The organism is Phaeobacter sp. QD34_24 (genome assembly GCF_028890115.1).
Classification (GTDB): domain Bacteria; phylum Pseudomonadota; class Alphaproteobacteria; order Rhodobacterales; family Rhodobacteraceae; genus Phycobacter.
The window spans coordinates 54999-111402 of the sequence record NZ_JARCJD010000014.1; the positions used below are offsets into that span (position 1 = coordinate 54999).

General features: G+C 62.5%; 53 protein-coding genes (2 of these 53 only partly in view). 35 read left to right on the forward strand and 18 right to left on the reverse strand.

The window, feature by feature from the left end; all coding sequences use genetic code 11:
• Nucleotides 1-1068, reverse strand: partial view of a beta-ketoacyl-ACP synthase III gene (locus tag PXK07_RS12580; RefSeq protein ID WP_274848668.1) — the 5' portion only. The gene continues 57 nt to the left of window position 1, outside the view; the window shows 1068 of its 1125 coding nt (coding positions 1-1068); it begins with the start codon at nt 1066-1068; its stop codon lies beyond the left edge, outside the window.
• Nucleotides 1069-1299: 231 nt separating this feature from the next.
• Between PXK07_RS12580 and PXK07_RS12585 the strand changes: the two genes are divergently transcribed.
• The 4 genes from PXK07_RS12585 to PXK07_RS12600 all read left to right on the forward strand — a co-directional run bounded on the left by PXK07_RS12585 (nt 1300) and on the right by PXK07_RS12600 (nt 7184).
• A complete protein-coding gene (locus PXK07_RS12585; RefSeq protein WP_274848669.1) occupies nt 1300-1779 on the forward strand; it encodes a MarR family winged helix-turn-helix transcriptional regulator in 480 nt (159 codons plus the stop codon).
• A gap of 35 nt (nt 1780-1814) precedes the next feature.
• The gene (locus PXK07_RS12590) at nt 1815-2834 is read left to right on the forward strand and encodes an efflux RND transporter periplasmic adaptor subunit (RefSeq protein ID WP_274848729.1); all 1020 of its coding nucleotides are present in this window, start codon (nt 1815-1817) and stop codon (nt 2832-2834) included.
• 10 nt (nt 2835-2844) lie between these two features.
• Nucleotides 2845-5880, forward strand: coding sequence for an efflux RND transporter permease subunit (locus PXK07_RS12595; protein WP_274848670.1), 3036 nt, complete (start codon nt 2845-2847; stop codon nt 5878-5880).
• 425 nt (nt 5881-6305) lie between these two features.
• Entirely contained in the window at nt 6306-7184 is an 879-nt protein-coding gene (locus tag PXK07_RS12600) for a delta-class carbonic anhydrase (protein WP_274848671.1), read from the forward strand.
• Nucleotides 7185-7307: 123 nt separating this feature from the next.
• Here PXK07_RS12600 and carB read toward each other — a convergent pair whose 3' ends face one another.
• Nucleotides 7308-10670 (reverse strand): carbamoyl-phosphate synthase large subunit, encoded by a 3363-nt coding sequence (gene carB, locus PXK07_RS12605; RefSeq protein ID WP_274848672.1) that lies wholly within the window; start codon nt 10668-10670, stop codon nt 7308-7310.
• A 336-nt stretch (nt 10671-11006) separates the two neighbouring features.
• Between carB and aspS the strand changes: the two genes are divergently transcribed.
• From aspS to PXK07_RS12620, 3 genes are all read left to right on the forward strand, one after another.
• Nucleotides 11007-12785, forward strand: a complete 1779-nt coding sequence (gene aspS, locus PXK07_RS12610) for an aspartate--tRNA ligase (RefSeq protein ID WP_274848673.1) — start codon at nt 11007-11009, stop codon at nt 12783-12785.
• A gap of 178 nt (nt 12786-12963) precedes the next feature.
• On the forward strand, nt 12964-14349 hold the full coding sequence (locus PXK07_RS12615) for a DUF1800 domain-containing protein (protein ID WP_274848674.1): 1386 nt from the start codon (nt 12964-12966) through the stop codon (nt 14347-14349).
• Nucleotides 14350-14365: 16 nt separating this feature from the next.
• The gene (locus PXK07_RS12620) at nt 14366-15607 is read left to right on the forward strand and encodes a DUF1501 domain-containing protein (RefSeq protein WP_274848675.1); all 1242 of its coding nucleotides are present in this window, start codon (nt 14366-14368) and stop codon (nt 15605-15607) included.
• A gap of 14 nt (nt 15608-15621) precedes the next feature.
• Here the strand turns inward: PXK07_RS12620 and PXK07_RS12625 are convergent, their stop codons facing one another.
• Both PXK07_RS12625 and PXK07_RS12630 read right to left on the reverse strand, forming a co-directional pair.
• Nucleotides 15622-15762, reverse strand: coding sequence for a hypothetical protein (locus PXK07_RS12625; RefSeq protein WP_274848676.1), 141 nt, complete (start codon nt 15760-15762; stop codon nt 15622-15624).
• Nucleotide 15763: 1 nt separating this feature from the next.
• A complete protein-coding gene (locus PXK07_RS12630) occupies nt 15764-16483 on the reverse strand; it encodes a response regulator (protein WP_274848677.1) in 720 nt (239 codons plus the stop codon).
• A gap of 224 nt (nt 16484-16707) precedes the next feature.
• On the opposite strand from PXK07_RS12630, the gene mce reads away from it, so the two are divergent.
• The gene (gene mce, locus PXK07_RS12635) at nt 16708-17112 is read left to right on the forward strand and encodes a methylmalonyl-CoA epimerase (protein ID WP_274848678.1); all 405 of its coding nucleotides are present in this window, start codon (nt 16708-16710) and stop codon (nt 17110-17112) included.
• Nucleotides 17113-17166: 54 nt separating this feature from the next.
• Nucleotides 17167-17442, forward strand: a complete 276-nt coding sequence (locus PXK07_RS12640) for a DUF1467 family protein (protein WP_274848679.1) — start codon at nt 17167-17169, stop codon at nt 17440-17442.
• Nucleotides 17443-17652: 210 nt separating this feature from the next.
• Here the strand turns inward: PXK07_RS12640 and PXK07_RS12645 are convergent, their stop codons facing one another.
• From PXK07_RS12645 to PXK07_RS12660, 4 genes are all read right to left on the reverse strand, one after another.
• Nucleotides 17653-18345, reverse strand: a complete 693-nt coding sequence (locus tag PXK07_RS12645) for an EI24 domain-containing protein (protein ID WP_274848680.1) — start codon at nt 18343-18345, stop codon at nt 17653-17655.
• Nucleotides 18342-18920 carry a nitroreductase family protein gene (locus PXK07_RS12650; protein WP_274848681.1) on the reverse strand — a complete coding sequence of 193 codons (579 nt, stop codon included), beginning with the start codon at nt 18918-18920 and terminating at the stop codon, nt 18342-18344. Before PXK07_RS12650 ends, PXK07_RS12645 begins: the two co-directional genes overlap by 4 nt.
• A gap of 372 nt (nt 18921-19292) precedes the next feature.
• Entirely contained in the window at nt 19293-19757 is a 465-nt protein-coding gene (locus PXK07_RS12655) for an ester cyclase (RefSeq protein ID WP_274848682.1), read from the reverse strand.
• 192 nt (nt 19758-19949) lie between these two features.
• Complete coding sequence (locus PXK07_RS12660; RefSeq protein ID WP_274848683.1) at nt 19950-20201, reverse strand: hypothetical protein; 252 nt, start codon at nt 20199-20201, stop codon at nt 19950-19952.
• A 313-nt stretch (nt 20202-20514) separates the two neighbouring features.
• Between PXK07_RS12660 and PXK07_RS12665 the strand changes: the two genes are divergently transcribed.
• From PXK07_RS12665 to rimO, 6 genes are all read left to right on the forward strand, one after another.
• The gene (locus PXK07_RS12665) at nt 20515-21102 is read left to right on the forward strand and encodes a M48 family metallopeptidase (protein WP_446728378.1); all 588 of its coding nucleotides are present in this window, start codon (nt 20515-20517) and stop codon (nt 21100-21102) included.
• A 2-nt stretch (nt 21103-21104) separates the two neighbouring features.
• A complete protein-coding gene (locus PXK07_RS12670) occupies nt 21105-21494 on the forward strand; it encodes a YigZ family protein (protein WP_274848685.1) in 390 nt (129 codons plus the stop codon).
• 68 nt (nt 21495-21562) lie between these two features.
• Nucleotides 21563-21847, forward strand: a complete 285-nt coding sequence (locus PXK07_RS12675; protein WP_274848686.1) for a DUF6455 family protein — start codon at nt 21563-21565, stop codon at nt 21845-21847.
• A gap of 52 nt (nt 21848-21899) precedes the next feature.
• The gene (locus PXK07_RS12680; protein ID WP_274848730.1) at nt 21900-22172 is read left to right on the forward strand and encodes a DUF6455 family protein; all 273 of its coding nucleotides are present in this window, start codon (nt 21900-21902) and stop codon (nt 22170-22172) included.
• A gap of 53 nt (nt 22173-22225) precedes the next feature.
• Nucleotides 22226-22390, forward strand: coding sequence for a hypothetical protein (locus tag PXK07_RS12685; protein ID WP_274848687.1), 165 nt, complete (start codon nt 22226-22228; stop codon nt 22388-22390).
• The gene (rimO, locus tag PXK07_RS12690; protein WP_274848688.1) at nt 22387-23796 is read left to right on the forward strand and encodes a 30S ribosomal protein S12 methylthiotransferase RimO; all 1410 of its coding nucleotides are present in this window, start codon (nt 22387-22389) and stop codon (nt 23794-23796) included. The genes PXK07_RS12685 and rimO overlap by 4 nt, the downstream gene beginning before the upstream one ends.
• 3 nt (nt 23797-23799) lie before the next feature.
• Here the strand turns inward: rimO and PXK07_RS12695 are convergent, their stop codons facing one another.
• Nucleotides 23800-25149 carry a hypothetical protein gene (locus PXK07_RS12695; RefSeq protein ID WP_274848689.1) on the reverse strand — a complete coding sequence of 450 codons (1350 nt, stop codon included), beginning with the start codon at nt 25147-25149 and terminating at the stop codon, nt 23800-23802.
• Nucleotides 25150-25367: 218 nt separating this feature from the next.
• Between PXK07_RS12695 and PXK07_RS12700 the strand changes: the two genes are divergently transcribed.
• Nucleotides 25368-27287 carry an AsmA family protein gene (locus PXK07_RS12700; protein ID WP_274848690.1) on the forward strand — a complete coding sequence of 640 codons (1920 nt, stop codon included), beginning with the start codon at nt 25368-25370 and terminating at the stop codon, nt 27285-27287.
• Between the two features lie 107 nt (nt 27288-27394).
• Here the strand turns inward: PXK07_RS12700 and PXK07_RS12705 are convergent, their stop codons facing one another.
• The 4 genes from PXK07_RS12705 to PXK07_RS12720 are packed head-to-tail and all read right to left on the reverse strand — an operon-like array spanning nt 27395 to nt 32098.
• Nucleotides 27395-28891 carry a phosphomannomutase/phosphoglucomutase gene (locus PXK07_RS12705; protein WP_274848691.1) on the reverse strand — a complete coding sequence of 499 codons (1497 nt, stop codon included), beginning with the start codon at nt 28889-28891 and terminating at the stop codon, nt 27395-27397.
• A gap of 19 nt (nt 28892-28910) precedes the next feature.
• Nucleotides 28911-29744 carry a 3-deoxy-8-phosphooctulonate synthase gene (kdsA, locus tag PXK07_RS12710; RefSeq protein WP_274848692.1) on the reverse strand — a complete coding sequence of 278 codons (834 nt, stop codon included), beginning with the start codon at nt 29742-29744 and terminating at the stop codon, nt 28911-28913.
• Between the two features lie 4 nt (nt 29745-29748).
• Nucleotides 29749-31461 (reverse strand): capsule biosynthesis protein, encoded by a 1713-nt coding sequence (locus tag PXK07_RS12715; RefSeq protein ID WP_274848693.1) that lies wholly within the window; start codon nt 31459-31461, stop codon nt 29749-29751.
• Complete coding sequence (locus tag PXK07_RS12720) at nt 31439-32098, reverse strand: ABC transporter ATP-binding protein (protein ID WP_274848694.1); 660 nt, start codon at nt 32096-32098, stop codon at nt 31439-31441. The genes PXK07_RS12715 and PXK07_RS12720 overlap by 23 nt, the downstream gene beginning before the upstream one ends.
• A 357-nt stretch (nt 32099-32455) precedes the next feature.
• Between PXK07_RS12720 and PXK07_RS12725 the strand changes: the two genes are divergently transcribed.
• From PXK07_RS12725 to PXK07_RS12735, 3 genes are all read left to right on the forward strand, one after another.
• Complete coding sequence (locus PXK07_RS12725) at nt 32456-33058, forward strand: uracil-DNA glycosylase family protein (RefSeq protein ID WP_274848695.1); 603 nt, start codon at nt 32456-32458, stop codon at nt 33056-33058.
• Nucleotides 33058-33849, forward strand: a complete 792-nt coding sequence (locus PXK07_RS12730; RefSeq protein ID WP_274848696.1) for an SseB family protein — start codon at nt 33058-33060, stop codon at nt 33847-33849. Before PXK07_RS12725 ends, PXK07_RS12730 begins: the two co-directional genes overlap by 1 nt.
• A 239-nt stretch (nt 33850-34088) precedes the next feature.
• A complete protein-coding gene (locus tag PXK07_RS12735) occupies nt 34089-34874 on the forward strand; it encodes a hypothetical protein (RefSeq protein ID WP_274848697.1) in 786 nt (261 codons plus the stop codon).
• A 14-nt stretch (nt 34875-34888) separates the two neighbouring features.
• On the opposite strand, the gene PXK07_RS12740 is transcribed toward PXK07_RS12735, so the two are convergent.
• From PXK07_RS12740 to PXK07_RS12760, 5 genes are all read right to left on the reverse strand, one after another.
• The gene (locus PXK07_RS12740; protein WP_274848698.1) at nt 34889-35833 is read right to left on the reverse strand and encodes a hypothetical protein; all 945 of its coding nucleotides are present in this window, start codon (nt 35831-35833) and stop codon (nt 34889-34891) included.
• Between the two features lie 12 nt (nt 35834-35845).
• On the reverse strand, nt 35846-37159 hold the full coding sequence (locus tag PXK07_RS12745; protein WP_274848699.1) for a TRAP transporter large permease: 1314 nt from the start codon (nt 37157-37159) through the stop codon (nt 35846-35848).
• Nucleotides 37156-37869 carry a TRAP transporter small permease gene (locus PXK07_RS12750; protein WP_274848700.1) on the reverse strand — a complete coding sequence of 238 codons (714 nt, stop codon included), beginning with the start codon at nt 37867-37869 and terminating at the stop codon, nt 37156-37158. The genes PXK07_RS12745 and PXK07_RS12750 overlap by 4 nt, the downstream gene beginning before the upstream one ends.
• Nucleotides 37870-37998: 129 nt before the next feature.
• Entirely contained in the window at nt 37999-38979 is a 981-nt protein-coding gene (locus PXK07_RS12755) for a TRAP transporter substrate-binding protein (RefSeq protein WP_274848701.1), read from the reverse strand.
• Nucleotides 38980-39030: 51 nt separating this feature from the next.
• On the reverse strand, nt 39031-40272 hold the full coding sequence (locus PXK07_RS12760; RefSeq protein WP_274848702.1) for an NAD(P)/FAD-dependent oxidoreductase: 1242 nt from the start codon (nt 40270-40272) through the stop codon (nt 39031-39033).
• 144 nt (nt 40273-40416) lie between these two features.
• Between PXK07_RS12760 and PXK07_RS12765 the strand changes: the two genes are divergently transcribed.
• The 16 genes from PXK07_RS12765 to PXK07_RS12840 form a co-directional block, all read left to right on the forward strand.
• Nucleotides 40417-41322 (forward strand): LysR family transcriptional regulator, encoded by a 906-nt coding sequence (locus PXK07_RS12765; RefSeq protein ID WP_274848703.1) that lies wholly within the window; start codon nt 40417-40419, stop codon nt 41320-41322.
• Nucleotides 41323-41408: 86 nt separating this feature from the next.
• Nucleotides 41409-42143, forward strand: coding sequence for an aspartate/glutamate racemase family protein (locus PXK07_RS12770; protein ID WP_274848704.1), 735 nt, complete (start codon nt 41409-41411; stop codon nt 42141-42143).
• Nucleotides 42144-42258: 115 nt separating this feature from the next.
• The gene (locus tag PXK07_RS12775) at nt 42259-43158 is read left to right on the forward strand and encodes an MBL fold metallo-hydrolase (RefSeq protein WP_274848705.1); all 900 of its coding nucleotides are present in this window, start codon (nt 42259-42261) and stop codon (nt 43156-43158) included.
• 131 nt (nt 43159-43289) lie between these two features.
• Entirely contained in the window at nt 43290-44135 is an 846-nt protein-coding gene (locus PXK07_RS12780; protein ID WP_274848706.1) for an arsenate reductase/protein-tyrosine-phosphatase family protein, read from the forward strand.
• Entirely contained in the window at nt 44132-45130 is a 999-nt protein-coding gene (locus PXK07_RS12785; RefSeq protein ID WP_274848707.1) for an ArsJ-associated glyceraldehyde-3-phosphate dehydrogenase, read from the forward strand. The genes PXK07_RS12780 and PXK07_RS12785 overlap by 4 nt, the downstream gene beginning before the upstream one ends.
• Nucleotides 45127-46392, forward strand: coding sequence for an organoarsenical effux MFS transporter ArsJ (arsJ, locus tag PXK07_RS12790; RefSeq protein ID WP_274848708.1), 1266 nt, complete (start codon nt 45127-45129; stop codon nt 46390-46392). Before PXK07_RS12785 ends, arsJ begins: the two co-directional genes overlap by 4 nt.
• Entirely contained in the window at nt 46389-47402 is a 1014-nt protein-coding gene (gene arsB / locus PXK07_RS12795) for an ACR3 family arsenite efflux transporter (RefSeq protein ID WP_274848709.1), read from the forward strand. The genes arsJ and arsB overlap by 4 nt, the downstream gene beginning before the upstream one ends.
• Before the next feature lie 335 nt (nt 47403-47737).
• Nucleotides 47738-48325 carry a heme NO-binding domain-containing protein gene (locus tag PXK07_RS12800; RefSeq protein ID WP_274848710.1) on the forward strand — a complete coding sequence of 196 codons (588 nt, stop codon included), beginning with the start codon at nt 47738-47740 and terminating at the stop codon, nt 48323-48325.
• A complete protein-coding gene (locus tag PXK07_RS12805) occupies nt 48322-49332 on the forward strand; it encodes a GGDEF domain-containing protein (RefSeq protein WP_274848711.1) in 1011 nt (336 codons plus the stop codon). Before PXK07_RS12800 ends, PXK07_RS12805 begins: the two co-directional genes overlap by 4 nt.
• Nucleotides 49333-49645: 313 nt before the next feature.
• Nucleotides 49646-50410 (forward strand): SDR family NAD(P)-dependent oxidoreductase, encoded by a 765-nt coding sequence (locus PXK07_RS12810; RefSeq protein ID WP_274848712.1) that lies wholly within the window; start codon nt 49646-49648, stop codon nt 50408-50410.
• Between the two features lie 14 nt (nt 50411-50424).
• Nucleotides 50425-51192, forward strand: a complete 768-nt coding sequence (locus tag PXK07_RS12815) for a crotonase/enoyl-CoA hydratase family protein (RefSeq protein WP_274848713.1) — start codon at nt 50425-50427, stop codon at nt 51190-51192.
• Nucleotides 51193-51196: 4 nt separating this feature from the next.
• On the forward strand, nt 51197-51679 hold the full coding sequence (locus PXK07_RS12820; RefSeq protein ID WP_274848714.1) for a MarR family winged helix-turn-helix transcriptional regulator: 483 nt from the start codon (nt 51197-51199) through the stop codon (nt 51677-51679).
• A 3-nt stretch (nt 51680-51682) separates the two neighbouring features.
• Nucleotides 51683-53497: a feruloyl-CoA synthase gene (locus PXK07_RS12825; protein WP_274848715.1), complete on the forward strand. Its 1815-nt coding sequence runs from the start codon at nt 51683-51685 to the stop codon at nt 53495-53497.
• 14 nt (nt 53498-53511) lie between these two features.
• A complete protein-coding gene (locus tag PXK07_RS12830) occupies nt 53512-54384 on the forward strand; it encodes an amidohydrolase family protein (protein ID WP_274848716.1) in 873 nt (290 codons plus the stop codon).
• A 1-nt stretch (nt 54385) separates the two neighbouring features.
• On the forward strand, nt 54386-54850 hold the full coding sequence (locus tag PXK07_RS12835; protein WP_274848717.1) for a DUF3237 domain-containing protein: 465 nt from the start codon (nt 54386-54388) through the stop codon (nt 54848-54850).
• Between the two features lie 3 nt (nt 54851-54853).
• A protein-coding gene (locus tag PXK07_RS12840) for an acyl-CoA dehydrogenase family protein (protein ID WP_274848718.1) crosses the window boundary here: on the forward strand, nt 54854-56404 show its 5' portion. Its footprint extends 45 nt past the window's final position; only the first 1551 of its 1596 coding nucleotides appear in the window; the start codon lies at nt 54854-54856; the stop codon falls past the right edge of the window.

Genomic DNA, 56404 nt, shown 5'->3' on the forward strand with positions numbered 1-56404 from the left:
GATCAGGCCGATCTCCTGATCGCCCATGTCATCGGAATTCTGCGAAAAGGCGATGATCGAGCCGGCCGACGAGGTATTGGCATAGTCCTGCAGGATATTGGGCTGCTCTTCCGGTGTGGGGGTGCGGCCCAGGACCTTCTTGCCGATGAAATCGTTCATCGACTTGTTGGCCTGATGAAGCCACAGGCGCTTCAGATCGGTGTTTGCGACGCCGCTGTCACTCAGGTGGTCTGCGATATGGCTGCTGACCAGCGGCAGCACTTCCTTGAACACCTTGCGCCCGTTCTGCATGAACTGCATGTCGCGGCGGTCCTCCACCCCGTCAGGGCGCGAGCGGCGCAGGAAGCCGTTGTTGTTGCGGATATTGTTGGAGAACTCGGTGGCGCAGCGGGTCGAGAGGATCTCGAAATGCGGTCCCTTGGCGTCTTCGATCCGTTCCACCAGGGTTGCGGTTGCCACGTCGCCAAAGATGAAATGGCAATCCCGGTCGCGCCACTCCAGATGGCCGGAACAGATCTCGGGGTTGACCACCAGCGCCGAACGGATGCTGCCTGAGCGGATCATGTCGGCCGCCACCTGCAGGCCGAAGGTGGCCGAGGAACAGGCCACGTTCATGTCAAAGGCAAAGCCGTCGATGCCCAAGAGCTTCTGGATCTCGATGGCGACCGCCGGGTAGGCGCGCTCCATGTTGGAGGCCGCACAGATCACCACATCGACATCGGAGGCCGTTTTGCCCGCCTGGGCCAGAGCCTTGTTCGCGGCATCCACCGCCATTTCCGCCATGATGCCGGGTTCCTCGTCGTTGCGCTGGCGCAGCAGCGGGTGCATCACCTCGGGATCAAGAATGCCGCTCTTGTCCATCACGAAGCGCTGCTCGATGCCGGAGGCCTTGACGATGAACTCCTCCGAGGAATGCTGCATCGGTTCCATCTCGCCCGCGGCGATGGCCTCGGCATTCTGCGCGTTCATGCGGTCGGCATAGGCGTTGAAGGCCTCGACCAGTTCGGCATTGGTGATGACCTGCGAGGGAGTGAAGACCCCGGTGCCGGTGATGGCAGCTGTGTACATTGTAAAGGAACCCTGAGTTTTCAAAGTGCCGTCAATCTGGTCATTTTGCCACAGGAAGGTCAAGCCCGCAGCGCGGGTGCCGCAAGGGAAAGAGGCCGTCTTCTGTGAAGTTCTTCACATGAATATTTCATTTTATGAAGTAATTTGGGGCGAATCCCCCCATGGGGTGATATCCGCCCGATGGAGACGCCAGGGGGCATCGCGTTTCGCCGCGCATGAGCAGAGATAGTCATGACTGACGAAGAAAACCGGTTTTCTCCCGAAACCCGTGCATTGATGGGGGTCTTTGCGCTCTATTGGAAGATGGACGCCGTGATCGACCAGACGCTTCTGACACCGCAGATGGGGCGGCTGGAAGGGCGGGTGCTGTTGCAACTGGATCAGCCCCGTAGGATGGGGGCATTGGCGCAATTGCTGCTGACGGGGCCGCCATCGGTGACGGCTGCGGCAGATCGGTTGCAGAACATGGGGCTGGTGCGACGGGCTCCGGATCCCGACGACCGGCGCGCCCTCGTGTTGCAGCTCACCGAACAGGGGTGGGAGATGCGGCGCCAATTGGAAGCCGGGGCGAGCGCCCTGTTTCGTCAGGTGTCCGGGCTGAGCGATGACGAGATCAAGCAGTTCGCGGCGCTGTCCATGAAAATCCATGATACCATTACCGGCACCGGGGAGATCCTGAAGGATCCCAGCCAAACAGGAGACAAAGAATGACACGATTTCGTCAATTGGCGCTTTGGGTGCTGCCGATGGTTGCCCTGTCGATGCTGGGCCAGACCGCTCCGGTTTTGGCGCAGGAACCGGCAAAGCCGGTCAAGCTGATCCAGACGCAGGCCGGGAACGTCCTGGTGGAGCGGCAGTTCTTTGGCCAGGTGGCCGCCAAGCAGAGCGTCGATCTGGCCTTTCAGGTCGGCGGCCAGGTGGTGCTGTTTCCGGTGGCCCAGGGCGGCGTGGTGCCGCAAGGGCAGATGGTGGCACAGCTGGACCTGGAACCTTTCGAGCTGCAACTGGAGCAGGCGCGGCTGCAAAAGGAACAGGCGGATCGCACTGTCGCCCGTATGGAGAAACTGTCTGGCACCGTCAGTCAGGTGTCGATCGACGATGCGGAAACCCAGGCAGGGCTCGCGGGCGTTGCGCTGCGGGATGCCGAATATGCGCTCAAACATGCCACATTGACCGCGCCGTTTGAGGCGCTGGTCTCCAGTCGCGAAGTGGACCGTTTCACCACGGTCAGCGCCGGGACCCCCATCGTGCGCCTGCATGACATGTCCGAACTGCACATCAAGGTGGATGTGCCGGAGATTCTGTTCCAACAGGCAGATCAGAGCAACAAGGTGGAGATCACCGCCTCTTTCCCGGGCTGGGACGCCAGCTATCCGGTCGAGATCCTCGAATTCGATGCAGAGGCCAGCAGCGTCGGGCAGACCTATCTCGTCACCTTTCGCCTGGCGCCGCCAAAGGATCGGCAGATCCTGCCCGGTGCCTCGGTCTCTGTGCGGGTGAAGGTGAATACCGGTGTTGCGGCGATCATCCTGCCCGCCACCGCCATCGTGATGTCCCCCGCCGGGGAAACCGGCGTTATGGTGTTCAGCCCGAGCGGGGCCGACAGCGGAACCGTGACGTGGCGCGCGGTCACCGTCGCGCCGACCCAGGATGGTGCCTTTGCGGTATCGCAGGGCTTGAGCGGCGGTGAAGAGGTGGTTCTGACCGGCGGCCATGCCTTAAGCGACGGGCAAGCGGTGCGCCGCTTTGCCGGTTTTGCGAACTGAGGGCGCACCTATGGACATCGCACGCGGATCTATCGAAAAACCGATCCTCACCTGGCTGGTGATGCTGATCGCCCTGTTTGGCGGCATCTGGGGGTTCCTGTCGCTGGGGCGGCTGGAGGATCCGGCCTTCACCATCAAACAGGCGGTGATTGTCACGCAATACCCCGGTGCCACGGCGGAACAGGTGGCGCTGGAGGTCTCCGAGCCGCTGGAATCGGCGATCCAGAAGATGGCCGAGGTGGATATCATCACCTCCATCAACCAGCCGGGCCAATCGCTGATCGAGGTGGAGATCAAATCGACCTATGACGGCAGTGAGCTGCCCGCGGTCTGGACCAAGCTGCGCGCCAAGATCCGCGATGCGGCGCAATCCCTGCCCGACGGCACGCGGCAGCCGATTGTGAATGATTCCTTCGGGGATGTATTCGGCCTGTTCTACGCGGTGACCGCGGAAGGGTTCAGCGACGGTGAAAAACACGAGCTGGCAACCTTTCTGAGGCGCGAATTGCTGACCGTGGAAGGGGTGGCCGATGTGGAGGTCTCGGGCCTGCCGGACGAGGCGATCTACGTGGAGCCAGATATCGCGGTGTCGGTCAATCTCAACGTGCCGATGACGGCGATTGCCAATGCCATTGCCACCTCGAACTCGGTGCGCCCGGCGGGCAAGCTGGACGCAGGCGATTCCGATACACGCCTGTTGGCGCCCAATGGATCGGACAGCGTGAGCGAGATTGCCGGCCTGTCGGTCGGGGTCCAGGGCGAGGTCATCAACGTGATCGACATGGCCAAGGTCCACCGGGGCCGGGTTGCCGATCCCAAGCTGATCGTGCGCTACAACGGAACCGAGGCCTTTACCCTGGGCGTGGCCGGGATCGCCTCGGAAAACATCGTGGATGTGGGCAAGAACGTCGATGCCAAGCTGGCGCAGCTGGATCGGGATATTCCCTATGGGGTCAAACTGCAGCCGATCTACCAGCAGCATGTGGTGGTGGAGCAGGCCTCCAATGACTTCCTGGTCAACCTGGCCATGTCCGTTGTCATCGTGGTGGTGGTTCTGGCGCTGTTCATGGGGCTGCGGGCGGCTGTGGTCGTCGGTGCGACCCTGCTGCTGACGGTGGTGGGCACGCTCTTGTTCATGAACCTGTTCAGCATCGAGATGGAGCGGATCTCCCTTGGGGCGCTGATCATTGCCATGGGGATGCTGGTGGACAATGCCATCGTGGTCGCCGAAGGCATGCAGATCGCCATGCTGCGCGGGAAAAGCTCCCGCGAGGCGGCGCATGAGGCTGCCAGCAAGACGCAGATCCCGCTATTGGGGGCCACGGTCATTGGCATCATGGCCTTTGCCGGGATCGGCCTCAGCCCGGATTCGACCGGCGAATTCCTGTTCTCGCTTTTTGCGGTGATCGCCATTTCGCTGCTGCTGAGCTGGCTGCTGGCGCTGACCGCGACGCCGCTGCTTGGGCATTACTTCTTCAAGCGCGGCACCGGTGCCAGCGGCGATGAATACGGCGGGGTGGTGTTTCGGGCCTATGGAGCCATCTTGCGCCTTGCGCTGAAACTGCGCTGGCTGGTGGTGGTGGGGCTGATTGTCCTGACCGGGGCCTGCTATGTTGGCTTTGGCCAGGTGAAACAGGCCTTCTTCCCGGATTCCAACACACCGCTGTTCTTCGTGCATCTGAAGCTGCCGCAGGGCACCGCGATTGACACCACCTCGACCCAGTTGAAACGGATCGAAGACTGGCTGGGGGAGCGGGAGGATGTCGTCTCGACCGCCGCCTTTGTGGGGCAGGGGGCAACCCGCTTCATGCTGACCTATTCGGCTGAGAAGGCCAACCCGAGCTATGGGCATCTGATCATCCGCGCCACGGGCCTGGAGGATATTCCTGCCCTGCAGGCGGATCTTGAGGCCTTTGGGCGGCAGAACTTCCCCGAGGCGGAGTTCCGCACCAAACGGCTGGTCTTTGGTCCGGGCGGCGGTGATCCCATCCAGGTGCGGTTTTCCGGTCCCGACCCGATGGTCCTGCGCCAGTTGGGGCAAGAGGCGATGACACGGCTGTCGGCGGCCTCCGAGGATATCCTGAGCGTGCGGCACAATTGGCGCGAACAGGAGCTGGTGCTGAAACCGGTCTATGCCACCGACCGGGCCCAGACCGCCGGTGTCACCCGCGAAGACATTGCCGACACCCTGCAGTTCTCGACCGATGGTCTGACGGCCGGCATGTTCCGGGAACGCGACCGGTTGATCCCGATCGTGCTGCGCCGTGCACCGGAGGACGAGCATAACATCATGGATCAACTGGTGTTCTCGACCTCCTCCAACAGGTTCCTGCCGCTGGAGCAGATGATCGACGGGATCGATGTGCAGGTGGAAAACACCCTGGTGCATCGCCGCGACCGGGTGTTCACGCTGACCGTCGGTGCGGATATCTCGCCGGATGTAACGGCGGCGACCGTGTTCAAATCGGTGCAGGGCAGCATCGAAGAGATGGCCCTGCCGCCGGGCTACCGGATGGAGTGGGGCGGGGAACACGAAAGCTCTGCCGACGCCAACGCGAGCCTTGGCGCGCAATTGCCAGTCTCGCTGCTGATCATGGTGCTGATCTCGGTGCTTTTGTTCAACGCAATCCGTCAGCCGGTGATCATCTGGCTGCTGGTGCCGATGTCGGTCAATGGCGTGGTGATCGGCCTTCTGGGAACGGGCATGCCCTTCACCTTTACTGCGCTTCTGGGGCTGCTCAGCCTGTCGGGGATGCTGATCAAGAACGGTATCGTCCTGGTCGAGGAGATCGACCTGGTCCGCGCCGAGGGGCGCCCGCTGCGGGCGGCCATCGTCGAGGCCTCGGTGTCGCGTCTGCGCCCGGTGATGCTGGCCGCGATCACCACGATCCTAGGAATGGTGCCGCTGCTGACGGATGCCTTCTTCGTTTCGATGGCGATCACCATCATGGGCGGGCTGGCCTTTGCCACCGTGCTGACCCTGGTGGCGGCGCCGGTCTTCTACCTGATCTTCTTTGCCCGCGAAGACAGGCAGGCCGCAGCCTGATCGGGTATCGGCAACCTTTTGCAATAAGACCAAGGCCCCGGGTTTTCCGGGGCCTTGGTCTTATTATTGAGGCTGTGATTGGGTGCCAGCCGTAGGGTGTTGACCCCGTTTTGGATCACTCAACAATGCCCGCCGTATCGGGGAAAAGCCGCGCCGCCCTAGATCAGCGGAATAAGCGGTACGTCGCAGGCCGACAGGGTGACAAGGCCAAGAAAGAGGACGATCAGGCGCATCATGAGCGCTCCTTTTGTTGCTGCTCTGCCTGCAGCAGACCGTATTGCAGGGCGGGGGTCAAACCATTTTGCCAAGGCTTGCCAATTCGTTCGACCGGCAGACCGATACAAGGCGACGGATAAACCCCTATGCAAACAAGGGGATCTGGGGCAGGATCGGGACAGGTTCAACAACCGGCAAAGGAGCAATCCATGAAAAAGCCATTTGTGAACACCATATTGATTTCATGCTTTTCCCTCTGCGCCGCCCCTGTATTTTCAGAAGGCAGCGGTGGTGATCATGCCGGGGCCGAGGTTCCCGACGCGGTGATTGCCGAGCAGCGCCGGACCCTGGCGGAGAACACGTTGTTCGCGGGCTTTGGTCCGCAGGCGCCACGGGACATCGACCGGGCAGGGGGCAGCAACCGTGTGCGGTTCGGGACGGCACCGGATTATCGCGAGATGAACCTCTGCAATATCCATTTCCACGAAAGCGCCGAACATCGCGGCGGTGAGTTCACGACCTATGTCGGCAATGGCGATGGCCATGGCTATGGCAGCGGCTACGCATACTCCGGCGCGCTGAGCGCAGCCGAGCTTGCGCCCTTTGATCAGGAGGTCGGCGCCACCGCACATGGCGGCCTGGAACCGGGCGACACAATCGAAGTGCACTATGTCTTCACCACCGCCCGGGTGGATCCCGGTCCGACGCTGGGCTCCTGCCTGAGCGATGCGATCGGGAATCCGCAGTTGCGCGTCGAGGCGCAGGTCTATGTGCTGGTCAACGATGACGCGGCGCTTGATTTCACCAGGCTGACCCGGCTGGAAAAGAAGAACGGCCTGACCCAGGCGATCAATATCCCCAGCGATACCGGACGCCCGGTGGTATATGCAGGCTCTACCACCGGCCCCGGCTACAATGAGAAAGGCTCGCCCTTTCAGGTGACCTGGTCGGTCCGGCCAAAGGTGGCCAAGGTCAGCATCCAGTCGGTCGCCAAGTGGCTGGCCTACAACCCCTTTGACGAAGACCACGCCCACGGGGTGCGCAACCTTGTGATCAATCCGGATCTGTTGTCGGAGATTGGACGGTAGGTGACCGTGCGCGCCCAAGGGGATCTGCAAAAGCCCGGTGAAGGGGCGTAGGTCTCCATGTGGAGGTAGAAAAAGGCCCCGGAGATACTCCGGGGCCTTTGGCATTCTGCAAAACGGGGGACCTTACCCCTGCAAGCTCTTGACCTGCACTTCCCCTTCAGCCTGGGCCTTGATCGCCAGGGCGGCGGCATGGGCGCCGGCGGCGGTGGTGAAATAGGGGATTTTGTCGTAAAGCGCGACCGAGCGCATTTCCTTGCTGTCCTCGACCGCCTGGGCGCCTTCGGTGGTGTTCATCAGGATCTGCACATGGCCGTCCTTCAGCAGATCCACCACATGCGGGCGGCCCTCATAGACCTTGTTGACGCCCTCACAGGGCACGCCATGGCCGTCCAGCCAGGTCTTGGTGCCGCCGGTGGCCACCAGGGTAAAGCCCTGCTCGATCAGGATCTTGGCGGCCTCCAGCATGGTGGCGCCCTTGTCGGCATCCTTGATCGAGATGAAGGCGCGGCCCGAGGACGGCAGCACCATGCCCGCGCCCATCTGTGCCTTCAGGAAGGCGCCGGCAAAGGAGCGATCCCAGCCCATCACCTCACCGGTGGAGCGCATTTCCGGGCCAAGCAGCGTGTCGACGCCTGGGAAGCGGGCAAAGGGCAGCACTGCTTCCTTGACCGAGAACCAGGGCATATTCGGGTCGGCCAGGGTCATCGGATCGGCCATCGGCACGTCCACGTCGTAACCGGCATCGGGTTCATACGGCGCACGCTGCGGGAAGGCGGACAGTTTCTCGCCCGCCATGATGCGCGCGGCAATCGACGCGATGGCGCTGTCGGTGGCCTTGGCAACAAACGGCACGGTGCGGCTGGCGCGCGGGTTCACCTCGATCAGGAAGATCTCGTCGCCCTTGATCGCGAACTGCACGTTCATCAGACCGACCACATTCAGCGCCTTGGCCAGCGCGTGGGTCTGGGTCTTGATCTCTTCGATCACATCCTTGGACAGCGAATAGGGCGGCAGGGAACAGGCGCTGTCGCCCGAGTGCACGCCGGCCTCTTCGATGTGCTGCATGATGCCCGCCACATGCACGTCGGTGCCATCGCAAAGCGCATCCACATCCAGTTCGACCGCACCGGCCAGATAGCTGTCGAGCAGCACCGGGCTGTCGCCCGAGACCACCACGGCCTCGTTGATGTAGCGTTTCAGTTGGTCCATGTCGCGCACGATCTCCATCGCGCGGCCACCCAGAACATAGGAGGGGCGAATGACCAGCGGGAAGCCGATTTCTTCGGCGATTTTCAGTGCCTGCGCATCGGTGGAGGCAATGCCGTTATGCGGCTGCTTTAGGCCCAGCTTGTTCACCAGATCCTGGAAGCGTTCGCGGTCTTCGGCGAGGTCAATGGCGTCCGGCGTGGTGCCGAGGATCGGAATGCCCTCGTCCTGCAGCGCATTGGCCAGTTTCAGCGGGGTCTGACCGCCGAACTGAACGATGACGCCATGCAGGGTGCCGTTCGCTTGCTCGGCCCGCAGGATCTCCATCACGTGTTCAAAGGTCAGCGGTTCGAAATACAGCCGGTCCGAGGTGTCATAGTCGGTCGACACGGTTTCCGGGTTACAGTTGATCATGATGGTTTCATAACCGGCATCCGTCAGCGCATAGCACGCGTGACAGCAGCAGTAGTCGAACTCGATCCCCTGGCCGATCCGGTTCGGGCCACCACCCAGGATCACGACCTTCTTGCGGTCGGACGGGCGCGCCTCGCATTCCACCTCACCCATCATCGGGGTTTCATAGGTGGAGTACATATAGGGGGTCTGCGCCTCGAACTCGGCTGCGCAGGTGTCGATCCGTTTGAACACGGCATTGACGCCCAGGTTCTGACGGGCGCGGCGCACGTTGTCCTCGTCGCGGCCGGTGAGGGCGCCAAGGCGGGCATCGGTGAAGCCCAGCATCTTGAGCGCGCGCAGTTCGTCTTCGCGCATCGGCAGGCCGGTCTTGCGCAGGTCCCGCTCGGCCTCGACGATTTCGCGGATGCGGGCCAGGAACCAGGGGTCGAACTTGGTAACGCCCTGGATTTCGTCGTCGCTCAGGCCGTGACGCATCGCCTGGGCAATGGTGCGCATCCGGTCCGGGGTCTGCTTGCTGATCGCCTTGATGACGGCAGCCTTGTCATCGCCGGTTGCCTCGTCCCAGAGGCCGGCTTTCATGCCGGGGATTTCCACCTCGTCAAAGCCGGTCAGGCCCGATTCCATCGAGGCCAGCGCCTTTTGCATGCTTTCGTGGATGGTGCGGCCAATGGCCATCGCCTCGCCCACGGATTTCATCGCGGTGGTCAGGTAGGGTTCGGAGCCGGGGAATTTCTCGAAGGCGAATTTCGGGATCTTGGTGACGACATAGTCGATGGAGGGCTCGAACGATGCGGGCGTCACCTTGGTGATGTCGTTGTCCAGCTCGTCCAGCGTGTAACCCACCGCCAGTTTTGCGGCGATCTTGGCGATCGGGAAGCCGGTCGCCTTGGAGGCCAGCGCAGAGGAGCGGCTGACGCGCGGGTTCATCTCGATCACCACCATGCGGCCATCGGCGGGGTTCACCGCCCATTGCACGTTGGAGCCGCCGGTTTCCACGCCGATCTCGCGCAGCACCTCGATCGAGGCGGTGCGCATCATCTGGTATTCCTTGTCGGTCAGCGTCAGGGCCGGGGCCACGGTGATCGAATCGCCGGTGTGCACACCCATCGGATCGACGTTCTCGATCGAGCAGACGATGATCGCATTGTCCGCCTTGTCGCGGACCACTTCCATTTCATACTCTTTCCAGCCCAAGAGGCTCTCGTCGACCAGGATCTGGTTCACGGGCGAGGCATCCATGCCGGAGCGGCAGTAGTGGATGTAATCTTCGCGGTTATAGGCCACGCCGCCGCCGGTGCCGCCCAGCGTAAAGGCGGGGCGGATGATCGCGGGCAGGCCGACCTCCTCCAGCGCTTCCAGCGCCAGTTGCACGCCTGCATCCAGATCGGCGGTGCCATTTTCGCGGGTGGGGGCGGTGATGATCGAGGCGCGCGGGTTTTCCAGGCCAAGACGATCCATCGCTTCGCGGAACAGCTTGCGGTCTTCTGCCATTTCAATGGCTTCGCGCTTGGCGCCGATCATTTCGACGCCGAATTTCTCCAGCACGCCCATCTCTTCAAGCGCCAAGGATGTGTTGAGGCCGGTCTGCCCGCCCATGGTCGGCAGCAGTGCGTCGGGACGCTCTTTCTCGATGATCTTGGCGACGACCTCGGGCGTGATCGGCTCGATATAGGTGGCATCGGCCAGGCCCGGATCGGTCATGATGGTGGCGGGGTTGGAGTTCACCAGGATCACCCGGTAGCCCTCTTCGCGCAGCGCCTTGCAGGCCTGAGCGCCGGAATAGTCGAATTCGCAGGCCTGCCCGATGATGATGGGCCCCGCACCAATGATCATGATCGACTGGATGTCGGTTCTTTTTGGCATGGCCTTGTGTCCTTCGATTGTGCGCGCGGAATGTGGGTCGAGTCACCGGGCGCCCCCAGCGCCCAAATTGTCCTGCGTTATAGGGACAGAGCAAAAAGGTGCAAGGGGGATTGGCGCGGCGCTGCAAAATGCCGCTTTTGGCTCATGGCCCCCACCTTACCCTATACTGGCCGACATAGGCACGATGCAGTGAATTTTGCGCGCAATATGGGGGGTGAAACCCGTCGCAGAGGGCCTCGGGCCTTGACTTCCGCAGGCGCAGCAGGTGTATCGGCGCAAAGCTTTCGGAAGCCTTCCGAGCCCAATTGCCCGTTTCAGCCGAAAAGAGGCCAACCCATGCACGCATATCGCAGCCATACCTGCGCCGAACTGAACAAATCCAACGTGGGCGACACCGTGCGCCTGTCCGGCTGGGTCCATCGTGTCCGCGACCACGGCGGCCTGTTGTTCATCGACCTGCGCGACCACTATGGCATCACCCAGGTCATGGCCGATCCCGACAGCCCGGTCTTTGCCGAGATCGAGAAGGTGCGCTCGGAATGGTGTATCCGCATCGACGGCAACGTGCTGGCGCGCGATGAAAGCCTGGTGAACCCCAAGATCCCCACCGGCGAGATCGAAGTCTTCATCCGCGATATCGAGGTTCTGGGCAAGGCCGAGGAACTGCCGCTGATGGTTTTCGGCGATCAGGAATACCCGGAGGAAACCCGCCTGCGCTATCGCTACCTGGATCTGCGCCGCGAGAAGATGCAGAACAATATGGTGCTGCGCTCGCAGATGATCCAGTCGATCCGCAAGCGCATGTGGGACAAGGGCTTCAACGAATACCAGACGCCGATCATCACCGCATCCTCGCCCGAAGGCGCGCGCGACTTCCTGGTGCCGTCCCGTTTGCATCCGGGCAAGTTCTACGCCCTGCCGCAGGCGCCGCAGCAGTTCAAGCAGCTGATGATGGTCTCGGGCTTTGACAAGTATTTCCAGATCGCGCCCTGTTTCCGCGATGAGGACCCGCGCGCCGACCGTTCGCCCGCGGACTTCTACCAGCTGGACATGGAGATGTCCTTTGTCACCCAGCAGGATGTCTTTGATACCATCCAGCCGGTGATGCAGGGTGTCTTCGAGGAATTCGGCGGTGGCCGCAAGGTCGATACCGAATGGCCGCAGATCTCCTACAAGGATGCCGCCAAATGGTACGGCAGCGACAAGCCGGACCTGCGCAACCCGATCAAGATGCAGGATTGTTCCGAGCATTTCCGCGGCTCGGGCTTTGCCATCTTCGCCAAGCTGCTGGAGCAGGAGGGCACCGAGGTGCGCGCCATCCCCGCGCCCACGGGCGGCAGCCGCAAGTTCTGCGACCGCATGAACAAGTTTGCCCAGGGCGAGGGCCTGCCGGGCATGGGCTATATCTTCTGGCGCGACCAGGGCGAAGGCATGGAGGCCGCAGGTCCCCTGGCCAAGAACATCGGCCCCGAGCGCACCGAGGCGATCCGCCAGCAGCTGGGGCTCGGCGTCGGCGATGCGGCCTTCTTCCTGGGCGGCAAGCCCAAAGCGTTTGAGGCCGTCGCAGGCCGCGCCCGCAATGTGATCGGCGAGGAACTGGGCCTCATCGACAAGGACCGTTTTGCCTTTGCCTGGATCGTCGATTTCCCGATCTACGAACAGGACGAGGAAACCGGCAAGATCGATTTCGAACACAACCCCTTCTCGATGCCGCAGGGCGGGATGGAGGCGCTGGACGGCGATCCGCTGAAGGTGCTTGGTTACCAGTATGACCTCGCCTGCAACGGCTACGAGCTGGTCTCGGGCGCGATCCGGAACCACAAGCCGGAAATCATGTTCAAGGCCTTCGAGATTGCCGGTTACGGCAAGGAAGAGGTCGAGAAACGCTTTGGTGGCATGGTCAACGCCTTCCAGTATGGCGCACCGCCCCACGGTGGTTGCGCGGCGGGTATCGACCGGATGGTAATGCTCTTGGCCGATGAAGCCAACATTCGCGAGGTCATCATGTTCCCGATGAACCAGCGCGCCGAGGATCTGATGATGTCGGCGCCAAGCGAGCCGATGGCCGAGCAGCTGATGGAACTGGGCCTGCGCGTGATCCCGCAGGATCAGTAACCGGCCAAGGCGCCAATGAATGCGACCGAAGCCCGGAGCCTCTTGCTCCGGGCTTTTTGCATGTCTGCGCCGGAACCGGCGGGGATCTGCGTATGACGGATTATGGGCTTTGGAACCGCGGGCCCGCGGTCGTATCATTGCGCCTGCAAACGCAACATGTGGACGGGAACAATAACGGATGCTGTTTGATCCAGACTTGGCTGCCATCCGATTTGGCTGTGGTCTGTCGCCGGTGATTGACCCGCCAACGTCGGTCGATGCCATGCTGACTGCTCTGAACGGGCCGGATGACATGGCCCGGCTCTATCCGGTGCAGGCGTTTGATGCAGCCCTTGGGGATACCGACACATATCGGGCGTTGCGGGCCAAACGCCAGAAACTGCGAAACAAGTCCGGATATGACGCCGCTGACGAGGCCTTTCGCGCGTATCGGCGGCAAAAGCGCATCGACCGGCTGCAGATGTTCTCGCAGCGTCTGTTGCGCTATGCGCGCAGCTCGGATGGGTTGCGCGAAAGGTTGACCCTGTTCTGGGCAGATCATTTCACCGCAAAGGGCCGGCGCGGGGCCTTCTTGCACCTGGCCACGCCCTATGCCGAAACCGCGATCCGCGCCAATATCTCGGGGCGGTTCGAAGACATGCTGATCGCGGCAGTGACCAACCCGTTGATGCTGCATTATCTGGATCAGAATATCTCGGCAGGTCCCAACAGTCCGGCGGCGCAGCGGCGCGAACGGGTCGGCGGTTTGAACGAGAACCTCGCGCGCGAAGTGCTAGAGTTGCACACCCTTGGGGTGGACGGTCCCTACAGCCAACAGGACGTGCGTCAGTTGGCAGAGCTTTTTACCGGCCTCAGCTACACTCTGAAATCGGGGTTCAGTTTCAAGCGGGGCTTGGCCGAGCCGGGCAGCGAGCAGGTTCTTGGACGGTCCTATGGCGCGCTCAAAGGTGATCTGCAGCCGGTCCTGCAGGCGCTGCGTGATCTTGCACGCCATCCGGCCACCGCCAGGCACATCGCGCGCAAACTTGCCGTTCACTTCGTCGCGGACCAGCCGGATCCCGATCTGGTTGCCCATGTGGAGGCCCGGTTTCTCCAGACCGGTGGCTACCTTCCGGATGTCTATGGGGCGCTGCTGGAACATCCCGCAGCCTGGCAGCCAAGCCTGAACAACGTGAAGCCCCCCTTTGATTTCATCGGGTCGACCTGCCGGGCCATGGCGGTGACGCCCGAGGCGATCACGCAGCTGACCCCGCGCCAGTTGGCTCGCATCTTCTCTGCTCCGATGGCCCTGATGGGACAGAAATGGGAGGATGCCGCAGGGCCGGATGGATGGGCCGAGGAAGACGGCTACTGGATCACCCCGCAAAACCTGTCGGCCCGGCTGCGCTGGGCTCTCGCGGCGCCGCAGCGATTGACCTCGGCACTTCCCGATCCGCGCGCCTTCGCCACGGGCGGTCTTGGTCGCTTTGCCGATGGAAAAGTTCTTTTTGCAGCGGGGGCTGCCGAAACCCAGGCCGAGGCGATCGGCCTTGTGCTATGCGCCCCGGCGTTTCAGCGTCGTTAGAGCAGGAGAGTTGAGCATGGATCCGTCCCGCCGGAGTTTTCTGACCCGCAGCGCTGCGCTGGGCTGCTGTCTTGCCGCCAGCCCGCTGATGACGCCGGTCAGCTTTGCCTCCGCCCCCTGGGAGGGGCGGCTGGTGGTGATTATCCTGCGTGGCGGCATGGATGCGCTGGATGTGGTGCAACCCTATGGCGATCCCGCATATGCGGCCCTGCGTCAGAAACTGCGCGGCGGGCCGCAGCATGGCGGGCTGGATCTTGACGGGTTTTATGCCCTGCATCCGGCCCTGGCGCCGCTGATGCCGCTGTGGCGGGCAGAGGAGCTGGGCTTTGTGCACGCGGTCTCGACACCCTATCGGGACAAGCGGAGCCATTTTGACGGCCAGGATCTCTTGGAGGCGGGCACGCCTGGGCTGGGAGACCGGCGCGATGGCTGGCTCAACCGTCTGTTGCAGGTGCAGCCCGGCGTCGAGGCCCGCACGGCCTTTGCCATCGGGCAGGGAGAGTTGAAGCTGTTGCAGGGGGCCGCGCCGGTTGCCGATTGGTCGCCGGATGCCTCCCTGCTGATCAGCGCCCAGGCCGAGCGTCTGGCCGGGTTGTTGATGGAGGACGATCCGCTGTTCCACGCGGCCCTGTCAGAGGCGCTGGACCTGTCCCGCGCAACGGTTGCGTTGCCTTCGGACGATTTGGGGACCTTGGATGCCCCTCAGATGGAGGTGATGGCGGGCATGCCCGCAGCGGCACCGGGGCAGGCTGATGTGAGAAAGGCCCATGTGAAAATCGCCGCCTATGCCGCCGAGCAACTGCGCGCCGACACCCGGATCGCCGCCTTTTCGATCAATGGCTGGGACACCCACAACCGGCAGGCGGCCACCCTGAACTCTGCCTTGGGACGGCTGTCCGATACTCTGCTGGAACTGAAGGCCGGGGTGGGGGCACAGGTCTGGGCAAAGACCGCGGTCATTGCCATGACGGAATTTGGTCGCACGGCGCGCGAGAACGGGACGGGCGGAACCGATCACGGAACCGGCGGCGCAATGGTGATGGCAGGTGGTGCGATCCGTGGCGGCAAGGTCTATGGCCGCTGGCCTGGGCTGGCAGAGGCAGATCTCTATGACCGGCGCGATCTGATGCCCACGGGCGATGTGCGCGCGGCGGCGGCCTGGATGCTGCGGGGGCTCACGGGCGTCAATCAGCCGGAGCTGGAACGGGTGATCTTCCCGGGGCTGGAGATGGGCGCAAACCCTGGCTTTCTGCGGTAGGCACCCGGTTTGACCTAGCGGTCACTCCGGTAGAACACAATCGCCTCATGGGTGCTGCGCTCGCGGTTCTGGCGGATTTCCCGTGCGGCCTGGCGGGCCTGGAGATAGAGAACGATGGCCAGGGTGGCCAGGGCGATCAGAATGACTTCGAGCATGTCAGATGGCGATCTTCCGTTCCAGGCGCTCCTGCACCATTCCGGCAAGCACGGCGGTTTCTGCCCCGACGGGCAGCCCGTTCAGGCGGGATTTGGCAAGATTGGCCGCGGCCGTGGCCAGCGGGCCATCGCCGGCGCTGCGGGCAACGCCGCTGACGAACTGGGCCAGGTAATCCAGGGTCTTGCCCTCGTGATCCTCGTTCAGCACATCCGCCGCATGGGCCATGTCATCGCGGAAGGCCAGAAGATCCGGTTCGATCGTTTCATCTGACAGGTCCTGCAGGCCCGCAGGCTGGCGCTCAGCGGGCAGGCGCGACAGGATGGCGTGCTGGAAGGCCGCCAAAGAGGTGATCGGCTTGGCCAGGAAGCCATCGGCCCCGGCTTCGAGCGCGGCTTCCGCGTTGTTCTCATCGCCTGAAATCGCAAGGATGACCGAAACGCGCGGGGTGACGCGGCTGATTTCGGAAATGAGTTCGGTGCCGGAACCATCGGGAAGGCCGACATCGGCGATCACCACCGAGGGGCGGTATTCCTTCAGGTGCCGCCGTGCCGATTTGAGGCAATCCGCGCGGCGGATGCGGGCACCGCTGCGCAGGCACAACAGGCGCAGCGCTTCGCATGCAAAGCGGCTGTCCTCGACCACCAGGATGGTCAGGCCAAGAAGCGGGCGCCGTTTCGTCGGCAAACGGTGGGCGGCAGCAAACAGTTCCGAATCGTCCATTACTCATACTCCTTGCGGGATACGAGCTGACGCTATGGATTTGAGGCTAATTACAAGTTAACGCCCGAGCATAGATCCGGCACAGATCCGGCGCGCGCCGTTGCGGGCAGGTCGTTGCGTCAGGATTGGGTCAATCGCAGGAGCCGTGCGCAATGGCGCACTTGCCCCGCCCCGGCCTCTGGCCTTAAGGAGGGGAAACAGGATGTCAGAGGAGAAGACCAGCCATGATCGGTCGATTGAACCACGTAGCCATTGCCGTACCGGACCTTGAGGCCGCCTCGGCCCAGTATCGCGATGCTTTGGGTGCCAAGGTCGGCGCACCGCAGGACGAGCCGGATCATGGCGTGACGGTCGTGTTCATCGAATTGCCGAACACGAAGATCGAGCTGCTCTATCCCTTGGGGGAGAACTCTCCGATCAATGGGTTCCTGGAAAAGAACCCCTCGGGCGGCATTCACCATGTCTGCTATGAGGTCGAGGATATCCTGGCCGCCCGCGATCATCTGAAGGCGCAGGGCGCGCGGGTCCTGGGATCGGGTGAGCCGAAGATCGGCGCCCATGGCAAGCCGGTGCTGTTCCTGCACCCCAAGGATTTCAACGGCTGCCTGGTGGAACTGGAGCAGGTTTGATCCTATCTGTTGCCAGCGCCAGGATCGGCGCGGGCCATTGGGAGTGAAGGTGCCATGGGAATTACATCCGGTCTGGTTCTCTATGCGGTGATCTGGTTCATGACCTTTCTGATCGTGATCCCGATCCGGGTAGAGACCCAAGGCGACAGGGGAGAGATTGTCCCCGGCACCCATGCGGGGGCGCCTGAAAACCACTATCTGAAGCAGAAGGCCTGGATCACCACCCTGGCCGCCTGCGTGATCTGGGCAATCGTGGCCGGGATCATCCTTTCTGGTGCAATCAGCGTCAATGATTTCGACTGGTTCGACCGGTTGCCCGATCCCAGCTGATATTTGGACCGGCTGATATCTGGAAATGGGTGCAGGCAGTGGGGGAAAGCAGGCAGTGGGGCAAGGCGTGCTCCCGCCCGTCGTTCGCCTTTCTAAAAAAGACGTCCTCCCCTTGGGCCCGGCGCCGCGCAGAGCGCGGCGCCGGGCCCAAGGCCGCCAAGGCGTGACAGCCGAAGGCTGTGCGCCTGCGGGCGCGGGAGATCTGCGCCTTTAGCCGCGGCCTTTCAGGGCGTGGAAGATATGCGTGAAGGTTGCCGCGCCCAGGATGGGGATCACCAGGTTTACCAGCGGTACGGTCAGCGGCATGGCCATCAATGTCCCGGCCAGCCAGATCGTTCCCAAATGCTGGCGCCGCATCCGGCGTGCCTCCGGCATTCCGACGCGCCGCGCTGCGACCAGGGTGAAATACTCGCGTCCCAGGAAAAACCCATTGAGCGCCCAGAAGATGAACACCGCGATCGGCGTGAACAGGAAATAGAGCGCGAGGGCCAGCAGGTTGGCCAGGATCAGTACGCCCAGGAAATTGACCGTATCCCGAAGCCCCTCCCAGATCGTCGGGTCATTCGCCGGGGGCAGCGTCGGGAAATGCCGGTCCTCGACCGCCTGCGCGACCTCGTCCAGGAACATCGAGGTGATCGCCGAGGCCACCGGTACCATCAGGAAGATCGACAAGACCAGCATCAGGAAGACCGAGCCGATGGACAGGATATCGTCCAGCCAGGTCACTTCACCGAGCACCGGCAGGGTGACTTCCGGGCCGACAAGCCACTGGATGGCAAAGAAGAACAGGATATAGGCCGCAACCAGCAGGGCCAGCGTCAGCCCGATGCCGAGAAACAGGACCCGGCGGAACCTGGGATCCCCGGTCTGGGCCAGGGTCTTGAAGAATGCGTCGAAAATCATGTGCTGATCCAGCTTGTGATGCGATCCAGATCCGGGCGCGGGCGTTCGGGGGGCGTAGCGCCTTCGGTGGCAATGTGGATCAACCCGGCGATGCGCTCGTTTGGTGCAAGATCAAAAGCCTCTTCGCAGAATTGACGCTCGTGGCTGACCCAGCCAGAGAGCCAGTTCGCGCCCCAGCCAGCGGCCAGGGCCGCATTCAGCAGCGCAAGGCAGACCGCACCGGCAGAATAGGTCTGCTCGATCGCTGGGATCTTGGGGCTTTCGGTCTGCACTTCGATCACGGCCACGGCCAGTTGGCCCAGTTCGAACTGGCTGCGCCCCTTGGCGATATCCTCAGGCGATTTGCCAAGGCGCTCACCGGCCTGTGTGGTGAGATCGGCAAGGCGCGCCATGGCGCGCTGTTCGATGACGATGAACCGCCAGGGTTCAAGCTTGCCATGGTCGGGCGTGCGCGCGGCAGCGGTCAGCAGCGTCATCAGCTCATCGCGGCCTGGCACCGGGGCGATCAGCGTCTTTGCGGGCCGCGAACGGCGGGTCAGCAGGAAGTCCAGAGCGGCGTCATTGCGATCGGGCATATGTGAAACCTTTTTACATTGGTGCTGTATATGTTGGCTGGCCAAGCTATTTCAAGAGGTTCGGAGCTGGGCGGCGGTAGAATACGGCACGCAGGCGCCGCGGTGCGCTGCAAGAACGCGTCCTGTGGCAGCCGTCGTGGCCCGTGTCCTTGGCCTGTGTGCATGGCTCCTGTTCGGGGCGAGATTAGTCGGCTTTGGACCAGGTGACAAAGCGGTTTTGGACCAGGCCACCCCGTCACCAGCGCCGCTGTGGCACATCCCCGAACTGGCACAGGGGTTGGCCCGGGATGTGATCCGGTCTTAGCGCCTTCGGTGAGGCTGGGCCTGTCAACTCCAGAAAGCCGGTGGCACCGGAGGTCTGCATATGGGTGGTTATTCCCAGGTCAGCCTTTGCCCACTCAGGCAGGCATGGAGAGCGCCCGGCGGAACAAGATCCAGCTCCTGAAAGAACGACAGATAATCCATGTGCCCGATGTATTCTGCGATCCTGTCGCCCTGGAACCGGACCAGCAGGCAATCAAACCCCTCGATGGCCTTGCCCGTGATCAAGCATTCCGACCGGATGTGAAGCCGCAGGGTCAGCCAGTCTCCCTGTTCGACCTTATGCGTCACCTCAAAGGTGCTTGGGCCGACAAGTCCTTTCACGACAGAAGAGAATTCGGCCCATTCCTGCATCGGGACCGTGACACCGCCGGTCACCGGGCCACAAAAGCTGGCCTCTGGCGCGATGTAGTCTTCCATCTGGAGGCGCTGCTCGCCGTCAAAGGCGGCCCGCAGGAATTGGAGCAGGTGTGTTTCCTTGTCGAAGGTACTGGAAACCGTGTGCAACTTAGTCATGTGGAACACCAAAATCGATAAACTGTTTGTATTGTGAACAGGTTGGCTGTCTCTGTACAGGGACTTCTTCATCCCGAGACGCAAGTGAAAATCGGAAAAACCCTGGCAGGGCAAAGGGTGCAATGCCGTGGCGGAGCCTTCTGCCCGGTTCGTAGATCAGGGCAGAAGGAGGCAGATGCATGTGTCGGATGTCTATGCCGGTCCGGCCTTCTCTTCCGGGACCAGGCGGTAAACCCCTTCCGGCAGGTCCAAGGCGGCGGCCAGATCCCGCAACTGGTTGTAGGAAAGGGTAATTTTCTCAACGCGATCGGTCCGGGCGTCGTATTGTTCGACGGTGACGCATTCGGCAAAGGCGTTGATGGTGACATCCTCGGTCAGAGGGGCGTCGCCCTCGTCCACCAGGGTCACGATGGTTGAGTCGAATTCATGCTCGATCGTAAACATGCTCGGATGTTGCCACTGCGGCAGGCGCATTGGCAAGCGTTTGCATGGGCAGGGGAAATATGATGCTGTCATGGGGCATAGGGGCGAGGGGCACACTGGAAATGCAGGCCCGCAGCCTTTAGATCCATGCCGTGCGCTACGTGGCGCGCAATGTCACGATGACGAAAGAACGAAGGATAGGCCGATGCGCCGCGTTTTGATTGCTTGCGCCCTTGTGGCACTCAGCGCCTGTGCGGTGCAGGTACCGCCCTCGAGCGAGGATCGCCCTGTCCCGCCCGGTGGCGTGACTGAGTACCGGCCTGGCGGAGTGGACATGGCCAGCTTCAGGGCCGTGGTCGCGCGGGTGGAACCGGTTGCAGAGCGGATTTGCCGGACGGAAACCCAAGGGATGAACTGCGATTTTGCAATCGGTATCGATCCCAACCCGAAGGCCGCTCCCAATGCCTATCAGAGCCTGGCCCGTTCGGGGCGGCCGGTGATCACCTTTACCCAATCCATGCTGGGGCAGCTCGGCAATGCGGATGAGCTGGCATTTGTCATGGCCCATGAGACGGCCCACCATATCGAGGGCCACCTGGCACGCCAGCAACAGAACGCTGCGGCGGGATCGGTGCTGCTGGCCGGTCTGGCAACGCTCGCGGGGGGCACTGCGGCGGATGTGTCCAATGCGCAGGACCTGGGCGCCATCGTCGGCGCGCGCAGCTACTCCAAGGCGTTCGAACTGGAGGCGGACCGGCTGGGGACGATCATCACCCACAAGTCGGGCTATCGGCCCAGCGTCGGGGTGCAGTTCTTCTCCCGCTTGCCGGATCCGGGCGACATGTTTCTTGGCAGCCATCCGGCCAATCCAGACCGGGTCCGGGTGGTGCAGGATACCATCAGTCGGTACGGGCTGAACTGACCATGGGGCATGCAGACAGCGACAGGGTACCCGCGCTGAGCAGGCTGGGCGTGGTGCTGACAGACCGCGGGTCGCGCTATGCGGTCAGCGGTGCCGCTGTCACATCGCGGGCCGAGGTGGACCGGGTGCTGGCAGAGTTGAAGACGGACCGCGCCTATGCCAAGGCCACTCATAACACCTGGGCGGCGATCCTGCCGACGGGGGGCTTGAAGGCCGATGATGGCGAAAGCGGTGCCGGCATGGTGATCCTGCGGATGATGGAGCGCCAAGGGGTGAGCGACCATGTGATCATCGTGACCCGCTGGTACGGCGGCAAGAAGCTGGGCGGAGACCGGTTTCGCCGGGTGCAGGATGCGGTGCGTGCCTATCTGGACGCCCAACCGCCCGCTTGACCTGCATCAATGTCTCCTCGCGGCCCCGTGCTACCCTTGCGCCTGAAACGGATCCTGGAGAACGCGCTATGGACGAACGGGAGGCGGCGCCGCACCGCGCATTGAAAACCCATGCGGCCCTCTTTGATGACATGGGGCAGGCGGTTGGATTGGACCTGCAGGAAGAGGCCATTGCCGGGCGGCTGAATTTCGATGAGATCGCCGAGGCGGTCTTGCGCTGTACCCGCTGCGCTCATCCAGAAACCTGTCAGGATTGGCTGCGCTCCGCGCAGCCGGGCGTCGTGGCGGGCGATACTCCGGATTATTGCCGCAACCGGGATCTGCTGGGGTTCCTGCGCGAGCCGTCTCAATGAGGGCGGTGCGGGAGACGGGCGGCCGTTTGAGCAAGGATTGGGAGGTTTGATCATGCAGCCCTTGGGTGAGGCCCTGTTTCATCTTCGATTGCTCGGTTTGATGGCGAAGACAACCGATGTGGATCTTGTCGAAGCCTTTGCCGCAGGTCAGATCAGCGAAGAGGACTGGGCGGAGATGATCAACCAGTGCCGGGCCTGTGGCTGCGTCGAGAAATGCCAGCGATGGCTCGCGGCACATGATCACGCCGAAGCCGCTCCGGAGGGATGCAACAATGCGGACAGGCTGCAGCAGTTGCACGCGAAGAAAGAACCTGTCGGCGGCTGAACGGGTAACGATCTGACACGGCGCCAGGATCGCGATCTGATCCGGAGGTCGCCATGGAAGGGGAACTCCCGCGCCCGCGCGTGCCCTGGCTGCGCCAGGACCCGCTGGCGGCCTTGGGCGCGGCGCCGCTGTCGCGGCGCGGCAGGCGCAAAGGACGGGGCATGGGTCAAATCATCCATTCCAAAAGCCCGGTGCGCGTATTATATGCGCTGCCATGACCAGCAATCCGCCAGATCTTCGCCCCGACCTTGCCCCGAAAGCCCAGTTCGGTGACTCGCCCCGCGCGGGCCAGCCGACCCTTGGGATGGTTTCGCTCGGCTGCCCCAAGGCATTGGTGGACAGCGAACGGATCCTCACCCGCCTGCGCGCCGAAGGATACGGCATCAGCGCCGATTACGCAGGCGCCGATGCGGTGATCGTCAACACCTGCGGTTTCCTGGACAGCGCCAAGGCCGAAAGCCTGGAGGCCATCGGTGAAGCACTGAAGGAAAACGGCAAGGTCATCGTCACCGGCTGTCTGGGCGCCGAGCCGGAGTATATTCGCGACCATCATCCGCGCATCCTCGCCGTCACCGGCCCGCACCAGTACGAACAGGTGCTGGATGCCGTGCACGCCGCCGTGCCGCCCAGCCCCGATCCATTTGTTGACCTCTTGCCCGCCACCGGCGTTAGCCTCACCCCGCGCCATTTCAGCTATCTGAAGATCTCGGAAGGCTGCAATCACAAGTGCAAGTTCTGCATCATCCCCGACATGCGCGGGCGGCTCGCCTCGCGCCCGGCCCATGCGGTGCTGCGCGAAGCGGAGAAGCTGGTCGATGCAGGCGTGCGCGAACTTCTGGTGATCAGCCAGGATACCTCGGCCTATGGGCTGGACCGAAAGTATGATGTGAACCCCTGGAAAGGCGGAGCAATCCGCAGCCATATCACCGACCTGTCCCGCGCGCTGGGCGAACTGGCACCGGCCTCGGAGCTGTGGGTGCGGCTGCACTATGTCTACCCATACCCCCATGTGCGCGAGCTGATCCCGCTGATGGCGGACCCGGACAATGCGCTGCTGCCCTATCTGGATATCCCCTTCCAGCACGCCCACCCGGATGTGCTGAAACGCATGGCGCGTCCCGCAGCAGCGGCCAAGACACTGGACGAAATCCGCGCCTGGCGCGACACCTGCCCGGAGATCACCCTGCGCTCGACCTTTATCGTCGGCCACCCGGGAGAGACCGAGGCCGAGTTCCAGCACCTCTTGGACTGGATGGACGAGGCACAGCTCGACCGGGTGGGCTGCTTCAAGTACGAAAACGTCGCCGGAGCGCGCTCCAACGATCTGCCGGATCACGTGCCCGAAGAGGTGAAGCAGGAACGCTGGGAGCGCTTCATGGAAAAGGCGCAAGCCATTTCCGAGGCCAAGCTGGCGGCCAAGGTCGGGCAGATCTGCCAGGTCATCGTGGACGACATCGACGAAGACGGCATCGCCACCTGCCGCACCAAGGCCGACGCGCCTGAGATTGACGGCAACCTGTTCATCGACGAGGGCACCGAAGGCTTGACCGTCGGTGATCTGGTCACCGTCGAGGTGGACGAGGCCGGGGAGTATGACCTTTGGGGGGCGTTGGTGGCGGGTTAGCCGTCAGCCTTCCTGTGCTTCCATCTCTGCCTCATCTTCAAGGCTCTGAAGGTCGACTTCCGGTTGGGGCACCTTGATCTTTGGAGCAGGTTTCCGCCAAGCTACCAAATTCTGGCCGATGTCGCGGTAGAATGCCGGTACGATCTGTTCCAGCTCGGCAATGAAGTTGGTTTGCTGAATGAATTTGGCACCCAATCTCTTGGCTCGGTAGAGGTGGAAGCTGACCACTTGCAGGCCATTCTTATCTTTTTCGCAAAGATCAGGAGATGCAATTAGGTCGGTAATGGGAAACTGAGTGTCTTCGCTGCGCCCTGGCCACTTCATGCGTACGAATACCTCATCCACATTTTCCACTTTTATTTGCCGCAGCAGCCAGTTCAATCGTGCCTTCGCTGATTTCTTGTCTTCGGGAGCCCTGAGTGTCATGCCGACTTCTATTGTTCTGCGGTTCATGTCGGCGACGACGTCCAGCGGGGCAGCGGCGTCGGGAACGTCAAAGGTCGCGCTGAGCTGTTGTATTTCCCTGAGAAGCTGTAGTTCGTCTTTGTGACGGAGGGATGGATCGCTCACATGTTTACGGCTTAGCTTTTGCGATACAGCTGTGTCGGTATGGCGACTAAGGATAAGCGCCAAGTCCTTTGTTTCCTGGTGCCAGGCGTCGAGCACGGCGGTTGCTTCAGAAGATCGGGCTAAGATTTTTCCACCGGCAGACACATGTCTGTTCAACTCGCTCCATTCGGGTGGCATCCGGTCAAACCCTTTTACGCCCGCACTGTCATGCGTGAGGAACCGCTTGAGTTCGTTCAAAAGAATACGCTGATCGGTGTCAGCAACTGAATCATTGCTGAGCAACAGATCTGCGACGGTTAGGATATACATCCAGGACCAGTGAAAGACCGGGACTTTCGAGCGGCTTTTTCGCACCTCCTCCAATGGGTGATTAGAAGGAACCGTGGCGAACTGATTGGAAATTGTAACCACGCAGTCAATCTGGCATTCTTTGGCGATTGCTCGGTATTTCTCGATCTGCTCGACGGTCAAGGGCGTATTGCCAACCTTGGTTTCGACCATTGCCCGCCATTCCTTCGCACCGTTATTAAGGACGATGAGGCCATCAGGTCTGTCTTTTGCTTTCTCGGTTTGAGATCGAAATACGACCTCGGTAAACGTTTCAATTCTGGAACGCTTACCAACGCGTTGTCCAAGCGATGAAAGCAATTCTGCGCCCAACTCTTCGACTTTTGACACGCAGGCCAGAACAATTGATGTCGTACGCCCTTCTTTGGATGTATTCGATAGAACCGGAAACAGGCGCGCTGCTTCGCCATGCAATAAATAATCAGGTTTTTCCATAACATTCCTCCACTCACTTAAATCGTGCATTGTTGTGGATTAAAATCAATCAAAAGTTTAAATCGGGATTTGACTCTAAGTCGGTCCGGGCACCGTTTGGTGACATATGCGTGCACAGTCGATTATGAGCAGCTTCGTTTGTTGTGACCTGTCCTACCTCTCTATTGCACCATTCCCGGCGCTCTGTATCCTTGGGGCAATTGGCAGGGGAGGGCGCTATGCGGCTGATCATTCGGGTTCTTTCGGCAATCATCCTGACGCTGGCGCTGCTCATCGGGGTGGTTTTGATGCTGCCCGGAGAGCGGGTGGCGACGCTGGCGGCGCAGCAGCTGGAGGCGCAGACCGGGCGCAAGCTGGAATTTCAGGGCGAGGTGGGCTTTACCCTCTGGCCGGTGCTGGGGATCAGGACCGAAGGGGTGACGCTGTCCAATGCCGATTGGGCCGGGCCTGCGCCGATGCTGGAGGCCGCGCGGATGTCTATCGGCATTTCCGCAGTGGATCTGTTGCAGGGAAACGTGCGGGTCACCGAGATCACCGCGCTGTTGCCGCAGCTGAACCTCGCGACCCGCGCCGATGGCACCGGCAACTGGGTTATGACACCGAATGAGGGGGCTGAAGCGGCTGCGCCCACGTCGCAGGAGAGCTCTCTGCCGGTGCAGATCGAAAAGCTCACCCTGACCGGGGCATCATTGCGCTATGCGCCTCATGGCAGCGCGCCGGTCGAGATGAAGGCGATTGACCTCGCCCTGCACTGGCCCGACCCAAGCGGCACGGTGAACATGGATCTGACCCTGCGCCCGGCCGATGTGCCGGTCGAGATTGCGGGTGAGATCGGAACATTCGCGGACTTCCTTGCGGGGAAGGTGTCCTCGGTGGGGGCCACGGTCAAGGCGCCGGGCGGCGTGTTGCGCTTTGATGGCCGCGCCGGGATCGATGGCGCGGGCAGCGGTCGGGTCACGCTGAAGACCTCTGACAGCGGCGGTTTCATTGCCGCGCTGGGGGGCGGGCAGATCGAGGTGCCCAAGGGGGCGGGCAGGTCTGCCGTTGTCGGTGCCGATGCCACCTATACGCCGGATGGCCGTCTTGCCCTGCGCGATCTGGCGCTGGATCTGGACGGCAACCGGATCCAGGGGGCTGTCGACCTTGTCATGAAGGAGGTGCCGGAGGTGACCGCGCAGCTCACGGCGGGGGCCTTGTCCTTTCCGGGGTTTGGATCTGCCGGTGCGGGCAGCGGCCAAGGTGCGGCAAGCGAGGGCTGGCCGAAGGATCGCATTGATGTCTCGGCGCTTTCTGCGTTGAATGGCACGGCGGTTCTGACCTTCAAGAGCCTGTCGGCTGCGGGCTATTCCTTGGGTGAAAGCAAGCTGACGCTGAACGTGGATCGGGCGCGGGCCGTCCTGAAGGCGCAGCCCGCCGCCCTGTTCGGCGGGCAGGTGACGGGCCAGATGGTCGCCAACAATCGCAATGGCCTGTCGGTGGGCGGCAAGCTTTCGTTCAACGGTATCCAGCTGGAGCAGGCGCTGGGGCAGACCGCAGGCTATACCCGCCTGCATGGCGCTGCGCTTGGCGAGTTGGAATTTCTGGGCGTTGGCAATTCGGTCGATGCCATCATGCGCTCGCTCAGCGGCAAGGGCTGGCTTGAGGTCGGCAAGGGCTTCTTCACCGGCTTCGATCTGGAAGGCTTGATGCGCGCGGGCCGGGGCAATGGTGGCAGCACCGTCTTCGAGCATCTGACCGGCAGCTTCACGATGCAGAATGGCAACCTGCAAAACCCCGATCTTCTGATCACCATCAAGGGGCTCAGGGCCGATGGCAAGGGCCGGATCGGCCTTGGTGCGCGGGATCTCGACTATCGCTTCACGCCCACATTGCAGGGGGCTGATGGCGGCGTGGGCCTGTCGATCCCGGTGGCCATCACCGGCCCCTGGAGCGCGCCCAGGATCCGCCCCGATCTGGAAGAGGCCCTGCGCCCCAAGATCGAAGAGGTCGAGGAACAGGCCAGGGAGCGGGTGCGTGAAAAGCTGAGCGAAGAGCTGGATACGGAAATCGCCCCCGATGCGGATCTGAACGAGGTGATCAAGGACCGGATCGAACAGGAGGCGAAAGAGCAGCTCTTGCGTCTGCTGCAGGGGAACTAGGCCGGGATTCTTTGAACTTGGCCGCGCCACGAGAAAACGCGCCCACCGAAGGTGGGCGCGCCGGTCGACTGGCGCAAGCCAGGCGAAATACCTAATGGGTCGTCCGGTCAGATTGTCTGATCGTAGTCCCCGACCAGAGGCTCGGTGCGGATCACCGCGTCAATATCGGCAAAGATCGCCCGCATTTCCGCTTCGCTTTCGCTGCTTTCGCAGACCACCACCAGGTTCGGCGTATTCGACGAAGCGCGCACCAGCCCCCAGGAGCCATTGTCGAGGATCACCCGGGCGCCATTGACGGTCACCACCTCCTTGATGGCGCGGCCTGCGATGGTTTCACCGGCGTCGGCCTTGGCCACCAGTTTCTCCACCAGACGCTCCAGCACCGTGTATTTCTCGGTATCGGCGCAATAGGGCGACATGGTCGGGGTCGACCAGGTCTTGGGCAGGGCCTTCCTGAGGTCCGACATCTTCATGTCGGGGTTGCGGTCCATCAGCTTGCAGATCTCCACGGCGACGCGCATGCCGCAGTCATAGCCGCGCCCCACCGGTTCGGCGAGGAAGTAATGGCCGGATTTCTCAAACCCCGCCAGGGCGCCGATTTCCTTCACCCGCCGCTTCATGTGGCTGTGGCCGGTCTTCCAGTAGTCGGCGGTGACGCCGTTCTTTTTCAGCTCGGGGTCCGAGGCAAACAGCCCTGTGGATTTCACATCGGCCACGAAGGTTGCGTTGGGGTAGATCTTGGACAGGTCGCGCGCCATGATGACGCCCACCTTGTCGGCAAAGATTTCCTCGCCCTCGTCATCCACCACGCCGCAGCGGTCGCCGTCACCGTCAAACCCGAGGGCAAAATCCGCGCCCGAGGCTTTGACCGTGTCCGACATGTCATGCAGCATTTCCATGGCTTCGGGGTTGGGGTTGTAGTTGGGGAAGGTGTAATCAAGCTCATTGTGGCTTGGGACAACCTCGACACCGATCCGCTCGAACAGCTCCGGCCCAAAGGCGGAGGCGGTGCCATTGCCGGTGGCGCAGACCACCTTCAGCTTGCGGGACATCTTGAAGTCGCCCACCAGGTCGTCGAGGTAGGCTTCCTTGACGCCATCGACGAATTCATAGGATCCGCCCGGTCGCGCAACGCCCTCGCCGTTCAGCACGATGTCGCGCAGCTCGGACATCTCATCGGGGCCATGGGTCAGCGGGCGGTCAAAGCCCATCTTGACCCCGGTCCAGCCGTTGGGGTTGTGGCTGGCGGTAACCATGGCGACGGCGGGCACATCCAGGTGGAACTGCGCGAAATAGGCCATCGGAGACACCGCGGGGCCAATGTCCTTGACCTGGATGCCTGCCTGCATGAGGCCCAGGATCAGCGCCTGTTTGATGGCCAGGGAGTAGTCACGGTAGTCGTTGCCCACTGCGATGACCGGATCAATGCCACGCTTGTGCATCTGGGTGCCAAGGCCAAGGCCAAGCGCGGTCATGCCCGGAAGGTTGATTTCCTCGGGGTATTTCCAGCGCGCGTCATACTCGCGAAAGCCGGTGGGCGTGATCATCGGATCGCGCAGGAAGGACCAGGTGTTTGGGGTAACCGGTGAGATTGGTTTCGTCATCTATAATCCCTTTTCGGGGTCAAATCGCAATTGGGTTGGCTTTTGCCACTTGGTCGAAGGCCATCAGGGTTTCAACCAGCTTTGGCATCTCTGAAAGATAGATCATATTCGGCCCATCACAGGGCGCGTTGTCCGGATCTTCGTGGGTTTCGGTGAAAACTGCGGCAATTCCGGTGGCAACTGCCGCCCGCGCAAGCACGGGTGCAAACTCGCGCTGACCACCCGATGCTCCGCCAAGGCCGCCCGGCTGGGCCACGGCATGGGTCGCATCCATCACAACCGGATAGCCCGTGCGCGCCATTTCCGGCAGGGACTGCATGTCCACGACCAGCCGATTGTAGCCGAAGGTCACGCCGCGCTCTGTCAGAAGGATGCGCTCGTTGCCGGTGCTTTCGATCTTCGCCACCACATTGGGCATGTCCCAGGGGGCAAGGAACTGGCCCTTTTTCACATTGATCGCGGCACCGGTCTTGCCCGCCGCCAGCAGGAGCGCTGTTTGACGGCACAGGAAGGCCGGGATCTGCATGATGTCCACCACCGCGGCCACGGGATCACACTGTTCCTTTTCGTGGATATCGGTGATGACCGGCACGCCGATCTCTTTCTTGACCGACTCCAGAACCTTCAGCCCTTGGTCCAGGCCCAAGGCGGGTTTCGCATTGAGCGAGGTGCGGTTGGCCTTGTCGAAGGAGCCCTTGAACACATATTGGGCGCCTGCTTTGTCGCAGGCCTCCTTCAGCGTTCCTGCGATCATCTGCGCGTGATCTGCGGATTCCAGCTGGCAGGGGCCGGCAATCACTGTCAGCGGACAGTCATTGCCGATGGTCAGCCCGGCGATGTCGATATGTTTCATGGCGTTAAGAGGATACCTGTTCCCGGAGAATGGATGCTGTGAGCGAACACATCAGGTAGATACCGGAAAAGATCAGGAAAGCCAAAATCGTATTTTCGAACTTACGCGGATAAGAGGGTTCCTGGCTCGGGACCGGCTCCACCGCAGTGGTCAGATAGCGCACCTGTCGGTTGGCCTCCATGCGGGTGGTTTCCACTTGCTGCAAGGCCGATTGCAGCATCAGGTCGCGGGTCGCCAGATCGGCCTGGGCCATCTGGATCTGCACGCTGAGGCTGGCAAGCGAGTTTTCGCCGGCCGAGGCATCGGTCATCCGGTCATTCAGTCGCTGGATCAGTGCCTCAAGCCGGGCGATATCCGCCTCGGCGCCATCGACCTTGGCCCGGTTCGGGCGGGCGTTGTCCAGAAGCGCGGCCAGTTCGAGCTGCTTTTCCTGCAATTGCACCTCGAAGGTGGAGATCTGTGAGCGCAGCGACATGATCACGCCTTCGGGGTCAAGCACGGCGCCCTTCTGCTGCAGGCGGACAAGGTGTTCCTGTGCTTCGCGGCGCTGGACCTCGGCGAGCTCCAGCGCGGCTTCGGCCTCGCCCACCTGATCGGCGCGCTTCTGTTCAGAGAGGTGATTGACCTTTTCCTGTGCATAGGAGATCAGCCGACGCGAGAATTCTGCCGAAACCTCGGGATCGGCGGCGGTCACTTCCATGCGGATCACGCCCTCGGTGGGATCATAGCCGATTTTGATGTTGCGCGCGTAGGTCTTGTAGGCTTCCTCGTTGGTCGGCGCGGGATCCAGACGCTGGATCGGATCGATCCAGTCTTGCGTGAAATGCGATTTGAACCCGACCTCGTCATCCAGCCGCAGCATGGCTTCCTTGGATTGCAGATAGCTTTGCACTGCGATGGAATCCTGGCTGGTGGCAAACTGGGTGCCACTCAGCAATCCGCCAAGCCCGCTGCCACCGGCGCTATCGGCCTTGAGCACGAGGAATTCGGATTTCGCCGCATACATGGGCGTGGCAACCTTGTAGAAATAATACCCGGTGATCAGCGTCGGCAGCATCACGAAGAAGGCCAGCCGTGCCACCAGAAGCCCCAGCTTGCGGCGCCGCCGCCGGGCGATATCGCGCTGGATTTCCTGGATTTCGCGATTGCGCCGCTCGGCCGGGCTCAATTCGGTGGAGGGCAGGGTGGTCTTGGTCGCAGGCACCGTCTGCGGCAGCTGGATCGCCCCTGGCGTCGGGGTGCCTTCGGGGCGTGCGGTGTTCTGCGGGACAACCAGTTCCAGCATGTTGGAGCGTTTGAACGGGTCGATCCCCTTCAGCCGCAGAAGGCGCACCGCGTCGAAATCCGATGTGACCGGCAGATTGTGCTGCTGTGCCACGCGCCGGGCCATGCGCAACTGACGACCCGTCAGCCCCTCGCGGCGGATCTCGTCGATATCGGTGGAGGTCTTCACCTCGCGCGGGGTGCTGACCTGTCCCGAGAGCGCCGCCCCCGAGCCTGCCTGCCCAGAACTTGCCTGCCCTGACGCAGCCTGTCCTGGCTCTGTCTTGCCCGGGGCACCTTGCGCGTTTGCGGCAGCCGCGCGGGCCGAGGCGCTGGCGGCTTCGGCGCTGCTGCCGGGGCCTGGGGCCTCAACCGGACGGGCCGCGGCGCTGGCACCTGTTTCAGTGCTGGTGCGGCGGATCCGGAACTTCTTAGCCTTGGGTTTCGTAGTCATAGAGCTGCTTCGCTTCTTCCAAGGTTTCAAACATGTGCAGTTTCCCGTCCAGCAGCACCGCGGCGGAGCGGGCGAACTTTTCCAGCGTCTTGGGCTGGTGGGAAACAATCACGATGGTGGTGGTCTGCAGCCGTTCCTGCAGGATCGAACCGGCCTTGCGGTTGAATTCCACATCGGTGGTGCTGGGCATGCCCTCGTCGATCAGGTAGATATCGAAGTCCAGCGCCAGCATCAAAGAAAAGCTGAACCGCGCCCGCATCCCCGAGGAATAGGTGCCCAGCGGCTGATCGAAATACTCCTTCAACCCGCAGAGCCACCGGCAGTAGGCCTCCACGTAATCGGGATCCAAGCCATAAAGCTTGGCGATATAGCGGCTGTTTTCCATCCCCGAAAGGCGGCTGATGACCCCGCCCATGAAGCCCAGCGGAAAGGAGATCTTGCAACCGCGCCGGATCTCACCCTCATCCGGTTTTTCCAGGCCTGCCATCATGTTGATCAGGGTGGTCTTGCCGGTGCCATTGGGGGCCAGGATACCCATGGATTTGCCAAGCTCCACCCGGAAGGAGACCCGGTCGAGGATCACCTTGCGCTGTTTGCCCGTCCAGAAGGACTTGCTGACATTTTCAAACTCAAGCATGCGCGTTCCGGTCTTGCCTGTCTGGTCCGTTCTCCGGGCTCTTTCCATCCTTGGGCGTCGGACGGGGCCGACTGCGGTGATTTGCCCGGCGCCACAGGCGTCGAGCGGGGTATGCGTGGACCAGGGTGTCTTGCGTCCAACAGATTTGATCCTGCCGGGAATACCTGATCTATATTAACGACCTACGCGTCGATTTGGGCTTTGTTATGTCAAATTGTGACATATTTCAGCAGTGAAGCGTTAACCTTCCTCGAGAAACCCTTCTGACGATGGGTCGTGAAGCAGGACGGTGCGGCAGCCAGCAGGGGGCGGATTTTTGCAAACTATACCCATATTGTTTCCAAATAGGAAACGGTGATGGTTGCTGTCGGACCAGCGAAAAAGACCCTGGAGGCCGAGATTGCCGCCTGTAGCTTGTGTGCGGAGCGGTTTGCGGGCACGGCCACGCAGCATGCGCCGCGTCCGGTGGTCTGGTTTCGACCCTCGGCCAGGATCCTGATCGCCGGGCAGGCGCCGGGGTTAAGGGTGCATGAAAGCGGCCGCCCCTTTACCGATCCGTCGGGAGATCGCTTGCGGCAGTGGCTGGGGATGAGCGCGGCGCAGTTCTACGATCTGGAGCGGGTCGCCATCGTGCCCATGGCCTTTTGTTTTCCGGGATATAGCGCGCAGAAAGCCGATCTGCCGCCGCCGCCCCTCTGTGCCGACACCTGGCGCGCCAGGGTGCTGGAGGCTTTGCCAAAGGTGGAGCTCACGGTGCTGGTTGGCGGCTATGCGCAGGCCTATCATTTCGAGGACAAGATGAACGTGTCCGACCGGGTCGCGGCCTGGCGCGCATATGCGCCGCAGATCTTTCCCTTGCCTCATCCCTCCTGGCGCAATACCGCATGGCTGAAACGCCACCCGTGGTTTGAGGCCGAATTGCTGCCGGTCTTGCGGACCCGGATCAAGGAGCTTTTGTGATGACGACGCCCACCCCTTTGGATCAGGCCCACGCGCAGATGGAGGCAGACCCGGCATCGGATGCCGCGCGCCTGCGCTTTTACGAACGGCTGTCGGATTGCGAGCTGTTCCTGATGCTGGAAAAGGAGGTCGAGGGGGACAAGCTGGAGCCTGCCCTGTTCGACACGCCCGAGGGGCGGTTCGTGCTGGTTTTCGACCGCGAAGAACGGCTGGCGGATTTTGCGGGGCGCGCCGTGCCTTACGCGGCGCTGTCGGGGCGGGGCATTGTGGGGATGCTGGCAGGGCAGGGGATCGGGCTGGGGGTCAACCTGGAGGTTGCGCCCTCTGCCATGCTGATCCCGGACGAGGCCATCACCTGGCTGGCGGGTACCTTGGAGCACGCTCCGGATCAGGTCGAGGCGGCGGTGGAGGTTTTTGAGCCGCCAGTCGGGCTGCCGGAGGTGTTGCTGAGCGCCCTGGATGGCAAGCTGGCAACGGCTGCGGGGCTGGCCGGATCGGCCTATCTTGTCTCGGTGCGCTACAAGGGCGGCGGGCAGGGGCATCTCTTGGGCTTCGTCGATGCCAAGGACGCGGCGCGCGGCGCCCTGGCCAAGGCGGTGAGCGAGGCGCTGACCTTTTCGGGGATCGAGGCCGGTGCGCTGGATGTGGGATTCTTTGCTGGGTCAGACACGGTGGCGGCCAGCCTGGCAAAGGTGGGCTTGCGGTTCGATCTGCCCGAGCCGGAGGCGCCGCAGGTCTACACGCCAATCGCGCCCGGCAGCGACCCCGAGAAGCCGCCCCGCCTGAAATAGGGCCGCCCCCCCCTGAGAGAGAAACCAGAAACAGAGGCGGGCAGCTCCCGCCCGTCAAGCAGCACCCGAATGGGTGCCCCTTTCCCGTTGGGCCTAGCGCCGCGCCTTGGCGCGGCGCTGTTGCTCTCCGGCGCGGCCCGGGTCCGACATCGGGCCGGGAAAATGTGAAGTCTAAAGGAAATATCAATTCTGTGCGGTCATGGTCGGGGCTGACCACTTGATCGAACCAGAAGGTTTTCATGATCCACTCTGCCCGCGCCCTGGCTTTTGCCCTGTTGTCGCTTGCCCTTACTGCCACGCAGATTTCCGCGGCGGACAGGTTCTCGATTGTCAGCCAGCAGTTCTTTCAGACAGGCGCTTCGGTTGCGCGACCGATGCTGACGGTTCCGGTCAAGGCCGAGGTCCAGCCCGGACCGGGGGCCGAGGCCCGTGCCAAGCCGGATCTGGAGGCGGAGATGGAAGCGGTCCAGGCCAACCTTGCCAGCGTGTTCATAGGGCGCAGCGGCAACAGCCTGTTTCGCACCCTGCCGCGGGCCGTTGTCGGCGGCAATGCGGTGCAAAGGCTGATGACGCTGATTGCCGGCGCCGAGGCGGGCAAGGCGCAATATGATGCCGTGCAGTATGCGGCAACCATCAAGCCGCCGAAACGCCCCACACAGATGACCATCGGCGAGATCTACAAGTGGATCGACGAAACGCCCGGGCAGCAGCATGCCATCGGACGCTATCAGTTCATTCCGGCCACCCTGCGGCGGTTGGTCAAACATGTGGGGGCCAGCCGATCGGATCGGTTCTCACCACTTCTGCAAGACCGCCTGGCGCATCAGCTCCTGGAGGAAGCGGGCCTGAGCGAAACCCTGGCGGGGGAGATGAACCGCCATGCCTTCATGCACAATCTGTCAAAGATCTGGGCGGGGCTGCCGACGTCGAGCGGGAAGTCCTATTATCACGGGCTGGCGGGCAACAAGGCGGTGCTGAGCTGGGCCAAGTTCGACGAGGAAATGGCGCGGCTGTTTCCGGGCTGAGACCCGCGCGGAACTCATCCGCTGTACTGGTCGGCTGGCACCGGCGCATAGAGGCGCCGCATGATCACGGCCGTCAGATACATCGGCACCTGGTAACACCCCAGAAAGATCAGCAGTTGATCGGTGGTGCTTGCGGGCAGGGCGATCAGGAACAGGGCAAAGTTGCGATTGCCCGCAACAATCGCATAGGGCACCGCAACCTGCATGTGGCCCTGCCACCGCAGCAGGCGGTAGGTTGCGAGCTGCAAGCCCAAGTTTGCCACCAGCACAAGGGCCATCCATTTGGCAACGAGCATCGGCGCGCTCTGCAGCGCAGGACCAAGGGCCGACATCAGCCCGACGACGATCACCGCAAGCGCAAGGGTCGTCAGCCCGTCGAGCGCTTGTACTTGATCCGGGCGCAGATCCGGCAGGGTCGCGCGCCGCAGGACCCAAGCCGCCGCCACCGTCACCCCGATGGCGCCGGTCAGGCGCAGGGCGGCCCAGATCACCTCTTGCAGCCCACCAAGGCTCGGCGCCAGCAGGAACACCGGAATGATGGTCAGCGGCATCAGGGCGGTTCCCAGCACCAGCACGCGAAAGGCCGGTTCCGGTGCATGTCCCAGCAGAAGGGTGATATTGGGGCTGCCGGTCACCGAAGGCGCGCTCAGCATCAACAGGATGGCAATGGCGGCGGGCGTCGTCTCTATCCCGATGAGCCAGAACAGCAACAGAGCCGCCAGCGGCAGCGCCAGTTGCAGGACCAAAACGGCGCGCAGGGAGGAGAGCCCGTCGGCAAGCCCTCCCAAGGCCGCCCGCGCACCGATGCGAAAGGCGGTCAGGAACAGAAGCAGGGCGACCAGCTGCGGGATCCAGGGCCGCAGGAGCCGGGCCAGATCGGGCAGCAGCAGCCCGGCCAATAGGCCCAGAACCAAGGCGGCCCGGCCATGCCGGGCCACGAAGGCAAGCAATGTCAGCATGCCGTCAGACCATCAACCCGACGGCGCTGCGCGGATGTTTTCGGGCAGCCAGGTAGCCAGTTCCGGCCAGGCCACGAGGATTACCACCATCACCAGCATCAGCCCGACCATCGGGATGGCGGTCTTGGCGATGTAGGAGATCTCGTGCCGGGTCATGCCCTGCAGCACGAAGAGGTTGAAGCCGATGGGCGGTGTCACCTGCGCCATTTCGACGACCACCACGATGAAGATCCCGAACCAGATCACATCGATCCCGGCCTGGCGGATCATCGGCTCGACAATGGCCATGGTGAGAACGACCGAGGAAATCCCGTCGAGGAACATCCCCAGCACCACGTAGAAGAGCGTCAGCGCCACGATCAGCACCAGGGGCGACAGGTTCATCTCGTCGATCCAGCCCGCCAATGCCCGCGGCAGGCCGGTAAAGCCCATGGCCAGCGACAGGAAGGAGGCGCCCATCAGGATCAGCGCGATCATCGCCGAGGTGCGTGTCGCGCCCATCAAGGAGGCGGTGAAGGTGCTCCAGTTCAGCGAGCCCTGCGCAAGCGCCAGCGTCATCGAGCCCAGGACCCCCACAGCGGCAGCCTCGGTCGCGGTGGCGTAACCGAGGTACATCGAGCCGATCACAGTGGCGACCAGCAGCAGGACAGGGATCAGAAAGCGGCTTTCGGCCAGCATCTGCCCGAAGGTCATGCTGGGTTCTTCCTGTGGGCGTTCGCCCTTGGACAGGAAATGCCAGCCGATGATATAGGCCATGAACAACCCGGCCAGCACCAGGCCCGGCAAGATGCCCGCCATGAACAGCTTGGTGATCGATTCATTGATCGACACCCCGTAGACGATCAGCGTCAGCGAAGGCGGGATCATCAGGCCCAGCGTGGCCGCGCCCGCAAGGGTGCCGATGATCATGAACTCAGGGTAGCCGCGTTTGCGCAGCTCGGGGATCGACATCTTGCCCACGGTGGTCAGCGTTGCAGCGGAAGACCCCGATACGGCGGCAAAGATGGTGCAGCCCGCGATATTGGTGTGCAATAGCCCCCCCGGCAGCCAGCGCATCCAGGGTGCAAGGCCGCGGAACATGTCTTCGGACAGGCGCGTTCGATAGAGGATCTCTCCCATCCAGATGAACAGCGGCAGGGCGGTCAGCGTCCAGCTGGAGGCGCCGGTCCAGATCGTGGTGATCATCGCGTCGCCTGCCGGGCGCGAGGTGAACAGCTCCATCCCCACCCAGGCGACCCCCATCAGCGCAAGGCCGATCCAGACCGAACTGCCCAGAAGCGTGAAAAGGACAAAGAGAAAGATGATGGTGGCGTAGATCTCGCTCATTCGACGGCCTCCGAAATGATGCTGGCACGGCGGGTGATCAACAGGCGGCACAGGTAGTCCCAAAGGGCCAAAGCCAGCAGCACGGTGCCAATCGACATCGGCAGCTGCGGCAGCCACATCGGCGTATAGATCCAGTCGGAACCGGTGTTGGCCCAGAGGTCTCCCCATTTCGTGGGGGCGGTTGCGAACATGGCAAAGAAAGAGAGCAGCCATTCGGGCACGAAATCCTGCCCCTGGGTGCGGTCGTTCAGCATCTTGGAAAAGATGTTGGTCTTGATCGCGTAGCGGGCGAAATAGGTCGCTGTAAGAGCGCCGATCCACATGGCAAATGCATCCAGCACCAGGCCGACGCGGGGGCTGATGTTGAGGAAGATCGATACCCGGATATGCGCGCCCCGTGTCAGCGCATGGGCCAGCGCCAGGAACGACGTGGCCGCCATCGCATAACCCGCATATTCGGTTGAGCCGGGAAAGGTCAGGTTGCTCCAACGGGCGATCATCTGCGCCACGATCAGCAAGAGGATCAGCAGCATGAACCCCGCCGCCACGACGCCGGAGCCCAGATAGATCTTGTCACTCACCCGTTGCAGCGGGCGCAAGATGCGCCCCATGGGGCCGGGGGCCAGCAGGCAGGCCAGCGCCAGAAGGCTCGGAAGAACAAAAAGCCACAGCCACAAAGGCAGGCCCAGAAATGGTTGCCAGTCGCGCAAGATCGACACCCCCATTGATTGGATGAAGACAGTGATCGGATCAAGAAAGTGATCGGATGAAGAAAGCTGAGGGAATGCACGGCCCCACCCGCAAGCGGCAGGCGGGGCCGTTCAGATCGCTTCGAGCGATCAGTTGCCGTTATAGGCGTCCAGGATCGCCTTGCCGTCATCGCCGACAGAGGCCAGCCATTCCTCGGTCATCTTGGCGCCGATCTCTTTCAGCTCGCCCAGGAACTCGGGGCCGGCGTCAGTCACGGCCATGCCGTTGGCCGTCAGCTGTTCAAAGTACCAGTTGGCCAGTTCCTCGGATTTGGCGGCGCAGGCGGCACCGGTCTCATCGGCGGCCTTCTGGATCGCGGCCTGGGTTTCGCCGCTCAGACCTTCCCAGATCTGCTTGTTCACCATCACGTAGTTGCGCGGCAGCCAGGCGTTGACCTTGTAGTAGTGGGTCAGGTGTTCCCAGACCTTGCGGTCATAGCCGGTGGAGCCCGAGGAAATGAAGGATTCCGCAACCCCCGTTGCCAGAGCCTGGCTCAGCTCGGCGGCTTCGATCTGCACCGGAATCATGCCCAGCTCTTCGGCAAAGGTGGCGGTGGCCGTGTTGTAGGAGCGGAATTTCACCCCCTGGGTATCGGCCGAGGATCCGACCTCTTTCTTGAAGTAGAAGCCCTGACCGGGCCAGGGGCAGGTGTACAGCGCGACAAGGTTGAGGTCCGCCAGTTGCGCGTTCACCTTGTCCTTGGCAGCATGCCAGAGTTTTTCGTTCTCGGCATAGCTGGTGGCCACGAAGGGCAGGTTGTCCCAGCCCAGGAGCGGCGCCTCATTGGCATGGGCAGACATGAAGCGCTCACCAATCGGGGCCTGGCCGGTCTGCACCGCGCGCTTGATCTCGCCGCCCTTGAAGAGCGAGCCGCCGGGATGGACGGTGATATCGATCTCGCCGCCGGTATAGTCGCGCACCTTGTCGGCAAAGACGACGCCCATCTCCGAATGGAAGTTGGTCGCCGCATAGGCCATCGGCATGTCCCATTTTTCAGCCGCGACGGCCGCGGCCGAAAGGGCCAGGGCAGATACGGAATAGGCAACTGTCTTTGTAAATTTCGCGATCATGACTGATCTCCCTGTTTTGGTTGGTTTTTGTTTTCTTATGGTTTTGGCGCCTCAGGCGAACCGGTTCGGCTCATAGGGGCGCATGTCGATATTATTGGGCCTGCCTGCAATCATGTCGGCCACCATGCGCCCGGTCTTGGCGCCGCCGGTGAGGCCCACATGGTGATGACCAAAGGCCGCGAAGACACCGGTTTTACCCACTTCGCCGATCAACGGCAGGCTGTCCGACGGGGCCGGGCGGTATCCCAGCCATTCCTCTTCGCTCTCCGCGATCATCTGCGGGAAGCATTCCTTGACCTTGCGTCGCAAGAGCGCCAGCGGTGCCTTGGATTTGACCTCGCTGAGGCCGCCGAATTCAACCACGCCTGCACAGCGTAGCCCCTGATCCATCGCTGTCGCAACGAATTTCCCCGAGGTCAGCATCATCGGGCTGTTCGGCGTCTGGCTCGGGTTCTTGAAGACGATGTGATAGCCCCGCTCGGCCTCCAGCGGCACATTGAGGCCCAGTTTCTGCATCAAGGGCTTGGACCAGACGCCGGTGGCCAGCACCGCCTCGTTACATGTGATGCGACCCTGATCGGTGTCGACAGCACTGATGCGTCCGCCGGAAAGATCGAAATCCTTCACTTCGGCCCGCATGAACCGCCCGCCCATCTCCTGCAACAGGTTCACCAGGTCGCGCACGTAGTTGCCGGGGTTGAGGATATAGCCGTGGTTCTTCATCACCGCGAGCAGCTGCATGTCGGGGGCCAGGATCGGCTCCCTTTCCTGCACGGCCGCGCCTTCCACCAGTTCGGGGATGAAACCGGCCTCGCGGCGCAGCTCCCAGACGTATTTGTCCGCCTCAAATGCTGCGCGGTCACTGTAGGCAAAGCAATAGTCGCTTTCCTGCACCCATTTTGCCGCAGGCGTTCCTGCGGTCAGCGCCTGATGCTGTTCGACGCTGTCGCCGATCACATGGCTCAGCCCCTTGGCGATCCTGCGGGTGTCGCCGTCATTGGCGTTGGACAGGTATTTTATCAGCCAGGGCACCAGTTTGGGCCCATAAGACCAGCGCATGAACAGCGGGAAATCGGGGTCCATCAGGTATTTCGGTCCCTTGGGGATCAGCCCCGGTGTGGTCACCGGGACGATGGCGCAGCTCGCCAGAATGCAGCCGTTGCCATAGGAGGCGCCCATGCCGGGCTCCCCCTTGTCCAGGAGTGTGACCTCATGTCCGGCGCGGCGCAGCCAGATGGCGGTGGCGGCGCCCACGATGCCGGCGCCGATCACGACCGTATGCGGCGCACTCATGCGCGGGGGCCTTTAGGGAGGGTGGAAATAGTCATGGAGTATAGGGTCTTCTCAGGTGAATTTGCCCAACCATGCACGGCGCTATTCATCATTTCAAATACTAAGATGTGGCTTGATCATAAGAAAAAGTGATATGCCTGCGGAATGAACCTCAGATTTCGCCAGCTTCAGGCCTTTCACGCGGTGATCGAGACCGGCACCGTTACCGGCGCTGCGACCAGCCTCGGGATTTCGCAGCCCGGCATCTCCAACCTCTTGAACCAGCTGGAGCGCCAGACCGGGATCAAGCTCTTCGAACGGGTCCGGGGGCGGCTGACCGCCACGCCCGAGGCGACGCTCCTGTTTCGTGAAATCGACACGGTGGTGCGGGGGTTCGATCATGTGACCCAGGCGGTGATCGATCTGCAGAACAAACAGGCCGGGCAGCTGCAGGTGGCCTCGCAGCATTCGATGTCCTTTGGCTTCATGCCGCGCCTCATTGCCGAGTTCGCCCGCGAGAGGCCGGATCTGTCGATCTCCTTCCAGTCGCAGTATTCCTCCAAGATCCAGGAATGGGTGCTCTCGGGTCTGTTCGAGATCGGGATCTGCGAAATGCCGCTCCTGTATGACGCGCTGGATGTGCACCCCGTGACCGTGGAATGCCGCATTGCCATGCCTGAAGGCAGCCCACTTGCCCGCCACGATGTGCTGACGCCCGAACTCTTGGACGGCGAGCCGTTTATCGTGATGGGGCCGGATCACATGACCCATCGCCGCACGCGGGAGGCCTTCGTGCAGGCGGGCGTGCCGCTGAAGGCCAGGATCCACGCACATCTGTTCAAGAACCTGCTCAGTTTCGTCAAGGAAGGCATGGGGGTCGCCATCATCGATCCCTTCATCCTGGATTTCGACAAGGAGGGCGGCTTTGTCTCCCGTCCCTTCCAGCCCGCGGTGATGATGGAGATGGCGGTGATCACCTCCAGCGCCCGGCCACTGTCGGCGATCGGGCAGGAGTTCCTGGTGCTGCTCAACCAGGCCCTGGCGCCCTATACCTCGGGGCAAACGGGCTGAGGGCGCGGAAAAGGGCATGCGGGGGCTTGGCTCCCGTCCGCCGTGCCGTCATGCTCTGGCGGGCGTGCTGAGGACAGGAGCGGTGGATGCAACAGGGCGGAAAGACGGTCTATGGCGCGGCGGTGGGCATCCTGATGCTGGAAACCCGGTTTCCCCGCATCCATGGTGACATGGGCAATGCCGCGACCTGGGATTTTCCGGTGCAATATCGCGTCGTCGATGGGGCCACGCCGGACCGTGTCGTGCGGGGTGATCCGCAGGCGTTGACCGAACGCTTTATTGCAGCCGGGCGCGACCTTATCCGTGCGGGCTGTGACGGGATCACCACCACCTGCGGATTTCTGTCCCTGATCCAGGAGGACGTTAAGGCCGGGCTGGGCGTGCCGGTGGCGACCTCTTCCTTGATGCAGGTACCGATGGTGCAGGCCTTGCTGCCTGCGGGGAAACGCTGCGGGGTGATCACCATCTCGGAGCAGGCGCTCAGCCCTGCGCACCTGACGGCCGCCGGTGCCGCACCCGATACCCCTGTTGTGGGAACGGACGGCGGGCGGGCTATGACGCGTGATATCCTGGGGAATGCGCCCCAGATCGATTTCGAGGCCTGCCGTCTGGATATGATCGATTCGGGCAGGGCGATGGTCACGCGGCACCCGGATGTGGGCGCGATCGTTCTGGAATGCACCAATATGGCGCCCTATGCGCGCGACTTGCGGCAGGTCACCGGCCTGCCTGTCTATTCGATCTACAGTTTCATCACCTGGTTTCAGGCGGGCCTGTTGCCGCGCCGCTTCCCGTTGGAGCTCGACGATCCGCGCTGGTAGCGCAGCCCCGCGCCAGCCCGTCATTATCCTGCGTCGGATGGTCCCCTGTCTGGCGCCCGGCGCTTTTGGCAGGGTGGGGGAATAGCCACCGGGAGGGCCGCCATTGAAACCGTTTATGATGAGTCTCGTGCTGACCGCTGTTCCGATCATGTCTGTCGCGGATGTGCTGGAGCGGCAGCAGGTCACCGAGGATGTCTGGGCCCTGGTTGGCCCGCACAGCCAGCGCAACGCCGAGAACCTCGGTAATAATGCTACCTTCGGCGTGGTGGTGACGCGCGAAGGGGTTGTGCTGATGGATCCCGGCGGATCCTGGAAAGGCGCGGCGATGATCGACGCCGCCATCGATCAGATCACCGATCAGCCGGTTACTCATGTGATCGACACCGGCGGGCAGGATCACCGCTGGCTGGGCAATGCATACTGGCAGGCCCAGGGCGCGGTGGTGATCGCCTCGGATGCGGCCGTAGCGGATCACAAGGACCGTCAGTCCATGCAGATGACGATGCTCTCGCAGCTTCTGGGCGATGAGCTGGCCGGGACCGAGCCGAGCTATGCCGATGTGACCTTCGACAGCGATCATGAGTTTTCCCTTGGCGGGCTGACCTTCCAGATCATGCACCGCGGCCAGGCCCATACGCCGGGCGACAGTTTCGTCTGGCTGCAAGAGCGGGACGTGATGTTCACCGGCGATATCGTCTATGTTGAGCGCATTCTTGGCGTCGGACCGCAGTCCAATGCCAAAAGCTGGATCGAGGCCTTTGATGCCATGGCCGCCTTTGAACCCGCCCATCTGGTGCCGGGTCATGGCCGCGCCACCACGCTGGAGCGCGCCCGCGCCGATACCTACGACTACCTTATGAACCTGCGTGCCCGGATCGGAGAGCTGATCGAAGAGGGCGGCGATATCATGGAAGCGCCTGAGATCGACCAGTCCGCCTTTGCGGGGCTCGCGCAGTTCGACAGCCTGGCCGGGCGCAATGCGCAAACCGTCTATGAACAGATGGAGTGGGAATAGCCCCGCACGCCAGGATTTGATGTTCGACCCTGCCGCCTCCGTTTCGGGGGCGGTTTTTTATCAGCCATCGTCATGGGGGTGTTACAAAAGCTTCACTGTATCAATCTTCGTATTTCGAATATTCATGAAGTATGGAAAAAGTGATTCCCTCCCGCCTCACCACCCTGGGCCATCCGCAGCGACTGGCCCTGTTTCGGCTGCTGATGCGCCGCTACCCGGATCGTCTGCCCGCCGGTGAAATCGCCGAGGTGCTGGATCTGAAGGCCAGCACATTGTCGGCCTATCTGGCTTCGCTGATGCAGGCGGGGCTGGTGACCCAGCACCGCGTGGGGACATCGCTGCTTTACATGATCAACATGGCAGCGGTGCGACAGACCTTCGACTATCTCTTTCTGGATTGTTGCCGCGGTCGCCCCGAGATCTGCGCCTCGGCTTCCTTTGCCGAACCTGCAGGCAAAGTCGAGACGGCGCATGAGAAATACAATGTGCTATTTATCTGCACGGGCAATTCCGCGCGCTCGATCTTTGCTGAAAGCCTGTTGCGGGATCTCGCGCCGGGGCGCTTCACTGTCTATTCCGCCGGAACGCGCCCGCAATCGGAGCTGAATCCCTTTGCACTGGAGGTGTTGAACTCCAAGGGCCATGACACCGCGCATCTGCGGGCCAAGAATACCGCTGAGTTCACGGGGGCAGATGCCCCCCGGATGGATTTTGTCTTTACCGTCTGCGATCAGGCCGCCAACGAGGAATGCCCGGCCTGGGATGGTCAGCCGATCAGCGGCCATTGGGGGATGCCGGACCCGGTAAAGGCCGATGGCACCGATGCAGAGAAAAGCCTCGCCTTCCAGCAGGCCTATGGCGCGTTGAAACACCGGATCGAGGCCTTTGCCGCCCTTCCCATTGAAACGCTGGACCGCATCGCGCTGCAACGGGCGGTGGATGGGATCGCCAGCCAAAATCAGGATACTGTCAAATGACCACCTATGCTGTAAACGGCCTTGGCCGGATCGGAAAACTCGCCCTGAAACCGCTGCTCGATCAGGGCGCCCATATCGCCTGGATCAACGACGCGGTGGGGGATCCGGAAATGCACGCGCATCTGTTGGAATTTGATACGGTGCATGGGCGCTGGGAGGCGGAGTTCTCCCATGATGCAGAGAGCGTCACGATCAACGACATGCGCCTGCCCTTCATCGGCACCTCGGATCTGAACGATCTGCCGCTGGAGGGTGTCGATGTGGTGATCGACTGCACCGGCGTCTTCAAGTCCGAGGCCAAGCTTGCCCCCTATTTCGAGGCGGGCGTGAAAAAGGTCGTGGTCTCGGCCCCCGTGAAGGACGGCGATGCGGCCAATATCGTCTATGGCGTCAATGAGGGCACCTATGATCCCGCGCGCCACCGCATCGTGACGGCGGCGAGCTGCACCACCAACTGTCTTGCGCCGGTGGTCAAGGTAATCCACGAAAATCTGGGCATCCGTCACGGATCGATCACCACGATCCATGATGTGACCAACACCCAGACCATCGTCGACCGCCCCGCCAAGGATCTGCGCCGGGCGCGCTCGGCGCTGAATTCGCTGATCCCCACCACCACCGGCAGCGCCACGGCGATCACTCTGATCTACCCGGAACTGACCGGGCGTCTGAACGGCCATGCGGTGCGGGTGCCGCTCTTGAATGCCTCGCTCACCGACTGTGTGTTCGAGGTGGAGCGCGAAACCAGCGTTGAAGAGGTCAACGCCCTGTTCAAGGCGGCTGCCGAGGGAGAGCTGGAAGGGATCCTGGGCTATGAGACCCGCCCGCTGGTCTCGACCGATTACACAAACGACCGGCGCTCCTCGATCATTGATGCGCCGTCCACGATGGTGGTGAACGGCACTCAGGTGAAGATCTACGCCTGGTATGACAATGAAATGGGCTACGCTTGGCGCCTGGTCGATGTGGCTCTGATGGTCGGAGCCTCGCTGTGAGCCAGCGCCCCGAGGGCCTTTCGGCCTATATGGCGGTGACGGCGGCCTATTGGGCCTTCATGCTCACCGATGGGGCGCTCAGGATGCTGGTGCTCTTGCATTTTCACACGTTGGGGTTTTCCCCGGTGCAGCTGGCCTATCTCTTTGTTCTTTATGAGATCGCGGGGATGGTCACGAACCTGTCGGCGGGCTGGATCGCGGCGCGGTTTGGGCTGGCTGCAACGCTTTATGCCGGGCTTGCCTTGCAGATCCTGGCCCTGGGGGCGCTGACGCAGCTGGATCCCAGCTGGTCCATCGGCGCCTCGGTCGTCTTCGTGATGTGCGTGCAGGGGATTTCCGGCGTCGCCAAGGATCTGGCCAAGATGTCGTCGAAATCTGCGGTAAAGCTCTTGGCGCCATCGGCAAACGGCGGTTTGTTCCGCTGGGTGGCGGTGCTGACCGGATCGAAGAACGCGGTGAAGGGGCTCGGCTTCCTGCTGGGCGCGGCGCTTTTGGCAACGCTTGGCTTTTCCTGGGCGATCATCGCCATGGCCGTGGTGCTGGCGCTTGTCCTTGTCGCTATCGTTGCGCTGATGCCGCCGGGGCTGCCGACCGGGCGCAAGGGCGCGAAGTTTTCCGAGGTCTTCTCCAAATCGGCCAATGTGAACTGGCTGTCGGCGGCACGGGTGTTCCTGTTCGGTGCACGCGACGTCTGGTTCGTGGTGGGCATTCCGATCTATTTCTACGCGGTCTTGTCGGATGGGTCGGAGGCGGGCAACCGCGCGGCCTTCTTCATGATCGGCAGCTTCATGGCGGTCTGGATCATCCTTTACGGCGCGGTGCAGGCGGCGGCGCCCTGGCTGCTTGGGGCTGCGAAACGCCCCGAGGGCGCGCTGATCCGCGCCGCGCGCGGCTGGGCGCTGGCGCTGTGTCTGGTGCCTGCGGCCCTTGCGTTTGCGGTTTGGCTGGCCGGTGCACCTGAAACCTGGCTGACCGTGGTGCTGATCCTTGGCCTCATGGCATTTGGTGCGCTTTTTGCAGTGAACTCCTCCCTGCATTCCTACCTGATCCTCGCCTTCACACGGGCCGAGCGGGTGACGATGGATGTCGGCTTCTACTACATGGCCAATGCGGGCGGGCGCCTTCTTGGCACGCTTCTGTCGGGGCTCACCTACCAGATCGGCGGCCTCGCGCTTGTTCTGGGCACCGCGGCGCTTATGGTGGGGCTGTCGGCGATTGCCGCGGGCAAGTTGCATGTTGAAGGGGCAGAGGCCACGGCATGAGTATCTTTGAACGCTATCTGACCCTTTGGGTGGCGCTGGCCATGGTGGCGGGCATCCTGATCGGCAATGCGGCGCCCGCCCTGGTGCAGATGATCGCGGCGGCGGAAGTCGCGCGGGTGAACCTGGTGGTTGCGGTGCTGATCTGGGCGATGGTCTATCCGATGATGGTCGGGGTGGATCCTGCCGCCCTGAAGACGGCCGTCAAACAGCCAAAGGGGCTGGGCATTACCCTGGTGGTCAATTGGCTGATCAAGCCCTTCTCGATGGCGGCCTTGGGCGTGTTGTTCTTCGAAGGCCTCTTTGCTGATCTCCTGTCACCCGAGGATGCGCAGCAGTACATTGCCGGGCTGATCCTTTTGGGGGCTGCCCCCTGTACCGCCATGGTCTTTGTCTGGTCGCAGCTGACGCGCGGGGACGAGAACTACACGTTGCTGCAGGTCTCGGTGAACGATGTGGTGATGGTCTTTGTCTTTGCCCCGCTCGTGGCCTTCCTGCTTGGGGTCACCGATATCGAGGTGCCCTGGGAGACGCTGGTTCTGTCCGTGCTCCTGTTTGTCCTGCTGCCGCTTCTGGCCGGGATCTGGACCCGACGCAGGCTGGGGAGCGCGGCGCAGGTCAAGGCCTTTCAGGCGCGGGTGAAGCCCTGGTCGGTGGTTGGTCTGATTGCCACCGTTGCGATTCTCTTTGGTCTTCAGGGCCAGGTGATTCTGGACCGGCCTCAGGTGATTGCCCTGATCGCGGTGCCGATCCTGGTGCAATCCTACGGGATCTTCGCGGTCGCCTATGGCGCGGCCTTTGCGCTGAAGGTGCCCCATCGCATCGCCGCCCCTTGTGCCCTGATCGGGACATCGAATTTCTTCGAGCTGGCCGTGGCCGTTGCGATTTCTCTGTTTGGACTGAACTCCGGCGCGGCCCTGGCCACGGTCGTTGGGGTTCTGGTCGAGGTGCCGGTGATGCTGTCGCTGGTGGGCTTTGCCAACCGCACCCGGAGCGGATTTCCCGGCAGGTGATCCGCCAGGAGCGGGTTGACGACAAAGCAGAAGCATCGCTACCCTTCGCGCCGACATTCGCTTTCTGCAGCCAGAGTGCGGGGAAGGTGTGCCAAGATCTGCTTGGGCGTCTTCGCGGCAGAGCCTGTTTTGCTCGGCTTCCTGTGATTTCAACCTCGTGCACGAACAGCGATTTGTCGCAGGTTCCGTTGGCCTGCGACGCTGTAGGGGTGTCTTGTTTTGGGGCGAGATACGATGTTCGACTGCGGATTTGCCCAGTCGTTTTTTGCATATGTTGGGCGTTTGTTAACAAAGAGGCCTCAATAGTGGGTTATGGTAGAGAGAGGGGCCAAGATATGCATGGTCTGATCAACAGGGCGATTCAGGCTTTTGTGACCAGCACCTATGGCGCGGACCGTTGGAAAGAGGTGATGGACCTTGCGGGGCTTGGCTTTCGCGAGTTCGAGGCCATGCTCACCTATACGGATGAGCAATCCAACAAGATGCTGCAGGCCATGGAGCAGGTGCTTGCGCGCCCTCTGCCGGAAATGCTGGAGGATATGGGCACCTTCCTGGTCTCCAATCCTCAGGTTGAAGCGCTGCGTCGGCTGTTGCGGTTTGGCGGCGTGAACTACGTTGAATTCTTGCATTCCCTTGATGATCTGCCGGGGCGCGCGCGCCTTGCCGTTTCCGATCTGTACCTGCCGGGGCTGGAGTTATTTGAACAGGCGCCGGGTCAATTCGAACTGGTATGCCAGCCCGGTCTTCCGGGCTATGCCAATGTCATGATGGGCGTTCTGCGGGCGATGGCCGACGATTACGGCGATCTTGTCATCCTGGAGGCCAGCGGCAGCCAGGATGGGGCAGATGTGATTTCAATTACCCTTGTGGAGCGGGAGTTTGCCGAGGGGCGAAGCTTTGATCTGGGGGCCCATTCGCTATGATGACAGACGAACAGCTCGCGGCCATCGCAGATCATATCTGTCCGATGTTCGCGATTGTCGATGGCAAGGGCCGGATCATGCGGGTCGGCCCCACTTTGCGAAAACTGCGGCCTGACCTGAAATGGGAAGGGCGGCGGTTCTTCCGCGTTTTCGACCTGTCGCGCCCGCGCCGCGTCCGTTCGATGGAGGATCTGGTCAATACGGCTGGATCCAAGCTGCATCTGCATTTCCGCGATACCCCGCAGACCAGCCTCAAGGGCGTTCTTGTGCCGCTGCCCGACGGGCGGGGGGCCATCATCAACCTGTCATTCGGAATTTCCGTGCTGGAGGCGGTGCGGGATTACGATCTGACCAGCGCCGATTTTTCGCCCACCGATCTGACCATCGAAATGCTCTATCTGGTGGAGGCGAAATCGGCCGCGATGGAGGCGTCGCGACAGTTGAACCTGCGTCTGCAGGGCGCCAAGATCGCCGCCGAGGAACAGGCCTTTACCGACACGCTGACCGGTTTGAAGAACCGCCGTGCGATGGATCACATTCTGGAGCGGCTGATCACCAGCGGTCGCGACTTTGCCCTGATGCATCTGGATCTCGATTACTTCAAGCAGGTCAATGACACTCTGGGCCATGCGGCTGGCGATGCGGTGCTGCAACATGTGGCGCGGGTCATGGTCGACTGCACCCGGCAATCGGATACGGTTGCCCGCGTTGGCGGCGATGAATTCGTTCTGATCTTCAACGATCTGCGCGACGAGCGGCAGCTGCAAGCCCTGGCCGAGCGGTTGATCCGGGAGATCGAGGTTCCCATTCCCTTTGGGGGCAAGGAATGCAAGATCTCTGCCAGCGCAGGGACCACCCTGTCGATCTGGCATGATGGAACCGTATCGGCGGCAAGGATCCTCAACGAATCCGATGCGGCCCTCTATGCGGCCAAGGGCGCGGGCCGGGCGCAGCACTGTTTCTACCAAAAGGGCATGGAACAGGATGTCCTGGAGCAGCACTCCTAGGCGCAGGCAGCTCTCCTGATCTCAATCTCCCGCATCTTTGCCGGGCGGCCTTCGTTCTGTCCGAGCGCTGTCGTGCCGTGGCGTGGTGGCCGTGTGTGTTTGAGTCGGGCCGTGCGGCCGGGACTCCTGTCCGTGACGCGGGCTCCGCCGTCGAAGAGTGAGCCTGCCAAGTCTGCGCGGCATCAATCATAGTATTTTCAATACATTAGCCTGCCTCAAATGCGGCTTGGCAAAATCTAGTTATGTGCTATATCTATATTCAAATAGATATGCGGAATAACGATGATGGTTGTTATTCAAGTGGGAGGGCATCATGCGTATCAATGGGCAAGTGGCTTTGGTCACGGGCGGCGGCAGCGGTCTGGGTGCTGCCACGGCGCGGCATCTGGCGGGTAAGGGGGCCAAGGTTGCCATCCTCGATTTCGACAGTGAACGGGCGGAGGCTGTCGCGGCCGAGATCGGTGGCATCGCGCTGCATGTGGACGTGAGCGATGAGGCCGCCGTCGGGGCGGCGGTGGACAGTGCCGTTCAGCAGCTGGGCAGCGCGCCCCGCATCGCAGTCAACTGCGCCGGGGTCGGCATGGCGGCGCGCATCGTCGGCCGCGAGGGCAAGCTTTCCTTCGATGTCTTTGAAAAGACGCTGCGGGTGAACCTGTTTGGTACCTACAATGTGATGAGCCACGCCGCCCGCCGCATGGCGGAGCTGGAGCCGCTGGAAGATGGCGAGCGCGGCGTGATCATCAACACCGCGTCGGTCGCCTATGAGGACGGCCAGCTGGGGCAGGCGGCCTATGCGGCTTCCAAGGGGGCGATTGCCTCGATGTGCCTGCCCGCCGCGCGCGAGTTTGCCCAAAGCGGCATTCGTGTCGTGGCCATCGCGCCGGGCCTGTTCCAGACCCCGATGATGGAAGGTCTGCCGCCCGAGGTCTCCGCCAAGATCACCGCCAATATCCCGTTTCCCGCCCGGCTTGGCGCGCCCGAGGAATATGCGCTTCTGGCCGAGCAGATCGTCACCAACCCCTTCCTCAACGGAACAACTATCCGGCTGGACGGCGCCGTGCGCCTGCCGCCGCGCTGAAGGACTCCTCCCCAATGAGCGACCCCATCCTGAAGATCGAGATCGAAGACAGCATTGCCACCCTGGTGATGAACCGCCCGGACAAGCGCAACGCCATGTGCGAAGAGCTGCTGGAGGCGCTGGACGCCTTCTTCTCGGCGCCGCCAAAGGAGGTGCGCGTGGTGATCCTGACCGGCACCGCAGGGCATTTCTGCTCTGGCTTGGATCTGTCTGAACATGTGCACCGTTCGGCCGAGGAGAACCTTTATCACTCGCGCCAGTGGCATGGGGTAATGGAGAAGATCCAGTTCGGCGGGCTGGCGGTCGTCTCGGCCATGTTTGGCGCGGTGATCGGTGGCGGGCTGGAGCTGGCCAGTTCCACCCATGTGCGCATTGCCGAGCCTTCGACAATCTTCCAGCTGCCCGAGGGGCGGCGCGGGATCTTCGTGGGGGGCGGTGCCACCGCGCGGGTGGGGCGCCTGTTGGGCGCGGACCGGATGACCGAGATGATGTTGACGGGCCGCAAATATGACGCCGAAACCGGCGTCGCACTGGGCCTTGCGCATTACGCCGTGGGCGAGGGCGAGGCGATGGGGTTGGCGCGCACGCTGGCCGGAAAGATCGCCCGCAACGCGCCCCTGTCCAACTACCTGATGATCCAGTCCATCGCGCGTATCACGGATATGTCGCAGGCGGATGGATTGTTCACGGAGTCGCTCGCAGCGGCCCTGTCGCAGACCACGCCCGATGCCGAGGAGGGCCTGCGCGCCTTCCTTGAAAAGCGCGCGCCAAAGTTCAGGTGACCAGATGAAGAAAGCTGTATCCGATCGTGATCTGCAGCCCAAGGGCGCGGAGGTCAGTGATGCCACCCTGCGCGGCTTTATCGGCTATCACATGAAGCGCGCCTTCAACGTGCTGCAGGCGGATCTCACCCAAACGCTGAAACCCTTCGAGCTGCGCATGCTGACCTACACGGCGCTGACACTGATCGTGGACAATCCCGGCCTGCGCCAATCGCAGCTGGCCGATGCCATGGATGTGGAGCGGCCCAATCTGGTGATCGTCATTGATGAACTCGAGCGGCGCGATCTGATCGTGCGCGACCGGGTGCCGACCGACCGGCGCGCCTATGCGCTGCGGGTGACGCTGGCCGGGCGGCAGCTTTATGAAAAAGCCTTTGCCGCGATGAGGGACCACGAAAAACGGATGCTTGAAGGCTTGGATGCCGAGACCCGCAACACGGTGGTTGCGGCCCTTGAAGTGATCCAGAAACACCAGGCGAAAGGATGAGTGATGAAACGGACCTCTAGCTTTCTACCCCATGCGGTGAACCGCGAAGACCGGGCGGATGGCAGCATCCTGCTGCGCTCGGACTATGACCTGGGTCCGGTGACGGATCGCACCGGGGACTGGCTGCACCACTGGGCGGATGAAGCCCCGACCCGCGTGTTTCTGGCCGAACGCAGCGGTGCGGGCTGGCGCGAGGAAAGCTACGCTGCGACCCTGCAGCAGGTGCGCGCCATTGCGGCCTCCCTGCTGGCGCGGGGCATGGGGGCGGAGACGCCGATCCTGATCATGTCCGGCAACGGCGTCGATCACGGGCTTCTGTCACTGGGCGCGCAATATGCCGGTGTGCCCACCGTGCCCGTGGCCGAGCAGTATTCGCTGATCCATGGTGCCCACGGGCGGCTGCGTCACGCCATCGAACTGGTGCGCCCCAAGATGGCCTATGTGGTCGATGCCGATCAGTATGGCGAGGCGCTCAAGCTGGACGCACTTGAGGGCGTCGAGATCGTCGCCACCCGCACTGGCGGCGCCAATGTCACGCCTTTCGCGGAACTCTTGAAGGGGGATGCGGGCGTCGATGTGGATGCGGGCTTTGCCAAGGTGACGCCCGATACCGTTGCCAAGATCCTGATGACCAGCGGCTCCACCTCCAATCCCAAGGGGGTGCTGACCACCCAGCGGATGATGTGCGTGAACCAAGCCCAGCTGGCCGACAGCCTGCCGTTCCTGCGCGCGCGCGCGCCGCGTATCGTGGATTGGCTGCCCTGGAACCATGTCTTTGGCGGATCGCATAACTTCAACATGATGCTGGCCAATGGCGGCAGCTTCTACATCGACGACGGCAAGCCGGTGAAGGGCCTCTTTGACCGCACCGTTGAAAACCTGTCGATGGTGACCGGCAGCCTGGTGTTCAACGTGCCCATGGGCTTTGCCATGCTGCTGGAGGCGCTGGAAAAGGACGCGGGCCTGCGTCAGCGGTTCTTTGAGGATCTGGACATGATCTTCTACGCGGGCGCCTCCCTGCCGCAGGAGGTCTGGACCGGCTTTGAATCCATGGCGATGGAGATCAAGGGCGAGGTGCCGCTGATGACCTCCTCCTGGGGGCTGACCGAAACCGCGCCTGCCACGATGATCCAGCAGGAGCCGACCGAAAGCTCGGGCGTGGTGGGGGTGCCGATGACCGGTGTGACCCTGAAGCTGATCCCGGACGATGACATGCGCTGCGAGATGCGCGTCAAGGGGCCGAACGTGATGCCCGGCTATTTCGAGGATCCGGAAAAGACCGCCGACGCCTTTGACGACGAAGGTTATTTCATCACCGGCGATGCCATGGTGTTTGTCGACAAGGGCGACATCAACAAGGGGATGCGTTTTGACGGCCGCATCTCCGAGGACTTCAAGCTGCTGACCGGCACTTGGGTGCGGGCGGCGGGTCTTCGGATCGAGATGCTTTCGACCCTGGCGCCGCTGGCCGCTGATCTGGTGGTCACCGGGCAGGACCGGGATGAGATCGGCGTGATGATCTTCCCCAACACGGAAGCCATCGAGGCGGCGGGCTACACCCTGGAGGAAGACGGTGGCGCCTTGGTCTGTCCGCAGCTGCTGTCCGAGATCCATCACCGGCTGAACGAACGCGCCGGGCGGATTTCCGGATCCTCCACCCGGGTGGCGCGGGCCATCGTGCTGGCCGAACCGCCCTCCCTCACCGATGCCGAGATCACCGCCAAGGGCAACCTCAACTTCCGCAAGGTGCTGACGCGCCGCGCTAATCTGCTGGAGCGGCTTTATGACGACGCCGCCAGCGGTACTGCGAAACTCTGACAGGAACAAAGACAATGGTAGATTTTTCCAAGGTCCGTGCGATCGACTTTCACACCCACGCCGAAGAACCCTGCGGTTGCCATGCCGATGACGGCTATGATGAGCTGCAGGCCACCATGGCCAACTATTTTGGCGCGCCCTGGCAGCATCCGCCCACCGTGCCGGAAACAGCTGCCCACTATCGCAAGCAGAACATCGCCGCCGTGATCTTCCCGGTCGATGCCGAGCGCGAGACCGGCTATCGCCGCTACAAGAACGAAGAAGTCGCGGAACTGGCGGCCGAAAATGACGATGTGCTGATCCCCTTTGCCAGCATCGACCCGCATAAGGGCAAGATGGGCGCCCGCGAGGCGCGCCGCCTGATCAAGGATTTCGGCATCAAGGGGTTCAAGTTCCACCCCACCATGCAGGGGTTCTATGCCAATGACCGCATGGCCTATGATCTATATGAAGCCATCGCCGAAGAGGGCGGGATTGCCCTGTTTCACACCGGTCAGACCGGCGTCGGCAGCGGGATGCCCGGCGGCAATGGCATGCGGCTGAAGTATTCCAACCCGATGTATATGGACGATGTGGCGGTGGACTTCCCCGAGATGAAGATCATCCTCGCGCACCCCTCCTTCCCCTGGCAGGAAGAGGCGCTGTCGGTGGCCCAGCACAAGCCCAACGTCTATATCGATCTCTCCGGCTGGTCGCCCAAGTACTTCCCTGAAATCCTTGTGAAATACTGCAACTCGATCCTTAAGAAGAAGGTGCTGTTCGGGTCTGACTGGCCGATGATCACGCCGGAACGCTGGCTGGCGGATTTCGAGAAGATCGCGATCAAGGACCACCTGCGCGAAGACATCATCAAGGGCAACGCCATGCGTCTGCTCGGGGTCGAGTAAGATGGAGATCCCCGCACCCAAGCTACGCCATGCCTTCCGCCTGCGGGTTGAGCTTGGCCCGCCGATGGAACTGGGGCAGGGGCGTGCGGGCGTGCGGCGGATCATACCGATCATCGGGGGCAGGGCGCTTGGCCCCGATCTGACCGGCGAGGTGCTTAACCTCGGTGCCGACTGGCAGACCATCTATGCCGACGGGGCCGCCCATCTTGATACGCGCTATGCGGTCAAGACCGAGGACGGCGCGGTGATCGAGATCGTCAACGTGGGCAGCCGCCATGGCCCGGCGGAGGTGATCGCGCGCCTGGCCAGGGGCGAGGACGTGGATCCCGCCAGCTACTACATGCGCACGGCGGCGCGGCTGGAAACCGGTGATGACCGCTATGCCTGGGTCAATCACATGCTGTTTGTCTGTTCCGGCATCCGGCGCGCCTCGGCCGTGGAAATCGACTATTTTGCAGTGGAGTAAGCCGTGAAGCCGTTTGTTGCACCGGTTGAGGATATCCTGTTCACCCTGAACCATGTGGCAGGCGCCAGGGATCTGCCCGATTGGGATGCGGAATTCGCATCGGAGATTGCAGGGCATTTCGCCGCCTTTGCCGAAGGTGAGATCGCGCCGCTGGATGAACCCGGTGATCTTGAGGGATGCACCCTGACGGATGGCCGCGTGACGATGCCCGCCGGGTTCAAGAAACTCTACGCCTCCTATGCCGAACAGGGCTGGCCGGGGCTGACCATCCCCGAAGAGTTCGGTGGTCAGGGCATGGGGGCGATGATGCTGGCGATCACGTCGGAGATTTTTTCCGGCGCCAACCATTCCATGCAGATGGTCACCGGGCTGGTCCCCGGCGCCGCGCGCACCCTGTTGCGGTTCGGCAGCGAAGACCAGCAGGCGTGCTACCTGCCGTCGCTTGCCTCGGGTGAAACACTGGCCACCATGTGCCTGACCGAGCCCGGCGCGGGATCGGACCTGTCGCGCGTGCGCTGCCGCGCGACCCCCGATGGAGGCGGCTGGCAGATCACCGGCGAGAAGATCTTTATCTCCGGCGGCGATCAGGACATGAGCGACAAGATCCTGCATCTGGTGCTGGCGCGGACCTCTGACAATGGCATCAAGGGGCTGTCGCTGTTCCTCTGTCCCTGCACCCGCGCGGATGGCAGTCGCAATGGTGTCACCGTCACCCGGATCGAGGAAAAGATGGGCCTGCATGCCTCGCCCACTTGCCAGCTGGCCTTTGACGGCGCCGAGGCAGAGCTGATCGGTGCCGAGGGGCAGGGGCTGATGGCGATGTTCACGATGATGAACCACGCGCGTTCCGATGTGGCGCTGCAGGGTGTGGCCCATGCGGCCCGCGCCTATGATGTGGCTGGATCTTACGCGGCGGAGCGTCAGCAGGGGCGCGGTGCGGAGGGGCAGACGGTCACCCTGGATGGTCACGCCGACGTGCGCCGCATGCTGGATGAGATCGACGCCGCTGCCCTTGGCGCCCGCGCCATTGCACATCTGGCCTTTGTCACCATGGAGCGGGGCGACACCCCCGATCTGGTGGAGTTCCTGACGCCGCTTGCAAAGGTCAGCGGCACCGAGGCCGGGATTCGCGGCGCCGAGCAGGGCATTCAGGTGCTGGGCGGCTATGGCTACCTGCGCGAATACCGGCTGGAACAGACCTACAGGGACGCGCGGATCTGCGCGATCTACGAGGGGGCCAACGGCATTCACGAACGGATGCTGGCCACGCGGCTGCTGGGCGCGGCGCCCGCCGATGCCTTTGCGGCATTTCTGGCAGGGGAAGGCCATCCGGAGGTCGCAGAGGCATTGGCCGATTGGCAAGAGGCGCGGCAGGTCCTGCTGAACCAGGACGACCCGACTCCCTTTGCCCATGCGTTTTACCTGCTGACGCGGGATACGCTTTTGACAGCGCTGTGGCACCGGATGGTGGCGCAGGCCGCAGCGCATCCGCAGCCAGAGCGGATTTCCCGTGTTGCTGCAGTTCAATTGGCGGAAATTGCTGCCTGGCGCCCG

Excerpts from the sequence above, each read along its gene's own strand:
- PXK07_RS12815 (WP_274848713.1), top strand. The coding sequence starts at position 50,425 with ATGAGCGACCCCATCCTGAAGATCGAGATCGAAGACAGCATTGCCACC.
- carB (WP_274848672.1), bottom strand. The coding sequence starts at position 10,670 with ATGCCAAAAAGAACCGACATCCAGTCGATCATGATCATTGGTGCGGGG.
- rimO (WP_274848688.1), top strand. The coding sequence starts at position 22,387 with ATGACCAGCAATCCGCCAGATCTTCGCCCCGACCTTGCCCCGAAAGCC.
- PXK07_RS12820 (WP_274848714.1), top strand. The coding sequence starts at position 51,197 with ATGAAGAAAGCTGTATCCGATCGTGATCTGCAGCCCAAGGGCGCGGAG.
- PXK07_RS12715 (WP_274848693.1), bottom strand. The coding sequence starts at position 31,461 with ATGACTACGAAACCCAAGGCTAAGAAGTTCCGGATCCGCCGCACCAGC.
- PXK07_RS12805 (WP_274848711.1), top strand. The coding sequence starts at position 48,322 with ATGATGACAGACGAACAGCTCGCGGCCATCGCAGATCATATCTGTCCG.
- PXK07_RS12645 (WP_274848680.1), bottom strand. The coding sequence starts at position 18,345 with ATGATTTTCGACGCATTCTTCAAGACCCTGGCCCAGACCGGGGATCCC.
- PXK07_RS12720 (WP_274848694.1), bottom strand. The coding sequence starts at position 32,098 with ATGCTTGAGTTTGAAAATGTCAGCAAGTCCTTCTGGACGGGCAAACAG.
- PXK07_RS12830 (WP_274848716.1), top strand. The coding sequence starts at position 53,512 with ATGGTAGATTTTTCCAAGGTCCGTGCGATCGACTTTCACACCCACGCC.
- PXK07_RS12595 (WP_274848670.1), top strand. The coding sequence starts at position 2,845 with ATGGACATCGCACGCGGATCTATCGAAAAACCGATCCTCACCTGGCTG.
- PXK07_RS12725 (WP_274848695.1), top strand. The coding sequence starts at position 32,456 with ATGGTTGCTGTCGGACCAGCGAAAAAGACCCTGGAGGCCGAGATTGCC.
- PXK07_RS12705 (WP_274848691.1), bottom strand. The coding sequence starts at position 28,891 with ATGACGAAACCAATCTCACCGGTTACCCCAAACACCTGGTCCTTCCTG.
- PXK07_RS12700 (WP_274848690.1), top strand. The coding sequence starts at position 25,368 with ATGCGGCTGATCATTCGGGTTCTTTCGGCAATCATCCTGACGCTGGCG.
- PXK07_RS12835 (WP_274848717.1), top strand. The coding sequence starts at position 54,386 with ATGGAGATCCCCGCACCCAAGCTACGCCATGCCTTCCGCCTGCGGGTT.
- aspS (WP_274848673.1), top strand. The coding sequence starts at position 11,007 with ATGCACGCATATCGCAGCCATACCTGCGCCGAACTGAACAAATCCAAC.
- PXK07_RS12670 (WP_274848685.1), top strand. The coding sequence starts at position 21,105 with ATGGGGCATGCAGACAGCGACAGGGTACCCGCGCTGAGCAGGCTGGGC.
- PXK07_RS12730 (WP_274848696.1), top strand. The coding sequence starts at position 33,058 with ATGACGACGCCCACCCCTTTGGATCAGGCCCACGCGCAGATGGAGGCA.
- PXK07_RS12740 (WP_274848698.1), bottom strand. The coding sequence starts at position 35,833 with ATGCTGACATTGCTTGCCTTCGTGGCCCGGCATGGCCGGGCCGCCTTG.
- PXK07_RS12640 (WP_274848679.1), top strand. The coding sequence starts at position 17,167 with ATGGGAATTACATCCGGTCTGGTTCTCTATGCGGTGATCTGGTTCATG.
- PXK07_RS12650 (WP_274848681.1), bottom strand. The coding sequence starts at position 18,920 with ATGCCCGATCGCAATGACGCCGCTCTGGACTTCCTGCTGACCCGCCGT.
- PXK07_RS12615 (WP_274848674.1), top strand. The coding sequence starts at position 12,964 with ATGCTGTTTGATCCAGACTTGGCTGCCATCCGATTTGGCTGTGGTCTG.
- PXK07_RS12600 (WP_274848671.1), top strand. The coding sequence starts at position 6,306 with ATGAAAAAGCCATTTGTGAACACCATATTGATTTCATGCTTTTCCCTC.
- PXK07_RS12810 (WP_274848712.1), top strand. The coding sequence starts at position 49,646 with ATGCGTATCAATGGGCAAGTGGCTTTGGTCACGGGCGGCGGCAGCGGT.
- PXK07_RS12590 (WP_274848729.1), top strand. The coding sequence starts at position 1,815 with ATGGTTGCCCTGTCGATGCTGGGCCAGACCGCTCCGGTTTTGGCGCAG.
- PXK07_RS12785 (WP_274848707.1), top strand. The coding sequence starts at position 44,132 with ATGACCACCTATGCTGTAAACGGCCTTGGCCGGATCGGAAAACTCGCC.
- PXK07_RS12755 (WP_274848701.1), bottom strand. The coding sequence starts at position 38,979 with ATGATCGCGAAATTTACAAAGACAGTTGCCTATTCCGTATCTGCCCTG.
- PXK07_RS12800 (WP_274848710.1), top strand. The coding sequence starts at position 47,738 with ATGCATGGTCTGATCAACAGGGCGATTCAGGCTTTTGTGACCAGCACC.
- PXK07_RS12780 (WP_274848706.1), top strand. The coding sequence starts at position 43,290 with ATGGAAAAAGTGATTCCCTCCCGCCTCACCACCCTGGGCCATCCGCAG.
- arsB (WP_274848709.1), top strand. The coding sequence starts at position 46,389 with ATGAGTATCTTTGAACGCTATCTGACCCTTTGGGTGGCGCTGGCCATG.
- PXK07_RS12770 (WP_274848704.1), top strand. The coding sequence starts at position 41,409 with ATGCAACAGGGCGGAAAGACGGTCTATGGCGCGGCGGTGGGCATCCTG.
- PXK07_RS12695 (WP_274848689.1), bottom strand. The coding sequence starts at position 25,149 with ATGGAAAAACCTGATTATTTATTGCATGGCGAAGCAGCGCGCCTGTTT.
- mce (WP_274848678.1), top strand. The coding sequence starts at position 16,708 with ATGATCGGTCGATTGAACCACGTAGCCATTGCCGTACCGGACCTTGAG.
- PXK07_RS12760 (WP_274848702.1), bottom strand. The coding sequence starts at position 40,272 with ATGAGTGCGCCGCATACGGTCGTGATCGGCGCCGGCATCGTGGGCGCC.
- PXK07_RS12620 (WP_274848675.1), top strand. The coding sequence starts at position 14,366 with ATGGATCCGTCCCGCCGGAGTTTTCTGACCCGCAGCGCTGCGCTGGGC.
- PXK07_RS12585 (WP_274848669.1), top strand. The coding sequence starts at position 1,300 with ATGACTGACGAAGAAAACCGGTTTTCTCCCGAAACCCGTGCATTGATG.
- PXK07_RS12655 (WP_274848682.1), bottom strand. The coding sequence starts at position 19,757 with ATGACTAAGTTGCACACGGTTTCCAGTACCTTCGACAAGGAAACACAC.
- PXK07_RS12675 (WP_274848686.1), top strand. The coding sequence starts at position 21,563 with ATGGACGAACGGGAGGCGGCGCCGCACCGCGCATTGAAAACCCATGCG.
- PXK07_RS12660 (WP_274848683.1), bottom strand. The coding sequence starts at position 20,201 with ATGTTTACGATCGAGCATGAATTCGACTCAACCATCGTGACCCTGGTG.
- PXK07_RS12625 (WP_274848676.1), bottom strand. The coding sequence starts at position 15,762 with ATGCTCGAAGTCATTCTGATCGCCCTGGCCACCCTGGCCATCGTTCTC.
- PXK07_RS12765 (WP_274848703.1), top strand. The coding sequence starts at position 40,417 with ATGAACCTCAGATTTCGCCAGCTTCAGGCCTTTCACGCGGTGATCGAG.
- PXK07_RS12685 (WP_274848687.1), top strand. The coding sequence starts at position 22,226 with ATGGAAGGGGAACTCCCGCGCCCGCGCGTGCCCTGGCTGCGCCAGGAC.
- PXK07_RS12825 (WP_274848715.1), top strand. The coding sequence starts at position 51,683 with ATGAAACGGACCTCTAGCTTTCTACCCCATGCGGTGAACCGCGAAGAC.
- PXK07_RS12630 (WP_274848677.1), bottom strand. The coding sequence starts at position 16,483 with ATGGACGATTCGGAACTGTTTGCTGCCGCCCACCGTTTGCCGACGAAA.
- PXK07_RS12680 (WP_274848730.1), top strand. The coding sequence starts at position 21,900 with ATGCAGCCCTTGGGTGAGGCCCTGTTTCATCTTCGATTGCTCGGTTTG.
- PXK07_RS12775 (WP_274848705.1), top strand. The coding sequence starts at position 42,259 with ATGATGAGTCTCGTGCTGACCGCTGTTCCGATCATGTCTGTCGCGGAT.
- PXK07_RS12745 (WP_274848699.1), bottom strand. The coding sequence starts at position 37,159 with ATGAGCGAGATCTACGCCACCATCATCTTTCTCTTTGTCCTTTTCACG.
- PXK07_RS12735 (WP_274848697.1), top strand. The coding sequence starts at position 34,089 with ATGATCCACTCTGCCCGCGCCCTGGCTTTTGCCCTGTTGTCGCTTGCC.
- PXK07_RS12665 (WP_446728378.1), top strand. The coding sequence starts at position 20,515 with ATGGCCAGCTTCAGGGCCGTGGTCGCGCGGGTGGAACCGGTTGCAGAG.
- kdsA (WP_274848692.1), bottom strand. The coding sequence starts at position 29,744 with ATGAAACATATCGACATCGCCGGGCTGACCATCGGCAATGACTGTCCG.